Annotated in this window: 58 protein-coding genes and 5 pseudogenes (2 of these 63 running past the window's edge); 37 read left to right on the forward strand and 26 right to left on the reverse strand. The window is 69.9% G+C overall.

Features of this window, described 5'->3' with window-relative positions; all coding sequences use genetic code 11:
- The 12 genes from ACFCZ1_RS14515 to ACFCZ1_RS14570 form a co-directional block, all read right to left on the reverse strand.
- Positions 1-192 carry the 5' portion of an MFS transporter gene (locus tag ACFCZ1_RS14515; RefSeq protein ID WP_327738921.1) on the reverse strand. 1,104 nt of this gene lie to the left of the window's left edge, so only the first 192 of its 1,296 coding nucleotides appear in the window; its start codon is at positions 190-192; its stop codon lies off the left edge, out of view.
- Between the two features lie 97 nt (positions 193-289).
- Positions 290-1,147, reverse strand: a complete 858-nt coding sequence (locus tag ACFCZ1_RS14520; protein ID WP_327738920.1) for a helix-turn-helix domain-containing protein — start codon at positions 1,145-1,147, stop codon at positions 290-292.
- Positions 1,148-1,195: 48 nt separating this feature from the next.
- The gene (locus ACFCZ1_RS14525) at positions 1,196-1,621 is read right to left on the reverse strand and encodes a hypothetical protein (protein WP_327386839.1); all 426 of its coding nucleotides are present in this window, start codon (positions 1,619-1,621) and stop codon (positions 1,196-1,198) included.
- Entirely contained in the window at positions 1,622-2,065 is a 444-nt protein-coding gene (locus ACFCZ1_RS14530; protein ID WP_327738919.1) for a hypothetical protein, read from the reverse strand.
- Positions 2,062-2,505 carry a hypothetical protein gene (locus ACFCZ1_RS14535; RefSeq protein ID WP_327738918.1) on the reverse strand — a complete coding sequence of 148 codons (444 nt, stop codon included), beginning with the start codon at positions 2,503-2,505 and terminating at the stop codon, positions 2,062-2,064. Before ACFCZ1_RS14535 ends, ACFCZ1_RS14530 begins: the two co-directional genes overlap by 4 nt.
- A 38-nt stretch (positions 2,506-2,543) precedes the next feature.
- Positions 2,544-2,849 carry an SH3 domain-containing protein gene (locus ACFCZ1_RS14540; protein WP_327738917.1) on the reverse strand — a complete coding sequence of 102 codons (306 nt, stop codon included), beginning with the start codon at positions 2,847-2,849 and terminating at the stop codon, positions 2,544-2,546.
- A 161-nt stretch (positions 2,850-3,010) separates the two neighbouring features.
- Entirely contained in the window at positions 3,011-3,718 is a 708-nt protein-coding gene (locus ACFCZ1_RS14545) for a hypothetical protein (RefSeq protein WP_327738916.1), read from the reverse strand.
- Between the two features lie 55 nt (positions 3,719-3,773).
- Positions 3,774-4,448: a hypothetical protein gene (locus tag ACFCZ1_RS14550; protein ID WP_327738915.1), complete on the reverse strand. Its 675-nt coding sequence runs from the start codon at positions 4,446-4,448 to the stop codon at positions 3,774-3,776.
- Positions 4,445-5,083 carry a DUF3631 domain-containing protein gene (locus ACFCZ1_RS14555; protein ID WP_376678694.1) on the reverse strand — a complete coding sequence of 213 codons (639 nt, stop codon included), beginning with the start codon at positions 5,081-5,083 and terminating at the stop codon, positions 4,445-4,447. Before ACFCZ1_RS14555 ends, ACFCZ1_RS14550 begins: the two co-directional genes overlap by 4 nt.
- Entirely contained in the window at positions 5,080-5,580 is a 501-nt protein-coding gene (locus ACFCZ1_RS14560; RefSeq protein ID WP_327738913.1) for a hypothetical protein, read from the reverse strand. Before ACFCZ1_RS14560 ends, ACFCZ1_RS14555 begins: the two co-directional genes overlap by 4 nt.
- Positions 5,577-6,242, reverse strand: a complete 666-nt coding sequence (locus ACFCZ1_RS14565; protein WP_327738912.1) for a DUF4913 domain-containing protein — start codon at positions 6,240-6,242, stop codon at positions 5,577-5,579. The genes ACFCZ1_RS14560 and ACFCZ1_RS14565 overlap by 4 nt, the downstream gene beginning before the upstream one ends.
- Before the next feature lie 132 nt (positions 6,243-6,374).
- Positions 6,375-7,130, reverse strand: a complete 756-nt coding sequence (locus ACFCZ1_RS14570; protein WP_376678695.1) for a DNA-methyltransferase — start codon at positions 7,128-7,130, stop codon at positions 6,375-6,377.
- Between the two features lie 838 nt (positions 7,131-7,968).
- On the opposite strand from ACFCZ1_RS14570, the gene ACFCZ1_RS14575 reads away from it, so the two are divergent.
- The 8 genes from ACFCZ1_RS14575 to ACFCZ1_RS14610 all read left to right on the forward strand — a co-directional run bounded on the left by ACFCZ1_RS14575 (position 7,969) and on the right by ACFCZ1_RS14610 (position 15,658).
- A complete protein-coding gene (locus tag ACFCZ1_RS14575) occupies positions 7,969-9,081 on the forward strand; it encodes a C40 family peptidase (protein WP_376678696.1) in 1,113 nt (370 codons plus the stop codon).
- Between the two features lie 168 nt (positions 9,082-9,249).
- The gene (locus ACFCZ1_RS14580; protein ID WP_376053761.1) at positions 9,250-9,552 is read left to right on the forward strand and encodes a DUF6112 family protein; all 303 of its coding nucleotides are present in this window, start codon (positions 9,250-9,252) and stop codon (positions 9,550-9,552) included.
- Positions 9,552-10,232: a hypothetical protein gene (locus ACFCZ1_RS14585; protein ID WP_327738908.1), complete on the forward strand. Its 681-nt coding sequence runs from the start codon at positions 9,552-9,554 to the stop codon at positions 10,230-10,232. The genes ACFCZ1_RS14580 and ACFCZ1_RS14585 overlap by 1 nt, the downstream gene beginning before the upstream one ends.
- Positions 10,233-10,262: 30 nt before the next feature.
- Complete coding sequence (locus ACFCZ1_RS14590) at positions 10,263-11,570, forward strand: ATP-binding protein (protein WP_376678697.1); 1,308 nt, start codon at positions 10,263-10,265, stop codon at positions 11,568-11,570.
- 77 nt (positions 11,571-11,647) lie between these two features.
- Positions 11,648-13,108 (forward strand): SCO6880 family protein, encoded by a 1,461-nt coding sequence (locus ACFCZ1_RS14595; protein ID WP_314245674.1) that lies wholly within the window; start codon positions 11,648-11,650, stop codon positions 13,106-13,108.
- A 44-nt stretch (positions 13,109-13,152) separates the two neighbouring features.
- Positions 13,153-13,614, forward strand: a complete 462-nt coding sequence (locus ACFCZ1_RS14600) for a DUF6238 family protein (protein ID WP_327738905.1) — start codon at positions 13,153-13,155, stop codon at positions 13,612-13,614.
- 30 nt (positions 13,615-13,644) lie between these two features.
- Positions 13,645-15,135, forward strand: a complete 1,491-nt coding sequence (locus ACFCZ1_RS14605) for an ATP-binding protein (protein ID WP_376678698.1) — start codon at positions 13,645-13,647, stop codon at positions 15,133-15,135.
- A gap of 31 nt (positions 15,136-15,166) precedes the next feature.
- Positions 15,167-15,658: a hypothetical protein gene (locus tag ACFCZ1_RS14610; protein WP_314245668.1), complete on the forward strand. Its 492-nt coding sequence runs from the start codon at positions 15,167-15,169 to the stop codon at positions 15,656-15,658.
- A 211-nt stretch (positions 15,659-15,869) separates the two neighbouring features.
- Here ACFCZ1_RS14610 and ACFCZ1_RS14615 read toward each other — a convergent pair whose 3' ends face one another.
- Positions 15,870-16,142 carry a hypothetical protein gene (locus ACFCZ1_RS14615; RefSeq protein WP_327738903.1) on the reverse strand — a complete coding sequence of 91 codons (273 nt, stop codon included), beginning with the start codon at positions 16,140-16,142 and terminating at the stop codon, positions 15,870-15,872.
- A gap of 18 nt (positions 16,143-16,160) precedes the next feature.
- Here ACFCZ1_RS14615 and ACFCZ1_RS14620 point away from each other — a divergent pair, with 18 nt between their 5' ends.
- The 3 genes from ACFCZ1_RS14620 to ACFCZ1_RS14630 all read left to right on the forward strand — a co-directional run bounded on the left by ACFCZ1_RS14620 (position 16,161) and on the right by ACFCZ1_RS14630 (position 18,475).
- Positions 16,161-16,550 carry a hypothetical protein gene (locus tag ACFCZ1_RS14620; RefSeq protein WP_327738902.1) on the forward strand — a complete coding sequence of 130 codons (390 nt, stop codon included), beginning with the start codon at positions 16,161-16,163 and terminating at the stop codon, positions 16,548-16,550.
- Positions 16,551-16,561: 11 nt separating this feature from the next.
- Positions 16,562-17,326 (forward strand): glycosyltransferase, encoded by a 765-nt coding sequence (locus tag ACFCZ1_RS14625; RefSeq protein ID WP_327738901.1) that lies wholly within the window; start codon positions 16,562-16,564, stop codon positions 17,324-17,326.
- Positions 17,327-17,503: 177 nt separating this feature from the next.
- Positions 17,504-18,475 (forward strand): hypothetical protein, encoded by a 972-nt coding sequence (locus tag ACFCZ1_RS14630; RefSeq protein WP_327738900.1) that lies wholly within the window; start codon positions 17,504-17,506, stop codon positions 18,473-18,475.
- A gap of 13 nt (positions 18,476-18,488) precedes the next feature.
- Here the strand turns inward: ACFCZ1_RS14630 and ACFCZ1_RS14635 are convergent, their stop codons facing one another.
- The gene (locus tag ACFCZ1_RS14635) at positions 18,489-18,725 is read right to left on the reverse strand and encodes a hypothetical protein (RefSeq protein WP_327738899.1); all 237 of its coding nucleotides are present in this window, start codon (positions 18,723-18,725) and stop codon (positions 18,489-18,491) included.
- Positions 18,726-18,852: 127 nt separating this feature from the next.
- Between ACFCZ1_RS14635 and ACFCZ1_RS14640 the strand changes: the two genes are divergently transcribed.
- The 16 genes from ACFCZ1_RS14640 to ACFCZ1_RS14715 all read left to right on the forward strand — a co-directional run bounded on the left by ACFCZ1_RS14640 (position 18,853) and on the right by ACFCZ1_RS14715 (position 31,479).
- Positions 18,853-20,013 (forward strand): hypothetical protein, encoded by a 1,161-nt coding sequence (locus ACFCZ1_RS14640; RefSeq protein WP_327738897.1) that lies wholly within the window; start codon positions 18,853-18,855, stop codon positions 20,011-20,013.
- Positions 20,014-20,158: 145 nt separating this feature from the next.
- On the forward strand, positions 20,159-20,656 hold the full coding sequence (locus ACFCZ1_RS14645; RefSeq protein WP_376678699.1) for a hypothetical protein: 498 nt from the start codon (positions 20,159-20,161) through the stop codon (positions 20,654-20,656).
- A gap of 105 nt (positions 20,657-20,761) precedes the next feature.
- Positions 20,762-21,178 (forward strand): hypothetical protein, encoded by a 417-nt coding sequence (locus ACFCZ1_RS14650; protein ID WP_314245659.1) that lies wholly within the window; start codon positions 20,762-20,764, stop codon positions 21,176-21,178.
- A 75-nt stretch (positions 21,179-21,253) separates the two neighbouring features.
- Entirely contained in the window at positions 21,254-22,147 is an 894-nt protein-coding gene (locus ACFCZ1_RS14655) for a relaxase/mobilization nuclease (protein ID WP_376678700.1), read from the forward strand.
- Complete coding sequence (locus ACFCZ1_RS14660; protein ID WP_376678701.1) at positions 22,144-22,794, forward strand: hypothetical protein; 651 nt, start codon at positions 22,144-22,146, stop codon at positions 22,792-22,794. The genes ACFCZ1_RS14655 and ACFCZ1_RS14660 overlap by 4 nt, the downstream gene beginning before the upstream one ends.
- A 10-nt stretch (positions 22,795-22,804) precedes the next feature.
- Positions 22,805-23,593: a hypothetical protein gene (locus tag ACFCZ1_RS14665; RefSeq protein WP_376678702.1), complete on the forward strand. Its 789-nt coding sequence runs from the start codon at positions 22,805-22,807 to the stop codon at positions 23,591-23,593.
- Positions 23,590-23,826 (forward strand): hypothetical protein, encoded by a 237-nt coding sequence (locus ACFCZ1_RS14670; RefSeq protein ID WP_314245652.1) that lies wholly within the window; start codon positions 23,590-23,592, stop codon positions 23,824-23,826. Before ACFCZ1_RS14665 ends, ACFCZ1_RS14670 begins: the two co-directional genes overlap by 4 nt.
- A 38-nt stretch (positions 23,827-23,864) precedes the next feature.
- Positions 23,865-24,248: a hypothetical protein gene (locus tag ACFCZ1_RS14675; protein WP_376678703.1), complete on the forward strand. Its 384-nt coding sequence runs from the start codon at positions 23,865-23,867 to the stop codon at positions 24,246-24,248.
- Positions 24,245-25,024: a DUF317 domain-containing protein gene (locus ACFCZ1_RS14680; RefSeq protein ID WP_376678704.1), complete on the forward strand. Its 780-nt coding sequence runs from the start codon at positions 24,245-24,247 to the stop codon at positions 25,022-25,024. The genes ACFCZ1_RS14675 and ACFCZ1_RS14680 overlap by 4 nt, the downstream gene beginning before the upstream one ends.
- Before the next feature lie 100 nt (positions 25,025-25,124).
- Complete coding sequence (locus tag ACFCZ1_RS14685; RefSeq protein ID WP_314245646.1) at positions 25,125-25,484, forward strand: hypothetical protein; 360 nt, start codon at positions 25,125-25,127, stop codon at positions 25,482-25,484.
- Positions 25,481-26,311, forward strand: a complete 831-nt coding sequence (locus ACFCZ1_RS14690) for a DUF317 domain-containing protein (protein WP_327738891.1) — start codon at positions 25,481-25,483, stop codon at positions 26,309-26,311. The genes ACFCZ1_RS14685 and ACFCZ1_RS14690 overlap by 4 nt, the downstream gene beginning before the upstream one ends.
- Positions 26,312-26,331: 20 nt before the next feature.
- Positions 26,332-26,526, forward strand: coding sequence for a hypothetical protein (locus tag ACFCZ1_RS14695; protein ID WP_327738890.1), 195 nt, complete (start codon positions 26,332-26,334; stop codon positions 26,524-26,526).
- The gene (locus tag ACFCZ1_RS14700; RefSeq protein ID WP_327738889.1) at positions 26,523-27,296 is read left to right on the forward strand and encodes a DUF317 domain-containing protein; all 774 of its coding nucleotides are present in this window, start codon (positions 26,523-26,525) and stop codon (positions 27,294-27,296) included. Before ACFCZ1_RS14695 ends, ACFCZ1_RS14700 begins: the two co-directional genes overlap by 4 nt.
- 39 nt (positions 27,297-27,335) lie before the next feature.
- Entirely contained in the window at positions 27,336-29,126 is a 1,791-nt protein-coding gene (locus ACFCZ1_RS14705; RefSeq protein ID WP_376678705.1) for a type IV secretory system conjugative DNA transfer family protein, read from the forward strand.
- Positions 29,123-30,343: a DNA cytosine methyltransferase gene (locus tag ACFCZ1_RS14710; RefSeq protein WP_327738887.1), complete on the forward strand. Its 1,221-nt coding sequence runs from the start codon at positions 29,123-29,125 to the stop codon at positions 30,341-30,343. The genes ACFCZ1_RS14705 and ACFCZ1_RS14710 overlap by 4 nt, the downstream gene beginning before the upstream one ends.
- The gene (locus tag ACFCZ1_RS14715) at positions 30,340-31,479 is read left to right on the forward strand and encodes a DnaB-like helicase N-terminal domain-containing protein (protein ID WP_314245636.1); all 1,140 of its coding nucleotides are present in this window, start codon (positions 30,340-30,342) and stop codon (positions 31,477-31,479) included. The genes ACFCZ1_RS14710 and ACFCZ1_RS14715 overlap by 4 nt, the downstream gene beginning before the upstream one ends.
- A 138-nt stretch (positions 31,480-31,617) precedes the next feature.
- Here ACFCZ1_RS14715 and ACFCZ1_RS14720 read toward each other — a convergent pair whose 3' ends face one another.
- Together ACFCZ1_RS14720 and ACFCZ1_RS14725 are read right to left on the reverse strand one after the other, a co-directional pair.
- Entirely contained in the window at positions 31,618-33,039 is a 1,422-nt protein-coding gene (locus tag ACFCZ1_RS14720; RefSeq protein WP_376678706.1) for a restriction endonuclease, read from the reverse strand.
- Positions 33,040-33,178: 139 nt separating this feature from the next.
- Positions 33,179-33,739, reverse strand: a pseudogene (locus ACFCZ1_RS14725) (DUF5655 domain-containing protein); the annotation flags it as partial.
- Here ACFCZ1_RS14725 and ACFCZ1_RS14730 point away from each other — a divergent pair.
- The 5 genes from ACFCZ1_RS14730 (at position 33,672) to ACFCZ1_RS14750 (ending at position 43,645) form a co-directional block, all read left to right on the forward strand.
- Positions 33,672-34,580 (forward strand): NAD(P)/FAD-dependent oxidoreductase, encoded by a 909-nt coding sequence (locus ACFCZ1_RS14730; RefSeq protein ID WP_376678763.1) that lies wholly within the window; start codon positions 33,672-33,674, stop codon positions 34,578-34,580. The pseudogene ACFCZ1_RS14725 and the gene ACFCZ1_RS14730 overlap by 68 nt on opposite strands.
- A gap of 452 nt (positions 34,581-35,032) precedes the next feature.
- Positions 35,033-35,419: a CU044_2847 family protein gene (locus tag ACFCZ1_RS14735; RefSeq protein WP_314245632.1), complete on the forward strand. Its 387-nt coding sequence runs from the start codon at positions 35,033-35,035 to the stop codon at positions 35,417-35,419.
- Between the two features lie 16 nt (positions 35,420-35,435).
- Positions 35,436-40,049, forward strand: a complete 4,614-nt coding sequence (locus ACFCZ1_RS14740; RefSeq protein ID WP_376678707.1) for an NACHT domain-containing protein — start codon at positions 35,436-35,438, stop codon at positions 40,047-40,049.
- 579 nt (positions 40,050-40,628) lie between these two features.
- On the forward strand, positions 40,629-41,846 hold the full coding sequence (locus ACFCZ1_RS14745) for a hypothetical protein (RefSeq protein ID WP_376678708.1): 1,218 nt from the start codon (positions 40,629-40,631) through the stop codon (positions 41,844-41,846).
- Between the two features lie 867 nt (positions 41,847-42,713).
- Positions 42,714-43,645 (forward strand): IS5 family transposase gene (locus ACFCZ1_RS14750; RefSeq protein WP_376678709.1). Its coding sequence is split into 2 segments (ribosomal slippage): positions 42,714-43,061 and positions 43,064-43,645, totalling 930 coding nucleotides; the frame shifts between segments, so codons are not numbered across the junction.
- Positions 43,646-43,660: 15 nt separating this feature from the next.
- Here the strand turns inward: ACFCZ1_RS14750 and ACFCZ1_RS14755 are convergent.
- Both ACFCZ1_RS14755 and ACFCZ1_RS14760 read right to left on the reverse strand, forming a co-directional pair.
- Positions 43,661-43,975, reverse strand: a complete 315-nt coding sequence (locus tag ACFCZ1_RS14755; protein ID WP_254722854.1) for a PRC-barrel domain containing protein — start codon at positions 43,973-43,975, stop codon at positions 43,661-43,663.
- Between the two features lie 499 nt (positions 43,976-44,474).
- On the reverse strand, positions 44,475-44,678 hold the full coding sequence (locus tag ACFCZ1_RS14760) for a cold-shock protein (RefSeq protein ID WP_008735947.1): 204 nt from the start codon (positions 44,676-44,678) through the stop codon (positions 44,475-44,477).
- Between the two features lie 756 nt (positions 44,679-45,434).
- On the opposite strand from ACFCZ1_RS14760, the gene ACFCZ1_RS14765 reads away from it, so the two are divergent.
- A complete protein-coding gene (locus ACFCZ1_RS14765) occupies positions 45,435-45,662 on the forward strand; it encodes a hypothetical protein (RefSeq protein ID WP_376678710.1) in 228 nt (75 codons plus the stop codon).
- 309 nt (positions 45,663-45,971) lie between these two features.
- On the opposite strand, the pseudogene ACFCZ1_RS14770 reads toward ACFCZ1_RS14765, so the two are convergent.
- The 3 genes and pseudogenes from ACFCZ1_RS14770 to ACFCZ1_RS14780 form a co-directional block, all read right to left on the reverse strand.
- Positions 45,972-46,180: pseudogene (locus tag ACFCZ1_RS14770) on the reverse strand (MerR family transcriptional regulator); the annotation flags it as partial.
- A 261-nt stretch (positions 46,181-46,441) separates the two neighbouring features.
- Positions 46,442-46,605 (reverse strand): annotated as a pseudogene (locus ACFCZ1_RS14775) (hemolysin III family protein); the annotation flags it as partial.
- A gap of 655 nt (positions 46,606-47,260) precedes the next feature.
- On the reverse strand, positions 47,261-48,217 hold the full coding sequence (locus ACFCZ1_RS14780; protein WP_252308804.1) for a DMT family transporter: 957 nt from the start codon (positions 48,215-48,217) through the stop codon (positions 47,261-47,263).
- A gap of 70 nt (positions 48,218-48,287) precedes the next feature.
- On the opposite strand from ACFCZ1_RS14780, the gene ACFCZ1_RS14785 reads away from it, so the two are divergent.
- Both ACFCZ1_RS14785 and ACFCZ1_RS14790 read left to right on the forward strand, forming a co-directional pair.
- The gene (locus tag ACFCZ1_RS14785; protein WP_252308805.1) at positions 48,288-49,205 is read left to right on the forward strand and encodes a LysR family transcriptional regulator; all 918 of its coding nucleotides are present in this window, start codon (positions 48,288-48,290) and stop codon (positions 49,203-49,205) included.
- A gap of 445 nt (positions 49,206-49,650) precedes the next feature.
- Complete coding sequence (locus tag ACFCZ1_RS14790) at positions 49,651-49,875, forward strand: hypothetical protein (RefSeq protein WP_266602969.1); 225 nt, start codon at positions 49,651-49,653, stop codon at positions 49,873-49,875.
- Between the two features lie 422 nt (positions 49,876-50,297).
- On the opposite strand, the gene ACFCZ1_RS14795 is transcribed toward ACFCZ1_RS14790, so the two are convergent.
- Complete coding sequence (locus ACFCZ1_RS14795) at positions 50,298-51,137, reverse strand: IS5 family transposase (protein WP_376678711.1); 840 nt, start codon at positions 51,135-51,137, stop codon at positions 50,298-50,300.
- Positions 51,138-52,097: 960 nt separating this feature from the next.
- Positions 52,098-52,311, reverse strand: a pseudogene (locus ACFCZ1_RS14800) (ATP-binding protein); the annotation flags it as partial.
- 152 nt (positions 52,312-52,463) lie between these two features.
- On the opposite strand from ACFCZ1_RS14800, the gene ACFCZ1_RS14805 reads away from it, so the two are divergent.
- Complete coding sequence (locus ACFCZ1_RS14805) at positions 52,464-53,300, forward strand: PhzF family phenazine biosynthesis protein (protein ID WP_252308806.1); 837 nt, start codon at positions 52,464-52,466, stop codon at positions 53,298-53,300.
- A 307-nt stretch (positions 53,301-53,607) separates the two neighbouring features.
- On the opposite strand, the gene ACFCZ1_RS14810 is transcribed toward ACFCZ1_RS14805, so the two are convergent.
- The 3 genes and pseudogenes from ACFCZ1_RS14810 to ACFCZ1_RS14820 form a co-directional block, all read right to left on the reverse strand.
- Entirely contained in the window at positions 53,608-53,832 is a 225-nt protein-coding gene (locus ACFCZ1_RS14810) for a hypothetical protein (protein WP_376678712.1), read from the reverse strand.
- A gap of 503 nt (positions 53,833-54,335) precedes the next feature.
- Positions 54,336-54,668, reverse strand: a pseudogene (locus ACFCZ1_RS14815) (DUF4158 domain-containing protein); the annotation flags it as partial.
- 370 nt (positions 54,669-55,038) lie between these two features.
- Complete coding sequence (locus ACFCZ1_RS14820) at positions 55,039-55,941, reverse strand: LysR substrate-binding domain-containing protein (RefSeq protein WP_252308809.1); 903 nt, start codon at positions 55,939-55,941, stop codon at positions 55,039-55,041.
- Between the two features lie 110 nt (positions 55,942-56,051).
- On the opposite strand from ACFCZ1_RS14820, the gene ACFCZ1_RS14825 reads away from it, so the two are divergent.
- On the forward strand, positions 56,052-56,110 hold the beginning of the coding sequence (locus ACFCZ1_RS14825) for a four-carbon acid sugar kinase family protein (protein ID WP_252308810.1). Its footprint extends 1,132 nt past the window's final position; the window shows 59 of its 1,191 coding nt (coding positions 1-59); the start codon lies at positions 56,052-56,054; its stop codon lies beyond the right edge, outside the window.

Below are 56,110 nucleotides of genomic sequence, written 5' to 3' on the forward strand. Positions count from 1 at the left end.
GAGCGCGGCAAGGAGCCCGGCGAAGGCCAGCGACCCACCGCCAGCACTGATCCACAAGACCAACGAGACGGGGACCATGCCGTTGGGCAGGCGCCCGATCAGGGTGCCGCCCAGCAGGCGGGCCACGTACCGGCTGCCCAGTACGGCCCCGTACGTGGCCGATGGAGCGGTTGCGGTCGAGCGAGCGGTCAACGGGCGGGGCTTTCCGTCAGGGCTCAGCGCCAGGGCGCCGGGAGCGAAGGGGATACCGGCGGCGGGCGGCCGGAAGGTGGCAGAGAGCGGCGGGGGTTCATCGGCTCGGGCCGGTGGTGGCTGCGGAGAACAGCTCGCCGGGCCGCCAGGCGGTGACCGGGGCGGGGGCCGGAGGCTGGCTCACGGCAACGGCCTGGCTGGCCTTTCGGGCCTGGTGGGCTGCCCATTGCCCGGAGCGGGCGGCGGCCGGGATGCGCGGCGTGCCCCACACGGGGTGGCTCTCGGCGTCCGGCAGCGGGCGGGCGGTGGCCCACGCAGACAGGGCCCGGTAGATCGGGGCGAGGGCCTGGCCCGGGGCGGTCAGCTGCAGGGAGGCGACGTCATCGCGGGAGACGGAGACGATGCCGTCGTCGATGAGCCGGCGGATCGGCGAGTAGATCGCGCTGGGGCTGTGGTCGGTCATCGCCTCGGCGGAGAGCGCGGCCATGGTCGTGGTCCCGCGGGCCTTGAGTGTCCACAGCAGCACGGTGGCGTGTCGGTGGCCGATCACGGCGAGGGTGTCCTCGGCGTTCTGTGCGGCCGGGATCCGCTCCGGTTCGCTCTTCCCGGTCACGCGGTTGAGGACGAGGTTCTTCTCCAGGTGCGCGTCGCCCCAGCCGGCCAGGGCGGTCAGGGACGGCATCAGGTCCCGGCCGCGGGCGGTCAGGCCGTAGGTGACGTGCAGGCGGGTCTGGGCGGTGCGTTCGACGAGTCCGGCCTTGGACAGCGCCCGCAGACGGGGGTGGAGCTGGCCGTCACCGAGCCATGGCAGGTGCTCCTTGAGCTTGGTGTAGCGCAGCGGGCCGGGCTGGGAGGCCAGTGTCATCAGCACCCACACGCTCCAGCGCGGCGCGATCATCTCCAGCGCCTCGGCAACGCGGGGCAGGTCGGTCGAAGGCAGGCGGGCAGCAGCCATGGCGGGAACTCCAGACGGGCGGGATGGTGGAGAAGAAGGAAGTGGGGGTCAGCGCGAGCGGGCGGGCTCGGTGGTCGCGGCGCGAGGCGGGGCCGGGGAGACGGCCAGGGCCTGGGGCACAGCGGATGCCGCGGGTGCGATGTCGGGGACGCGGGCCAGGCTGTTCAGCACGTCGCCGAGGACCTGGGCGTGGGAGTCGCGGACGGTGACGGCGTGGGCCAGGCGGCGGGTGGCGTCGGCGATGTGGCCGACGTCCACGGATTCGATCGCGCGGTCGGGGTGAGTCAGCCGGTGGAGCTGCTCGGCGTGGAAGGTGACGGCGCGGTCGGCGTACTGCAGGGCGTCGAAGCTGTTGAGCAGGGCGTACCGCATGCTGCCCGGCACGGGGTCCGCGGCGAGTTCGGCAACCGGGCGGCCGTAGAGGGCTTCGATCCGCTCGCCCGCAGCCTGGGAGGCAGCGTACGGACCGGGCACTCAGCCTCTCCGAACTGCCACTCCGCCTCCGGCCCCTGCGGGGGCCGGCGGGAGATTGCTTCTCGCGACCGTCGGCCGGACGGCAGCCGGGGCGGCGAGCGGGCGGACCGCTGGTGGTGGCATCGCGGCGAGCAGCTTGTCCAGGGCGGTCCGGTAGCCGCTGCGTGCTGCCAGCGCCGCCTCCAGCCACTCAGCGTCGAACCGCAGCGCATCGGAGCTCAGGGAGTCCAGCTCTGCGTCGGGGGCCATCGCCACGTGAACGCGGTCACGGACCCGTACGACCTGCGCCTCGGCCAGAGCGAGGAAGACCCGCAGCTCCAGGGCCCGTACCAGGGCGGGCGAGGCTCCGGGACGGACCGCCCGCTCGTGGAGCGCGTCCAGCGGCACGCCGAACACGCCCTCCAGGCGCGCATCCTGGCTGCTGGGCCGGCGCCCGTCGCTCATCGGACACCGCCCCGGATCCGCGCGGGCTGTGCCGGAACGGGGGTGGGCAGCGTGGTCGTGACCCGGGGCCCGAAGCGCTGCTGGATGCGGGCCGTCACGGCAGGGGCCTGCAGGAGGAACCGGAGCGTGATGGCCCGGCCGTCGCGGGCGGCAACAGCGTGGTTCACCTTGTGGGCCAGCTCCATCACCGGGTCGTCCAGCTGATCCCCCACCGCGGTATCCAGCGCCGCGACCAAGGTGTCCTCGGCCGTCTCCAGCACCTGCTGGGCCTGGGAGAGCAGCCCGTACCAGTGGACCGCCTGGGTAGCGCCGGGATGGGCCTGGGGTGCGGCGTGGACGGCCTGGGTCAGCTCGCTCATCGCGAGGCCGAACTGGGCCTCGATCCGGGCGGCGAACAGGCCGAGCACGTCGCCCTCGAAGACGTCGGGGATGTCGGACACGAAAGGGGGCTCCTGGGAGAAGAAGACGTGCGGGCGGGTCAGTGCGGGCGAAGGCCGTCATCCGGGCGGAGGTCACCGTCGTCGACCCAGCCGGTGACGCCCGAGGCGGTGGTGACGTGCCGCCAGGTGCCGTCGGCCACCGACGCTGTGAACGGCTCCCCGCGCCGCAGCACACCCACGGCCGTGGAGTCGCCGTCGGCGCGGGCATGGACGGCGAGAGCGAGCACCTGCCCGGCCGGCCGAGCCGTACGGGGCGCGACGGGGCGGAGTGCCGCGGTGGAGGTGGCCTGGGATGGGGGGCTGAGCAGGACGGTGGCGGTGATGGACGCGGGTGTGTAGCACACAGCGGATGGCTCCAGACCAGGCAGAACAACAGGAAGTGACCGCCCTCAGCGGGGCGGTGGTGTTGCAAAGGGTCCGGAGAATCCCCGGTTTCCGAAACCGGGACTTCGCCGCTATATTGCGCGCCGCCGATCGGCCGGAACGGGGCCGGGCGGGATCGTGTTCAGCGGCCGTGTGGCCGTCGAGATGCCTGCAGCACGGGTGTCGCCGGGGCGGTGCGGACCGGGCTGCGGCGTGCGGTCGGAGCCGGCGGCGGCAGCTCCGGAGCCTCCTCGTCCGACCACGCCTCCCACCAATCGACCGCGGCGCCGTACGTCTCGAACCCGCCTTCCCTCAGGGTGTGGGTGTTGGAGTCCCAGTCGAACCGCTCCCGCAGGATCCGGAACTCCGGCACCGCCTGGGGGTCAAGGGAGCGCAGCATCACCACCGTCTCCACGGGTTCGCGCATGTCGGCGGTGTAGCTGGCCAGCAAGGCGAAATGGTCGCCGTCGCCGCGGACACGTGCCTCCAGGGCCCGGGTGACGTCGTCGGCGGGGTCGTGCACACCTTCCTGCGGGCTGAGCGCGTCGGAGGGGCAGCCGCGGGCGATCAGGTACGACTGGGCCATCGCGTACAGCGGGAGTTCCTTGGAGTCGATCTCGAAGGTGCGGGCGCTCAGGTCGCGGGAGACGTGCACTGCCCTGAGCTGCGGGCTTCCCGGAATACCCCAGGTGGCTCCCTCGTCGAGGAGCACGAAGTAGCTGTCGGTGTCGGTGCGGTGTTCGCCGAGCACCTTCAAGGACGAGATGTCGAGATGGTCGTGGTGCTGCTCGTGCTCCTCGTCAGCAGGCTCGAAGCCGTCGAGTTCGTAGTCAGGTTCGTGGAGGGACACGTGGGGCGGACTGCTTTCTGCAGGCGGGAGAGGACGAACCGCGGACACTGCGCGGTCAGTGGTGTCGGGCTGGTGTCGGCCAGGCTCCGGCCGGGCGGGCGGGCGCGGGGGTGGCCATGGCCGGTGGGCGGCGGGTGCCGAGCAGCGCGGTCCGGCCGGTGTCGGTCAGGGTGACCGGCTGGCCGACGGTCAGGGCCCGGGAGGTGTCCCGGGTGACCAGCCCGTGGGCTTCCAGGCGCTGGAACGCGGGAAGTTCGATGAGACGGCCCTGGACGGTGCGGACCGAGACCCGGTGGGTGAGGAGGTGTTCGCGCATCGTGCCGCCGCCGGCGAGCGAGAGGAGCGCGGCGAAGTCGCGGGGTGTCAGCTCTTCGTCAGCGGGGGCGGCGGGCGGGGCGGCGGCCTTGACCTCCTCCAAGGCGGCGGCCACACCCTCCTGCAGCCGGTCGCGGTCGGCCGTGGCCTGAGCCAGGTCGTGAACGGTCCGGCGCAGGCGGTCCAGGAACGGGGCATCCACGGGGTAGCTGCCGGAAGACAGGCGCATCAACGCGTTGCGGTGGTAGGCGATCGAGCCCTCGGCCGTCGCCAGGTCCCGGTGCGCTGCAGCGAGTGCGGCTCGCTGGGGCGGGAGCAGCCCGCTCAGGTGGTCGTGGTGCAGGACGGCCAGGTCGCCGACGACGCGCTCGATGGCGGCGTCCAGGGCGGTTGCCGGGGATTCGCGGGCGGTCACGACGGCCGGCAGTCGCAGTCGGCCGGGATGGCGGCCAGGAGAGCCGAGCGGCGGTAGGACTTGCGGCGACGGCCGTCGCCGTGGGTGACGTCGCGGCTGGCCACCTCGTAGGGGCGAAGCAGGGCGGCCAGGCGGGTCTGGGTGAGGTCGGCGTAGGTCCAGCAGCCCTCGGCGAAGCCCGGCAGGGTGCGCAGCTCCGCGACGAGGGCGGCGGAGGACAGCGCGTCCGGGCTGCCGTAGCGGGCGAAGGCGTCCAGGCAGGCGGCCAGGATGCACGGGGCGGCGAAGGCGGAGACCGTGTTCTCGGCGGGGTGGCCAAGGGTGGTCGGCAGCTGCTCGGAGTCGGTGCACGGCGGGCAGCAGCTGTCGGCGCTCAGGAGGTGCGAGACCTGCTGGCCCGCCTTGGCGTGCTCGACGAGCAGATTGCTCAGGTCGTCGAGTTCCTGATCCTGGGCGGCGGCGGTGGTGGGCTGCGGCCGGCCGGCCCAGACGCTCAGTTCCGCCTCCACCTCCAGCTGACGCTCGCGTGCATCCAGCAGGGCCTGATGGCGCGGGTGCGGAGCCGGGCGGGGCTCGAGGAGGGTCGCCATCAGGGCCTGGAGCAGGGAGGAAGACTGGGCGGTGAGGTTGGTCATCGCGAAGGACCCTTCGGGGAAGTCGTGGTGATGCGGGCGGGCACGGGAAGTCCGGGGACCGGGAAGGCCGGGGCCGGAGGCGCCGGCATAGCGGCAGGACGCGGGCGGACCTGCGGCGAGAGGGAGCGAGCCGCGTACGCGCGGGGCCCGGCCGCGGGGCAGGGGCGGCCGACGCGGGCCCGGACGGTGTCGTAGATGTCGTGCTTGGCGCGGGGGCGTACGGCGACGACGTGGATGTCGGTGGGGTGGCTGGACCCGGGCGGGGCTGGGCGGTGGGCGTAGACGATGCGCCACTCGACGCGGGAGCCGAGGTAGAGCTTGCGGTACCCGGACAGCTCCCCGGTCAGCTTGCCGCCCCTGACCTCGGCACGGACCACGTCCTGGATGAGGGCGAGTCCCAGGTCCCGCATGTCGCCCGGGGCGGCCAACAGGTCGTTCAGCGCCTCGGGGTGGAAGGACAGCCCGAACGCCGCAGGAGGCTGCGGTGGGTGTGTCACGTGGCGGCCCCGACCGGCGAAGGTCCGGCGTCGGCCTGCTGTGCTTTGGCATCGCGGGCGGCGGACTTCGCGGACGGGCCCGGGCCGCGCAGCAGGCGGTGCTCGGAACGCTCCGGGTCGGTCTGGCAGGCGCTGAGAGGTCCACCGGGGGCGCGGACGTAGGCCAGGCAGTGGGTGAGGTAGTCCCGGTGCCACACGGCCATGCCGCTGAGGCCGGCCTCGGGGTCCTTGTGCTGCTGGTAGGCCAGCCACAGCGCGTGCAGCCACGCAACCACGTCGAGGTGCTCCTGCCACTGGTCGCACCACGGTGCGGCGGTGGTGATCTCGGCGCCGTAAACGTCCATGAGGTGGTCGTCCACCCAGTCGGTGAGCGCGGCCAGTTCGTCCTCGAACTCCTCGCCCTCCAGCTCCAGGATGGGCTTGGGCTCCGGCGGCGGGGCCGGGGCGGCGTACGAGGGCATGCCCGGGATTCCCGCGAAGGGCATGCTCGCGGCCATCGGGTCGGCCGGCGGGGCGGAGGCCAGCGTGTCGATCAGGCGGGCCTGTTCGGCCGACTGGTCCAGGAGCTTGCGTACGGATGCCTCGATCGATTCGAGGTCGACTTCCGGCAGACGGACCGGCTCTATTTCCCCGCCATGGCGGGGGTCAGCAGATTCGGACACGAAAAGGGTTCTCCTTGCAGCCGGGGCCGTGGAATCAGTGGCTCCGATGGTCCGGAGAATCCCCGGTTTCGGAAACCGGGGATCTGCCGCTATATTCCGCCCCGCCGCAATCCGGACGGTGATGCGGTCCGGTCAGGAGGTCAGGTCGAAATCGGCCTGGGAATGCACCTGCTGGAGGGTCTCGGTGAGCCGGTCGGATGCGACGGCCGCGTACTGGCTGGTCTTCTCGATGCCGATGAAGCTCCGTCCCTCCAGGAGAGCTGCGACCCCGGTGCTGCCCGATCCGGCGCAGAAGTCAAGCACGGTGCCGCCGGGCGGGGCGATCTTCACCAGCTGCCGCATCACCTCGACAGGCTTTTGGGTGATATGCCGACGCGCCTTGCCCGAGGGCTGCGAGGCACTGAACATCCCCGGCAGGTAGACCGGGTTCGCGGCAGCGTCGATCTTGCCCTTCGCGCCCCAGACGATGAACTCGCAGTCCTGGCGGAACTTGCCCTTCTGCGGCCTGGCCTGCGGCTTGTGCCAGGCCATCACGCCCAGCCACAGCCACCCGGCGGCCTGAAGCGCGTCCGTGGTCGCCGGCAGCTGGCGCCAGTCGGTGAACAGCAGCGCCGTCCCGCCGGTCTTCGTCGCCCGGTGGGCCTCGGTCATGATCTGCGTCAGCCAGAGCGTGTACGAGCGCTGGTCCATGTTCTCGCCGGTGAAGTCCGGCAGGGCGTGCTGGGCGTCCGCGGAGACGTACTTCTGGCGTGCGGAGCGGCTGGTGCGTTCCTTCGCCGTCCGGCCACCGCTGTTGTACGGCGGGTCGGTGATCACCGAGTCGGCGCAGCCGTCGGGCAGTGTTCCGAGCACGGTCAGCGCGTCGCCCTGGTGGAGGGAAAACGACAAAAGGGGACCCCAATTCGATGAGGGATGCGGGTGGAATGGCTCCGGACCGCGCAGAGGCGCACGGCCGTAGAAGCCGGTGGCGCGCGGGGAGGCCCAAACTGTAGGTCACGATCCCCGGTTGGGAAGCATCGCGGGCCCAGAAGCTAGGAATCTCGCGGATTTCGGCGGCGATTTCGGTGACCGGGGATTCGGGCTTACTGTCGTGTCACTGCCCGGCGGACACCGCCGATGGCGTACCCCTTCCCCCCTTTTCCCTTTCCCGCAGGAGGCCCCTGTGTTCCGTCCGTGACCCCGCACGCGGCCATCGCCGCCGCCCCGTCGCTCCCCGCCCGGCGCAGACCCTGACACGGAGGCCGCTCATGTACCGCCCCTGCTGACCCGCCTCGTATCCCCCGCAACTCCAAAGGACCTGGAGGTCCCCCTGATGTTCCGCCCGTAACCCCCACTGCCCTGGTGCGCGAGGCAACGCCCACCCGGCAATCCCAGATCCCCATGGCCTTCCCGGCCCGGCACCCGCTCCAGGAGTTCGCTGACGTTCCGCCCGTAAGACGCCCCCGCATCCCCCTTCTTCACCGGCCCGCCGCTGCGCGCCGATCCCTGCATTCCCCTGGAGGCACGCCCATGTTCCGCCCGTAACTCCCCTCGTCCCGCCGGGTGAGTGAGGCAACACGCACCCGGGGCCGGGACCCTCTCCCCCGCCTCCACCGCTCCGGCCGCACGGCCCTTCCCCTTTTCACACCGTGCGGCCGGGGCCCACCCCCGAGGACCTCGCCGTGACCCGCTCCTCCCCATCCCCACGTGACATCCCCGCGGCCCGCCGACCGGAGGCCGCCCGGGAGTGAAAGGCATCGCCGCCGCGATCGGCGCGCTCTGCCTCTCCCCCTTCCTGCTGGCCGGCACCGCTGTCTTCGCCGCAGCCGCGAGCGACTCCTCAGGCCAGGGCACCTCCTGCGTCACCAAGTCGGTCGACACCGACGCCGTACGACGCCAAGTCGACGCCGTTCTCGGCGGATCCGGCGCCCAGAAGGTCCACGTCGACGGCCTCGACCTGCCCGACGAGCAGATACCGCACGCCCGCACCATCGTCGCCACCGGCATCACGCTCGAAGTACCCGAACGCGGCCAGGTCGTCGCACTGGCCACCGCCATCCAGGAGAGCCGGCTGCGCAACCTCGGCTACGGCGACCGCGACTCGCTGGGCCTGTTCCAGCAGCGACCCAGCCAAGGGTGGGGCACTGCCGCCCAGGTCCGCGACCCCGTCCACGCCAGCACGAAGTTTTACCAGAGCCTGCTGAAGGTCCCCGGCTGGCAGCAGATGACGATCACCCAGGCCGCGCAGGCCGTCCAGCTGAGCGGCTTCCCCGACGCGTACGCCCAGTGGGAGCCTCTCGCCCGCGCGCTGCAGCAGGCCATCGCCCCGACGCTGAAGGGTGCCCGGCCGCCCGCCGACGGCCAGAGCCCGGGCCTCCCGGCCACAGACCCGTGCGTCCCGGGCGAAGACGGCAGCGGCTCCGGGCCGATCCCCGAAGGGGCCGTCCCCAAGGGGTACTCGATTCCCGCCGACGCCGATCCCCGTGCCAAGACGGCCATCACGTGGGCCATGAACCAGCTCGGCACCCTCTACCAGTGGGGCGGCTCCTGTCTCGCGCCCCACGGCCCGGACCCCATGAGCCGGTGCGACTGCAGCTCGCTGACCCAGCAGGCGTACAAGAAGGCCGGGATCACCCTGACCCGGACCACGTACACCCAGGTCAAGGAAGGCAACGCCGTCCCGCTGAACCAACTTCGCCCCGGCGACCTGGTGTTCAGCCGCGGCACCCCCGCCGTCCCTGAGCACGTCGGTATCTACGCCGGCCACGGCTACGTCATCGAGGCCCCGCGCACCACAAAGCCGGTCCGCTTCAGCACCCTCGCGGATTACGCCGCACACAGCGCGCGCCGTCTCCCGTGACACCGGTCCGCCCGGCCGGCTCTTGAGGCACCGGGCGGACCGGACCACCTTCGCGCCGCAGAGCGCCCCCTTCCCCTCCCTCTTTCTTCCTGTTCCCCGGCAGGGCCCGTCGTGTCCTGCGCATGCAAGGAGCGCACCCCCATCTCCCCCGCGAACCTCACCCCACCCCTGTCCGAACGCCTGACCCTGCTTGCCTACGATCCGGGGGTCTCGCCCAAGGGCGGCGGCCTGCCCGGCCTCGAAGTCCTGCGCACCGTCGTCAACTCGATCAACCTCTTCGGCATCGTCGCGGTGGTCGGCGCGCTCGCCGTCAGCCTCGGCGTGTGGGCCTGGGGCCACCACTCCGGCGGCCACCAGGCCGAAGCCAACGGCAAGAAAGGCGCGGTCGTCAGCGCCGGCGCCGCCCTCGGCCTGGGCGCGGCCAACGGCATCGTCGCGTTCTTCAGCGCCCTCGGCCAGCAGGTCCACTGATGAGGAAACGTTCCCTCGACGCTCTCGGTCTCGGCTGGCAGCCACCCCGGCGCGTCATGATCGCCGCCGGCGCCCTGGCCGCGCTGCTCGTCCTGGCCGGCGCCGCGGCCTGGTGGACCGGCCACGGCCAGAGCGACAGCGCTTCCGCAACGCACACCAGCTCCTCCGCACCACCGAAGAGCACCTCGGCCCCCGCGCCGAAGCCGCCCCCGGGCGGGTCCAAGGTCGCCGGTCCGCCGCCGATCGCCGACCCACTGGCCTTCGCCCGGGCGAGCGCGGTGATGCTGTGGACCTTCAACGCCCGCACCACCAGCCGTGACGACCAACTCGCAGGCATGCACACCTGGATGACCGGCGAAACCGCATACGCGGACTGGGACTCCGTCCAAGCCCAGATCCCGGACCCGCTCCTGTGGTCCCGGCTGAAGGACAACGCCCAGCACGCCAGCGCCACCACCTCCGAGGCGCACTTCCCCTCGGCGTTCAAGCAGGCCCTGGCCGAGAACCCGCAGGCGATCAACGAGGCCTACATCTACGCCGTCACCGTCCGCGGCAAGACGCAACTCGCCTGGAACGGCGGAGGAAGCGGCGCCGATGACCGCCAGATCACCCTCGCCGTCCAGTGCCGCCCCGGCAAGGACTGCCGCCTGGCCGCCGTAGCCCCGCGCGTCTCCCCGTAGCCCTTCCCCCCTCCCCGAAAGGACGCCCGCGTGGGCTTCTGTGACCTGCCCGTCGCCGGCAAAATCTGCACGGTCGGCGACGTGATCGACTTCGCCTCCGACCCCGTCGGCGCCATCGGGGACTGGATGGCCAAGTCGGCCGGCGACCTCGCCGCCGCCGCGGCCGACCTCGCCGCGAAGGCCATCAACCGGACCACCGACATCGACCTCGGCGCCGGCTGGTTCCGCGACAACTACGAGACGATCCTGCCCATCGGCCTGCTCCTGCTGGTCGCCACCTTCTGCGCCCAGCTCGTACGCGCCGCCATCAAACGCGACGGCCAGGCCCTGACCCAGGCCGTCACCGGCACAGCCTCCGGCGTGCTATTCGCGTTCTGCGCCATCGCCTTCACCACAGTGGCCCTCGAAGTCGTCGACGCGCTGTCCGACGGGCTGTTCAAGGCGTCGGGAACAGACATGTCCACGGCTGTGCGGCGCCTGGTGAAGATCTCGCAGATCGGAGCCATCGCGGGCATGGGCTGGCTCGTCGCCGTCGTCGCCGCCTGCGCGAGCGCGATCGGGATGTTCCTCTTCTGGGGCGTGATGATGGTCCGCAAGGTCGGCATCCTGATCTTGGTGACCCTCGCGGTCTTCGCGGGCGCCGGCGGCGGCTGGGAGGTCGCCCGCCGCTGGCGACGCGGCTGGATCGAAGCCACCGCAACCCTCGTGGTGTCGAAGCTGTTGATGACGATCATCTTCGTGCTCGGCATCGCGGCCATGAGCAAGACCGAAGCCAAGGACGGCGTCGGCGCCCTCGCCGACATGGCCGCAGGCATGGTCATCATGCTCCTGGTGCTGCTCTGCCCGTACATGGTGTTCAAGTTCGTCCACTGGGCGAGCGAAGGCACAGACGGTGAGCAGATTCACCGAGCCGGCGGTGCAGGTGCCCAGATGGCCCGCCAGCACGCCGAGAACGCCGGACGCAAGGTCGCTTCCGCAGCAGCCACTGCGGGCACCGGCGGCGCGGCAGCCGGTGCCGGGGTCGCGGGCGGCACCCAGGCCGCAGGCGGCGGAGGCTTCCCCGGCGACATCGCCGCCAATCCCACCGGCGGAATAAGCATGGACAAGGACGACTCCGGCGGCGGCTTCCGTGACCTCATGGAGCAGTCCGGCACCCCGCAGACCCAGAACAGCACAGGGCAGGGCGGCGGTCAGGACAGCGGTCCGCCGAGCTGGGGCGGCGCCGGTGGCCAGCAGGGCGAGTGGAGCAGCAGTGCTCCCTCCGATCCGATGCCTCCGGCCCACGGAGCCCCCTCCGCCGGTGACAGCTCCCAGTCCACCTCGCCGACCGGCCTGTAACCCCATCAGCCCCGCCCGGGGCAGGGCCCGCCCTCCCATCAGCCCTGCCCCGGCCTGACCCGACCCGGACCCGAACCTTGTCTTCCGAAGTTCTCCCTCTCACCGTCAAGTTCCCCCACCGGTCCCGGCGCGGCATCCTGCTGGGCCTCAGCCTCCCGCAGCTCGCTCTCGTCTCCTCGGCCCTCGCGCTCCTCCTGGTCACCGTGGTGACCTCGGGCCTGATGGGCGCCGTCGTCCTGGCCCCCCTGTGGATCACCACCGCCGTCCTGGTCGGAGTACGACGCGAGGGCCGGTCCTTGATCGACTGGGCGCCGCTCGTCGCCCGCTACGCCCAGCGCCGCCGGAGTGGGCAGACGGTGTGGCGGGCCCGGCCGGTCTCCCGGCCGCGGATCGAAGGGCTGCTCCACCTGCCCGGAACGACCGCCTCGCTGCGGGTGGCCACCTCCGCGTCAGGCGCCGCCGCCGTCCACGACCCCCACCGGCAGACCCTGACCGCCGTCGCCAAGGTCAGCTCCCGCGCCTTCGCCCTGCTCGATCCCGCCACCCAGAACGCCAACGTCGCCGCGTGGGGCCGGGCGCTCGCGGGCATCGCCCGGACCGGGCACGTCGCCACCGTCCAGGTGCTGGAGCGCACCGTCCCGGACTCCGGCGACAGCCTCGCCCGGCACTGGGCCGAGCACGGCAACCCCCAGGCACCCGTCGCCGGACAGATCTACTCCGCGCTCGTCGAATCCGCCGGCCCGGCTGCCGCCCCGCACGAGGCCTACCTCGCCATCGCCCTGGACCTCAAAGCCGCCAAACGCCTGGTCAGCCAGGCCGGCGGCGGACTCGACGGTGCCTTCACCGTCATGGCGCAGACCACCGCGTCCGTCGCCCAAGCCGCCCGTGGCGCCGGTCTCACCGTCACCGGCTGGCTGGGGCCGCGGGAGATCGCAGCCGTGCTGCGGACCGCCTACGACCCCGCCTCCACCGCGCGCCTCCAGCAGTGGTCCTCCACCGGCCGCGCCGAAGCCGACCCGGCCGCCGCCGGCCCCGTCGCCCAGGTCGAGGAGACCGACCGGGTGATCACCGACTCCGCCCGGCACACCACCTACTGGATCGAGAACTGGCCGCGGGTCGAGAGTCACGCCGGATTCCTGCACAACATCATGTTCAGCACCGGTGTACGGCGCACCTTCTCCCTCATCTACGCCCCCCAGGGAATCGACTCCGCCCTGCGCGATGTCCAGCGCCGCAAGGCCGCGATCATCGCGGACGCCTCCGAACGCCGCCGCCGCGGCCAGGTGGAATCCGAAGCGGACAACGTCGAGTACGCGGACGTCAAGACCCGCGAGAAGCAGCTGATCTCCGGGCACGCGGACGTCGCCCTGACCGGGCTGCTCACCGTCTCCGCCGACACCGACGCCCACTTGGACGCCGCCTGCGCGCAGATCGAAACGGCTGCCGCCGGCGCCCAGGTCGACCTGCGGCGCCTGATCTACCAGCAGACGGACGCCTTCACCGCCGGCGCTCTCCCGCTGGCCCGCAACACCCTCTAACCCGCCCGCCCGCCATCTTGGCGTCCATCCCCCGCGAGAAGCCCTTGTCACCTGACGACCGCAGCGACGCCCTCCCCACGAGCGACGCCCACCCGTATCTGCGGGCGGCAACCGCCGGCCTGCGCCACCACACGCGCACCCTCACCGCACAGACCACCGTCGGCGAGAGCGCCCGGCCCGCCGACCGGCCTCACCTCGACAGTCTGCACGCCCACCTCACCGCCCTGCACCGGCTGCTGGACCAGATCGCTGAACGCACCCGGCCCGAGCGCCCCGCCTCCGGACGGCACCTGGCCACCGCCCACGCACGCCTCTGGCAGGCAGCCGACGCCGTCCACGCAGCCTTCCACCTGGTGCCCGCCGCGGCCCCCGGCGGCAGCGACTGCCACCCCGAGCGGCTCCCGGAAGGCCCGCCCGTGCTGACCATCTGCCAGCGTCACTTGGCCGCCTCCCACGCCATTCGGCGCAAGACCACGGCCGCCGACCTCGCCATACCGGCGTCCTGAACACCCCGTCCCGGAAACGAGCGAGCACCGTTGTCCCACCGCCGCGCCAGCGCCACTCCCCTGTTCACCCCGCACACCCTCGACCGCGCCCAGCGTCGGGCGCTTCGCAAGCAGACGGCCCGAGCCGAAGCCCGCGCAAGCACCGCCGCCGGCGCAGACGCGGAGCAGCAGCCCACCGAGGCGGCCTACCCCGATGCCGTCTACCCGCTCGCCGGGCGCCCCGGCCGCGCGTCCGCCCGCGGCAGCCGCCTCAAACTCCCCGCCCACCGGATGACCACCGCCGTTGCCTCGGCCGCGTACCCGTTCCTCGCCGAAGGCGGGCTCGGCGCCGACGGCATCTATATCGGCCGCGCCCTGCATGCGGAGGGCAGCTTCACCTTCGACCCGTTCTCCCTGTACGGAAAAGTGGAGGGGTTCACCAACCCCAACCTGCTGCTCGCGGGGGTGATCGGGCAGGGCAAGAGCGCCCTGGCCAAGAGCCTGGCCCTGCGGTCCGTCGCCTTCGGCTACCGGGTGTACGTCCCATGCGATCCCAAGGGCGAATGGAGCGCGGTGGCCGCCGCCTTGGGCGGAACGTCCATCGCGCTGGGGCCCGGGCTACCCGGGAGGTTGAATCCTTTGGACGCGGCTCCTAGGCCGGCGTCCGTGCCGGAGGCGGAGTGGGAGGGCGAGGTCCGCAAGCGCCGTCTGCTGCTGCTCGGCTCCCTGGCCCGCACCGTGCTGGGCCGGGACCTTCTGCCCATGGAGCACACCGTGCTCGACGTGGCGCTCGACGCCGCCTCCGCCCGGGCAGCGGCCAGTGGCCGGCCCCCGCTGCTCGGCGACATCGCCCACGCCCTGGCCGACGGGCCCGGCCTCGACCTTGCCGGCGGGCTGCTGGCCGGACGGCTCGGGGAGGCCGCCCGCGATCTCGCCCACGCCATGCGCCGCTTGGTCTTCGGAGACCTGGCCGGGATGTTCGACGCGCCCTCCACCAGCGCCTTCAACCCGTACAGCCCGATGCTGTCCATCGACCTCTCCCGCCTCGGCGGCAGCGACGACACCGCACTGGTCCTGGCCATGACGTGCGCCTCGGCATGGATGGAAGCCGCGCTCACCGACCCGTACGGCGGCCGGCGGTGGGTGATCTACGACGAGGCGTGGAGACTGATGAGGCATCCGGCCCTCCTGATGCGCATGCAGGCCCAGTGGAAGCTCTCCCGCGGCCTGGGCATCGCCAACGCCATGGTCATCCACCGGCTGTCCGACCTGCTGACCGCGGGCGACGCCGGCAGCCAAAGCCGCGCGCTGGCCGAGGGGTTGCTCGCCGACTGCAGCACCCGCGTGATCTACCGCCAGGAGACCGACCAACTGCACGCCGCCGCTGGACTCCTCGGGCTGACCAGCGTCGAAACCGCGGCGCTATCCCACCTCAGCCGTGGCCGAGGCCTATGGAAGGTCGCCGGTCGGAGCTTCGTGGTCCAGCACCAGCTGCACCCCGCCGAGCTGCAGCTCTTCGACACAGACGCCCGTATGCATTGACCGAAGAAACGTTCAACCAACCCGGGAACCCATGCCCACAGCACGCGCCGACCTGTCCCTGTTCGCCTCCGCGCTCGCCGCCCGTCTCCCCGGACAGTGGACAAGCGAATACCAGCAGCATCCCACCTACCCAGACCAGTTCGCCACCATCGAACGTCTCTGGGACCGCGGCCACGTCGAGTACATCGTCAGCCAGTACGTCCTGGGCCACGAGGCCGTACTCCACGGCCCGGACGGCCAGCACCTCTACGTCACCGACCGGCCGCTGCGGCCTGGCCAGTTCGTCGTCGCCCCGCTCGGCCCCGACATCGAGCCGCACCACTTCGTGGGCGTCGAGGAACCCAACGGGATCGCGGTCCCCAACGATCCCGTCCGGGCCGCCGCCCACATCGCGCGGCGGCTGCTGCCCCGCTACGAAGCCGCCCGCGACGCGGTGCGCCGCAGCCGCGTCGACCAGCCCGAGCCCCCGCACCGCAAGGCCCCGCCACAGGTCGACCGAACCCTCACCCTGACCTGGTACTAGGACGGAGCGCTCGGAGCGCCGTACAAGGACGTCCCGGAGGAAGCCAGGGAAACCCTGTACGTCCACGGATCCCAGTACCTGCCCCACCAGGCCGCGTTCCTCCTCCCCGCCTCCTACGGCGAGGCCGACCGCGCCGTACGCATCCAGGCCGTCGCCCTCCGGCTCGTCGCGCACGGGATCGGCGTGAACCTGCGCCACGCCACGCCCACCGTCACGCTCCCGCCTCGCCCACCGGCCGTGGCCCGGCCGGTACCCGCACTGCCCGCAGCGCCTGCCGCCCACGCCCGCTGACCACCTGCACGAAGGAACCGCCATCAGCACCCGCAGCTTCATCGCCCGCCCCACCGGTACCGGCTACGAAGGCATCTACTGCCATTACGACGGCTACCCCGACCACCAGCTCCCCCTCCTGCTCGGCGCCGCCCGCTACCGCTTCGGCGGCGACCTCGACGCCCTGCGCCGGCACCTCATCGATGGACCCCACGACTGGAAGCAGCTCGGCATGGACCTCCTGGACAGGGCCCCCGACAACGTCCTGGAGCGGCTCGACCCCCACGGCGACCTCGGCCCCAGTGCGCCCTTCGACAACGTGTTCAACGTAGACGGCACCCCCGCGGAGCCGATCCCGGTCACCGACACCAACGCTGATGCCATGGGCCTGGAATGGGGCTACGTCCTGCACGACCACGGCATCGAGGTCATCGCCCTGACCTGGTACGACGCCGGACCCATCGTGCCCTGGGACACCGACCCCCTCTCCCGGATCTCCGGCACCCCCTCGCTGTGGGACTCGAACCGGCCCGCGCCCATCCAGGCCCCCGCCACCCCACTGAAGATCACCAAGCCGCTCGCCCCAGCACCCGCACCCGCCCGACCGCGGATCACCCGCTGAACGCCCCGTCCATGGAACGCACTCCGGAGAAGTCTCTGTCCGCCGCGCAGATCACCGTCGTCATCGCCACCCAGCTCCGCCCCGAGCGCCTGCCCTACCTGCAGGAGATGCACGCCAGCCTCACCCGGCAGACCGTGCCCTGGGAGGCAGTCCTCGTCCTCGACGGCGCCGACCCCGCCCTTGTGCCAGCCCCGGTCACCGCCGACCCCCGGGTCCGGATCCTCGCCCTGCCCCGGCCGGTCGGCGCCGCCTGCGCCCGCAACCTCGGCCTGAACGAGGTCCGCACCGAATTCGTGAACTGGGCCGACGACGATGACGTCTTCCCCGACTGGAGCCTGGGTGTACGCCTGGAGACCTTCACCGACGAGCTCGGGTGGGTCGCCGGATACAGCGAGGACTGGCTGCCCGACGGTTCCCGCCGTCTGTGGGAATGCCCGGCCCCGCCCGGCTACCACGCCGCAGGCGACGTGGTGACGTACTGGCCCCGGCCGCAGGACACCATCCCCGTCGGGCCGACGACCATCCTGGCCCGCACCCGCCTGGTCCGCGCGGCCGGCGGCATGGGCGGCCTCGTCCAGGGCGAGGACTACATGGCGGCCGTCGGCGTCACCGCGCTGGCCCCCGGCGTGCTGCTCCCGCTGCCCGTCTACCGGTACCGCAAGCACGACGGCCAGATGACCCGCGGCGAGCAGTACGAGGAGCTGGAGCTGGCCGCCCGCCGCCATGCCCACGCGTTCGGGCACGGCCTGCGCAACGCCCTCACCAGCCGGACGTGAGCATGGACGCCCGTACGACGCCCCGTTCCAGGGGCCAGGCACAGATCATCCTCGCCGTCAGCCCGGCCGACGGCCTGGTCGCCGTCCCCGTGGGCGAGCAGTACCCCTGGGTCAACACCGCACTCAGCTCACGCCCGGATTCGAGCGGCGCCCCGACGCACGTACGCCCTGCGCGACGTGGACACCGCCGCACCCATCCTGCGCGCCCTCGCCCATACCGCACGCCGGCACCGCGTCCACCTCTTCGGCGGCCCCCGCACCTACCTCGGTGACTATGCCGCCGCGCTCGCCGACTGCCTGCCCGGGCAGTGGACGGTGAAGGTCGAGGTCTACTCGCACCCGGTGTGGCAGGAAGACCTCGTCCCCCTCCTGTGGGACGCGGGCGAACTCATCGACTGCGTGGAGCACATCCGCATCCCGTACGCCGCCCAGCTCACCAACGGCGCAGGCATCGAAGTCCTCCTGGCCGAACGGCCCGGCAGCACCGACGAATACCTGCTCGGCTCCTTCGCCAGCGCCACCTTCGACGACAACTACGCCGACCCGCACGCCCCCACCTCGATCGTGCTGCCCTCCGACACGGCCCATGCCGCCGGCCTGGTCACCAGCACGTTCCTGCCCGCGTACGAACAGGCTGTCCACGAACGGCTGCTGGACGCCGTCGAAGCGGCACACGGAAGGCTCGAGGAACTCCACACGGCATGGACGGCGATCCAGCACTCCGGCCGCTACAGCGACGGCACCCGCCTGGACCCGGCCACGCTCGGACACACCCAGCAGCAGTACCTCGAAGAAGGCTCCGTGGAGTGGCGCCGACTGCGCCCCCACGCCGCTGCGCTCCTCTCCCGCGTGCGCCCTGTGGCGGGCGCCGAGGACTCCGCCTCCCTAGATCGGCTCCACCAGCTCCTTCACCCGGACGTGGCGGAACCCTCGTGGCCAGCGGCGCCCTCCTCGCCCCCAGCCCTGCAGCCCGGCACAGCCGAGATCCTCCGCCGGTGGCGGACCGGCGCGCCGGCCCTACTGCGCCAGGCACACGCCACTCGCCCCGTCGGCCCTGCTTCCACGGTCCGGCCCGCGCTTCCCACTGCCGGCGCAGCCGCGCCCGCCCTCCCCGGTGATCGGGTCGGGCGAACGCCCCGCAGCCGATGACCTTCCCCGACCATCAGGACGCCCCATGCAACCGCACTTCCATTTCGGGCTGGACGCCGAGCACGGTGTGGTCGCCCGTCCCAGCACAGCCATCACTTCCCACCTCGCCGCCTGGTACCTGGAGCGCGAGCAGTTCGAACCCCTGCCGGGCCAATCGGATCTGTTCCGGCTGACCCAGCCCGATCACGACCTGCGGCGCCGCGCCCGGCAGACCGTCCATGACCTCCGCCGACGTGGGTTCACCGTGCAAGCGGACCTCTCCCTCGATCCAGCCGAAACCGCCCCTCCGAACGCCCCGACCCGGGGGAACTCCGCGGCCGAACGACTAGCTCGCATCGCCCGGGCCGCCACCGCACGACCTCCGCAGCACCGCGTGAATGCTCCCCAGGTTGCGTCCGTGCCCGTACCCGCCCTCGGCACCCACTCCTCGGCTGCCAGACGAACACGGTGACCGCGAAGGGCCCCACCCCGGCCTGACCCTCACGCCGCACCGACACGACCCCGACCTCGCCCCAAGGACTCCTGCCCTGTCGCCGACTGCCACCATCACCCTCCACCGCACCACTGCCGGCACCCTGGCCGGTCACGCATCCGGAAGCCGTCACCAGTGGGCCGAGACCTGCCTGACCCTCGCCGGATTCACCACGGACCAGTACGGAACCCACCAACTGCCCCTCACCGATGCGAGTCAGGCCCGCGAAGCACTGCACCAGCTACGTCAGAGCGCGCAGGACCTCGACGTCGCCGTCGTCCTCAGCGAGCAGCCCTTCCTCGGCGATGTCGCTGACCGAATCGCCCGTACCCTGCCCGGGCGGTGGACGGTTACGGTGACCGCCCACCCGGATCCCCATGCACAGAACGGCCTGCTTGAGTGGGTATGGGCTTCCGGCCCTTCGGAGGGAGCGCTCCACGGCGCCCTGACCAGGCGTCCGTCAGCCACCGCCCATCTGCGGCGCGACAGCGCCGACACCTGGCTCACCCTCGTCCATGATGTGTGGCACGGCCATTACGTGGTCGGTGCCATGCTCCCCGGGCCCGACGAAATCGACACGGTCATCTCCGAGGGGCCCGCCTGCGTCACCGCACCCACCATCGACGCGATTGCCGCCGCCGGACGGGGCCGGTTGCTGCCGGATTACGCCGCCAAGCTCCAGCGCGGTCAGCTCGCCGCGGCCGAAGAAGACCTGCGCTGGGCCCAGGAATCCTATGAACCCGGCGAGATCCTCGAACCGTTCGATCCCGCTCTGGCCGGGGCGCTGGCCAGGTTCCGCAGCCAGGCCCCGCGTCTCATCACTCACGTACGCCGACGCCAGGCTCGGCAGCTGTCTGAACACGAGGCGGCGTTCCTCGACGCCTTCGAGGCAACTCTGGAGTCGGACGGGCAGAACGACACGGTCGCGATGTCGCTCTGGCTCACCGAGGGGGACCAGCTACTCGAACTCGCCCGGAACCCCGACCGGCCCACGCTCGCACCGCCAGCGGCCACCCGCCCCGTGCCGGGACCTACGCCCACGCTGAGCGCAGCGCGTTCCCGCTGACCAGACTGCCCCGCCCTCCAGGGCGCGATTTCGCCCCGCTGGGTTGCGGGCGCCGACAACCCAGGGCCCGCCCCGGCTTCCTGGCCGCCTCGCCATACCGACCGGTCCAGCCCTCTCAACCCCCTTCTGTTGCAAGGAGTTCTCCGTGGACATCCCCAGGTCCTTTGAGATCGTCCACAGCTGTGGACACACCAGCACCCGTGATCTGTCCGATCGTTCGGCGGACCAGCGCGCTGGATACGCCCGATGGCTCGCCGCCCGGCAGTGCACCGACTGCTGGCGGGCCGATCACCAGGCTGATGCCGCCAGTACGGCCGAGTGGCTTGCCGCCAAGCGGGCGGACGAACAGGCCGCCGCCGCCAACTGGGCAACCCAGTTCGACATGCCGCCCCTGGAGGGGCCGGAAAAGATCCTGGGATGGGGCGAGCGGACCCGCCACCAGCTGGTGACCCGCGCGTACACCGCGCTGGTCACCGAAGGGACCTGGGACGAAGCCGACTGGGCCCAGCTGGAGGAGCAGGTCCGGCTGCTGACGAGGGCCGGGTGGTGGGTCGACCAGCGCGAGGCCGAAGGGAGCGATCTTCCCGAGCTGCTAGAGGCCGCCGACGACCGCGACCGGTCCACGGAGAACCCGTTCCGGTAGCCGCGCGGCGCGCAATATAGCGGCGAAGTCCCGGTTTCGGAAATCGGGGATTCTCCGGACCCTTTGTCTTCCACCGCCGCCCAGCGTCTTCGTGGAAGGACCGCCGTGCCCGAGACCAGCCCCGTGTATTTGCCGCCCGACCCGCTCACCCCGGAGCGGGACATCACCCACCAGCACTTCCGTCCCGGCGAGCACGTCGTAATCCTCAAGGGTGCCGCCGGCGGGGAGCTGTGGGGCGACGCGATGAGGGTCGTGGCCCCCTCCTGGCACACCCCGACCGACGAGGACGGGTGGCGGCTGCTCGACCCCAACGGCGGCGACCGCTCCTACGTCACGGCCCACCCCCGCTACCTGGTGCACCTGTCCAAGCGGTGCCCGGAGTGCCTGATGCACCAGAAGTCGCTGCGGGAGTACCTGGTCAAGCGCCTCGGGGACGGCGAGGACGTCGTGGACTGCAGCTGGTACTCCCTGACCGCGCTCAACCAGCTCGTCCACGTCGCCGACACCCAGCCCGGGCGCTGACCACGGCCGTAACCGGCGCCCCCGAAGGCGCGGGCGTTCTGCCATCCGTTCAATATGCAATCCCCGAGCGAGACCATGATCATTGCAATCCACTCCCGTGACGTGACCGCCGAGGATGCCCTCGCCGAGGCGCTCGGACGAGAGATCAGTCTGAACGAGGGCCTGACCACCGCGCCCGGCGACACGGTGGTCGCCCACTCGAACCGGCTGGACCACTACAACGACGAGGACGAAACCTGGAGCTCGACAACGTGGGCCGACCATCTCGCCGGCCCGTCGCTGGAGCACCCGCTCGCCTCCGGGCCCGACGGCGACCGGCGCGCAATACTCCACGTCACCGCGCACATGCATCCGCTGGACCGGGAGCTGAACCACGCCGAGTGGTCAGAGATCGGATACCGGATCGCCCGTGTCGCCGGTATAGCGCCACCCGGAGACGACCAGGCTTGCCAGTGGATCGCCGTCCAGGCTCAGCCCGGGCGCCTGGACGTGATCGCCAACCTCATCCGCCTCGACGGCACCTGGAGTGCCCAGCCCCGACGCCTCCTGCAGACCCTGGTCGCCGAGGCGCGGAGCCTCGAGGCCGACCTCCTCCTGCACTCCAGCCAGCAGCAGGACTCCCCGCGCCGGGACCGGGCGCCCGGGCTGGAGCACGTCGCCTCTCCGCGGGTGCCGACCGCGACCGGCCCGCTCGCGGGAATCCTGCGGCAGCTCGCCGCCGAGCAGTCGGGCCCGATCTCCACAGTGCGGCAGCTCGTGGAAGAGGTCGGTCGGCAGGCCGCCACGCTGCCCGGCGACCAAACCGAAGCCGCGGCAAGGGACTTGTTCTGGACAGCGCGCCGCCTGTACGGGCTGCAGGAGCAGCTGGGCGAGATCGCCTCTCGCCTCCAGCCCTCTGAGCCTTCGGCCGCCCTTGCGCCGACCCGGCCGGTCCAGGCACCTGCCGCATCGCGGGCGGCCGTACGGTGAACGAGCCGGCGACCCCTCGCGAGGCAGCACCCGTCACGGTCGCCCGGGACATCGGCACCGGCCGGATCATCGCCCGCGGCGGTGATGGACTGGCTCACGGCATCCTGGAACGCACCTTCTTCCTCCGCGAGGTGCGGGGCACGACTTGGCACCGGATGTCGCCGACCGTTCTGCCGGCGGACCAGGCCGCAGTGGCGCAGCTCGCCGTCGCCCGGCTCCAGGCGGCGGGGTACCGGGTCGAGGCCGACGCCAAATACGCGACGGAGACGACACAGGACCGCTACGTCACGGACGGCCGGTCCATTGCCAACCTCGCCGCGGCCATCCGCGACGCGGCCGGCCCGGCCGAGGTATCCGACCGGCTGGAGGAGGTGACCGCCGCGCACGACGGCATCCTCGCCGCCCTGGACCAGCTCCTTCACTCCATTGCCGCCGTCTACGACGGCCTCGGCGGACCTGCGGACCGGCACGTCGCGGCCCGCATGCGCTACCTGGCCGAGCACCGGCTCGGTCCCATCGCCGCCGACCTGCTGCACACCCGCGCAGAGCTCGCCGACCGCAGCACGGCCCCAGCCCGGCCGGGCACGTCACTGCCCGCCGCCCCGCCGGCCGCACCAGCCCCTACCGCCTCCGGACGGACCCGATGACCCCCGCCCCATGTTCGAGGAGCCCATGCCCGCCCCCCGCACCCTGCCCGACGACGACAGCCGCGACGTGGAGTCGTTCGCCACCAACCTCTCCGAGGAACTCCCCGGGAACTGGACCGTGCACCACCACCAACACCAGCGGCACGAAGACCAGTTCCTGCACGCCGAAGAGGTCTGGGACCTCAACGAAGTGGCCGCCGCCCTCGCCGAGTACGCCTTGGGCGCAGACGCCCACCTCATCCGCGACGACGGCACCCGCCTGTACGTCACCCTTCATCCCCGGCATGACGAGGAGTTCCTCGTGGCCACCATGGCTCCGGGCGGCGTCGCCCCGGAGGCGTTCGCCGGGGTCCGCGAACCGGACGGGATCGCCGTGCCTGCCGATGCCGAGCGCGCCGCCCGCGCCATCACCGCCGACCTGCTGCCCCGATACGACATCGCGCTCGCCCAGGTCCGGCACAACGCGATGAACCCCCCGCAGCCCCTCCCCGCCGCCGGTGCTCAGCCGCAGCAGGTGGTGATGACGTGGCTCGAGGGCGGTTCCCTCGCGGCCGTCACCACCGCCCGGCCCGCAGCCGAAGCCCTGGTGTCCGAAGGGTTCGCGTGGAACACCACGGCAGGCGCCTATGTGCTCTCCGGGGACGACACTCGCGCGCAGGCCCACGCCGTCCAGGCGGCCGGAGCCCGCCTCGCACGCCTCGGCTTCGCCACCGTGCTGCGCGCCGCCGTCCGTCCTGCCGCGGAGGCCACGTTGCCCACTCCCCCGCCCGGTGCCCGGACCGCCACCCGCGCCCGGTGACCTTTACGCCCCGGCACCACCCAGCCCACGCCCAGCCATCCGTCGGCAGTACCGGCCACCGGCCGCGCGTCCCACCGCTCAACGCCGCCACCCGGCCGCGGCTCGCCCGTTTCCTGCTGCGCCGCTACCTGCGCGCCGCCGTCGTCAAGGCCGCAGGTCCCGACCGGCCTCGGCTCGCGCCTCCGCCGCGCACCGCACCTCCGGCCGCCTCCATCCACCGCCAGCCCCGCTGACCACCGTCGGGGGTACGGCACAGCCCCCTGGACCGCCCATGACCCCAACCGCCGCCGCGCTCACCGGCAGCATCACCCGCCAGCTCGACCAGCTCTCCGCGCACCTGTCCCAGGCCGGGCCCCAGCAGGCCGCACAGATCCTCCAGCAGGTCCTGGACTCCGAGAACGGCATCCTCGGCAGGCTGACAGCCCTGGTCGGCACCGGCACCTACGTCACCAAGCACCACGCCCAGAGCGGCGTCTTCCCTGCGGAGATGTGGCTGGCACTCGGGCGCACCGCCAACACACTGCACGACCTCGGCCTCGACCTGGACGAACACCAGGACGTGTTCGAGGAGATCGCCTCGCGCCGAGCCCTGACCACGTCCTCACCGGCCGCCACGCAGGCCACCGCCCTGGTGGCGCGGGGGAGGCACCGTTGAGCAAGAGACAGCAGTGGGCCGGCTGGGGCCAGGCCCAGCAGCACTACCTGGTCGAGCCCCGCTACCTGGCCGGCGGCGGAGACCTGCGCCACGTCGGCGAGTTCCTGCGCGCGTCGGGCTGGAAGGACATCGCCCGCAGTTCCGGCACGATGCTCGCCTTCGACTCGCCCGACCAGATGGTGCGCGTGGCCTATCAGCCGCCGGGCGGATGGCAGGTCCACGGTGCCGCGCACGGACATCAGCCAGCCTGGCAGGTCACCCTGACCCCGCAGACCCCGGTGGAGATCGTGGCGGGCCTGACCGATGCGCTGACCAAGCCGCGCTCGGCGCACGCCCCGAACGTGTGGGCGCCGCTCACCGAGAAGTCCTGGAGCATGCAGCAGGACGACTACTTCGTCGCCCAGAGCCCCGACCGGCACGCCGTCGTGCAGTACGTCCAACCCGGCGGTGACGGCAGCCAGAACCACTGGTGGGTCGGCGCCCGCAACGAGCACGGGCCCGTATGGAACGCGCAGGCCACCGCGAGCACGCCGCTGCACCTGGTGCAGTCCCTGACCACGGCCCTGGCCGACAAAGAGCCGGTGATGCGCCCGCTCGGGCACGTGCCGCTCAGCAACCGCATCCGCGTCACCTCCGTGTCCGTCCTGCCCGACCAGCTCGGCGCCTGGCAGCAGACCCGCCTCTCCGCCGCCCGCGCCGCAGCCTGGAGCCGCAACTGGGTCTCCTCCCACGCCCGCACCGGGGCCAAGGCGTCCGGCTACGCGAAAACCCGATGAATCGCCCGGCCCCAGCCGCCCGCTCCGGCGTACCCCCCCTCCCGGCCACGGCCCTACACCACAGCGGCGCTGAACCGGCCTCAATCCCCTGGAGCTTTTGATGAGTGACGGACACACGACCCGGCTGTCCGCCGAGGACATCCGTGCCTCCGCGCACACCCTGCACCTCCTTACCGCCTACCTGCGGACCGGCCCGCACGCGGCTGAGGCCCTCGCCCTGATCGCGGCACTCGTCGACGCGGACACCGGCACTGCGGTGCGCCTCGGCGAAGCGCTGCGCGGCATCGCCCGCTACCTCGCCCAGGAGACCACGGTCCCCCGCACCGACACAGTCGAGGCGACCCTGGGCGAATACATCGAGGCCGCGTCCGTCCTGCAGGACCTGCGCCTGCTCGACCTCACCCTCGAACCCCTGCGCACCGCGCCCGTCCGTACGAGCCCCGCCGAGACGGCCCCGTGACAGTAAGCCCCGCCCAGCGGGCCTCGTACGCCAACGACCACCACACGAAGATCCCCTTCGAGACAACGCCCCGCCACCTCGCGGGGCCCGGCGACCCCCGTCACGTCACCCACGCCCTGCTCGCCGCCGGGTGGACCCTCACCTCCACCCCCGGTGATCCACGGATCGCCCTCACCGGCCCTGACGAGAGCCGGCACCACATGGTGATCGACCCGTTCACCTCCGGCTCCTGGTGGCGGATCCACTCAGTCGACTGGACGTGGAACGCTTCCTTCGACCGGATGGTGCCGACGGAGATCATCGCCGGATTCACCGACCGGCTCTTCGACGGCCCTCGCCGAGGCGACACCGGGCCGTGGGGGCACATGCAGAAGGCGGGCTGGAGCGTAGAGCTCCGCCCGGAGGGAACCGGCGAGGCCCTCTCGCCCGACCCGAGGCTGCCGATCCGGGCCGAACTGCGTCCCATCTTCAACGACTCGCCCGACCACCTCGCGTGGCGCATCGAGGCCAAGCCCGAGCACAGCGGCCCCCCGATCTGGAAGATCTGGATCAGCGGCCGGGTCCCGGACCACCTCATGGCCGGCCTGGCCGAGCAGCTCGTCTCCACCGCCCCCGTCCTGCGCGGCATGCACGACCTCGACCACTACGCAGCCCGGCAGGAGAACAGTCCGCTCACCCCGGAGCAGGCGGTCGAAGCCCACTTCTCCCGCATCGACGCCGCCCGGGCCCGGGCACGCACCCAGCGCCGCACCCGTCTCACCACCCACCTGCCGGTCCCGGCCGCCGCCCCAGCAAGCCCGGCATCCTCCCGCGCATCCCGCCCCTGAACCCTCGAAAAGGCCCGCCCGTGCCCCAACCCGTCCTCTCTGGCAACGCCACCGTCCCCGGCCACCAGGAGATTGCCGCCCGTCTTGCCGTCTTCCGCTCCGCACGAATCGGCCTGTTCGCCACGCACGCCGACAACCTCGAACTCGCCGTCGCACGCCGTACGGTCACCGCGAACCACATCGCCCTCTCCCTCAGGGAAGGCGCACAGCGGTGAGCGGGGCCAAGAAGCCGCCGGTGCTGGCCCAGCTCGTTCCCCGCTACCTGGCCGGCGGCGGGGATCCGCGATGGGTGACCGCCCCGCTGCAAAAGGCCTTCCGCTGGCAGCCGGCCCACATCCCCCTCAGCCCGGTCGTACGGCTCACCCGCCGCGACCGCCAAGCCGAACTGCTGCTGTCACCGGACCCGGACGAGCACTGGTGGACCCTGCACCACACCGGAAGCAGCACCGAGAAGGCGTGGACCATGCGCTTCGGCGCCGGCACCCCGGCCGAGATAGTCGCCGCGGCCACCGACGCCCTCACCACCAACGCAGCCGACAACCCCGCCGATCCGATGCAGGTCCTGGAGCACGCTGGGTGGAAGCACTCCGTCTTGGACCACCAGATCTCCTCCCCGGACGGATTCGTCACCGTCTCCCGGCACCCGCTCGGCGCGATGAACATCGAGGTCACGGCCCACGACGGCCCCTGGGCGTCCGAACAGACCGCCCGTCCGGCCTGGCGGGCGTGCTTCTCCGACCACACCCCGCCCCACCTGTCCGCCGCCGTCCTCGCCGGCATGGTCTCCACCGAGCCGCTGCTGCGTGACGAGAAGGCAATGGCGCCCTTCCTCCGGTACAGCGTCCGCATCGCCCGCGAACGCGTTCCCGCCCATCAGGCCGAGTACGCCCTGTGGGACCGGACCGACCGCCTCGCCGCCCACCGCACCGGCACACCGCTGCCGCCGCAGCCGCCCGGCGGGTCGCTGCACCGCCGCACCCGCTGACCCCTTTCGTCCCCCGCCCCCTCCACGGAACAGCGCGCCTTGTCCCAGTCCAGCTCCTCCTCCGACGGCTACGACACAGCCTTCAAGGTCCTCCTCGGGGTCTTCGCCGTCGCCATCCCCCTCTCCCATCTCGCCTGGCTCGGCGGGAACCTCACCGCCCTGCTCACCGGGCACCCCTGGGCCGGCTACCGGCCCGCCGACGCCCTCATCCGTCCCGACCAGCTCTGGCCCGGCATGGGGGAAGCGTCCCTGCTCCTCGGTGCCCGAATCCTCCCCGTACTCGCCCTGATCGCCTTGGCCGCCGTCGGCGGCGTGTGGTGGAGCCGCCACAAGGACGCCTTCGGCGGGAAGAACAAGCGCCGGGTCCAGGGCACCGCCAAGGCCAGAGACATCGAGCCGCTCCTGGCCAAGGCGATCACCGCAAAGGCCCGCAGCCTGCGCCCCAGCCTGAAGGACGCCGACCGCATCGAGGCCTCGGACACCGGAGTCCTCCTGGGCAACCTTCTGGGCACCCGGACCGAGATCCGGATGGGGTACGAGGACGTCGCGGTGGCGATCATGGCACCGCGCTCCGGGAAGACCACCTCGCTGGCGATCCCGTCCATCTTGGCCGCGCCCGGCGCCGTACTCCTGACCAGTAACAAGGCCGCCGGCGACGCCTATACGACCTGCTCCGACGCCCGCAGTCGAGTGGGGCGGGTGTGGTCGATGGACCCCCAGCAGATCGCCCACGCACCCCGCACCATGTGGTGGAACCCCCTTGCGGACGCCAAGTCCCTGGAGGGAGCGAACCGGCTCGCCGGCCACTTCCTCGCCGCGTCCGTGGACGCCTCCCAGCAGGGCGACTTCTGGTCAAAGGCCGGATCCAACATCTTGTCGCAGCTGTTCCTGGCCGCGGCCCTCGACAACCGCCCGATCACGGACGTGATGCAGTGGCTGGCCTTCCCCGCCGACCGGCGACCGCTCGACATCCTGCGCGACCACGGATTCTCCTCCGTCGCAGCCCAGTTGAAGGGCACGGTTGAGGGCCCGCCCGAAACCCGAGACGGCATCTATGAGACCGCGAGACAGTACGCGTCCGCCCTGCTGAGCGCCGACATCGCCGCCTGGGTGACCCCGCAGAAAGACGTACCGGAGTTCCGCCCGGCCGAGTTCGTGGCCTCCACCGACACGCTGTTCCTTCTCTCCAAGGACGGCGGCGGAGGAGCCTCTGCGCTCATCGCAGCGTGCGCCGACTCGGTGATGCGGGCCGCGACCGCCCGAGCCGAACGCACCGGCGGACGTCTCGACCCGCCTTTGCTCGCGATCCTCGACGAGGCCGCAAACGTGTGCAAAATCAGCGACCTCCCGGACCTGTACTCGCACCTGGGCTCGCGCGGAATCATCCCGATAACGATCTTGCAGTCCTACAGGCAGGGCCAGAAGGTTTGGGGCGACGCGGGCATGGACGCCATGTGGTCGGCGGCCACCATCAAGGTCATCGGGTCTGGCATTGACGACCCGGACTTCGCGGACAAGCTGTCCCGGCTGATCGGCGATCACGACGTGGAGACCAAGTCCACCTCCGTCTCGGAGTCGGGCAAGTCCACCTCGATCAGCATGCGGCAGGAGCGGATCCTGCCCGCGGACCGAATCCGTGCCCTCCCCAAGGGCACGGCCCTCCTCTTCGCGACCGGCTTGCGCGCCGCAATGCTCGACCTTCGCCCCTGGTACCTCGAACCGGGCGCCGGAGGACTGTCCGCCGCCTCCAAGGCCGCCTCCGACGCCATCACCGCCCGGGCCATCGCCAAGGCCGCGCCCCTACAAGCCGACTTCGGGCTAGCCGTATGAAGGGCCTCGTTCTGGACCTCTTCGCTGGTCCGGGCGGCTGGGGGCACGCCCTGCACGTCCTGGGCGTGCGCGATGTCGGCCTGGAGTGGGACGAATGGGCCTGCAAGACCCGCGCGGCGACCGGGCAGACCACGATCCGCACCGACGTCGCGCTCTACCCGGTCCGCCCCTTCATCGGCCGGACCCGCGGCCTGATAGCGAGCCCGCCCTGTCAGGCGTGGAGCATGGCTGGCAAGCGCCTTGGCCTGGTCGACCAGCCCCTCGTCCGCCAAGCCGTGGCGGACTTGGCCGCCGGACGGGACACCCGCCCCCAACTGCTCGCAGCCTGCCAGGACCAGCGGTCGCTGCTGGCCGCCGGGCCGATGCGCTACCTCCACGCCCTGCACCAGGCCGGCGAGCCGGAATGGGTGCTGATGGAGGAGGTCCCCGACGTCGCGCCCTTGTGGAAGCAGTACGCCACCGTGCTCCGCTCCTGGGGGTTCTCCACCTGGAGCGGCATCCTCAACGCCGCTGACTATGGCGTGCCGCAGACGAGGCGGCGGGCGATCTTGATCGCCTCCCGTACCCGTACGGCGGCGCCGCCTGAGCCGACACACGCCAAGTTCAGCGAGCCGGAGACCTTCTTCGGGCCCGGCCGTCGAACCTGGGTGTCCATGGCCGAAGCCCTGGGCTGGGGACGCACCGACGGGCCCGTACCCACCGTGTGCGCCGGCGGCGGCCCCGGGGGCGGACCGGAGCCTTTCCCCTCCGGCTCCCGCAAGACCCTCTCCGACGCCCGCGACCGCGGCGCGTGGAAGAACCCCCCACTACGCCCCCGGAACCCTGAGGCCGGGCCTCCGTGCAGCTGCACGGAGGAATCTCCGCAAACGCCGCGGTGCGGTGGCGGACAGGACTGGGTCCTGCGCAGCAACAGCCAGGCGAACGCGGCCATCCGGCCCGTGACCGAACCGGCCGCCACCTTGTTCTTCGGCAACCGCGCCAACGAATGCGTCTGGACCACTACAGGCCCTGCGGAGACAGCGCCACCGACGATCCGTATCACCGCCGAGGAGGCCGGGATCCTGCAGTCCTTTCCGTCCGCCTACCCCTGGCAGGGCAACAAGGGCCAGCGCTTCTCCCAGATCGGGAACGCTGTTCCCCCTTTGTTCGCTGCCCACTTGATCGCACCACACGTCGAACGCGTGCTCAGCCGCGACGACTTCGTCCTGGCGGCATGATGTCCGACGCCGCCCGTACCGAAGCCGACGAGGATGTCCTGCAATACCCGGCGTCTCCGCCGGTGGTCCAATACGCCGAACAGGCCCTGCTCGGCGCCCTGCTCCTGGTTCCCGAGCGACTCAAGACCATCGGGCCGCTCGAGGCTGAGCACTTCGCCAACACCGCGCACAGCGCCCTGTTCGCTGCGATGCGCACGGTGTCCCCGCCCGCGCCCGAGGTCCACCGGGCCCGCCCGGTGTGGCCCAACCAGCTCCTCGAAGCGGCCCAGCCCCACGCCCGAGCCCTGACGGCCTCCTACCTGCACACCCTCATCAGCGTCTGCCCCACCGACGCCCACGCCCCTGCCTACTCGCAGATGGTCCGTTCCGGGCACGCCCGCCGCGTTCTGCGCCAGCATGCCGGTCTCCTCGCCCATGCCGCCCGCGCACCGGGGCCCGAACCGGCTCGGACGGTCCTCACCCGGGCCGACCAGCTAGCCGTCTACCTCGACGAGCTGACCACGGCCTTCCCCTCGCACCCCGGATCGATGCCCCGGACCCCGCAGACTCCCGCCCCGACTGCCGAGGCGTCGGTAGAGGCGGAGGACGAGGAACGGATGCTCCTGGCCACGGCCACCGCACACCCCGATGGCCTGCCTCGGATGCGCTGGCTACACGAGGGTGACTTCACCGTCCCCGCGCACGCTGCTCTCTACGCCTGCTTGACGGCACTCGCCCGCCGGGGTGCGCCCGTGGACCCCATCACCCTCCTGTGGGAGGGTCAGCAGCGCGGCCTGCTTCGCGAAGGGCTCCAGCCCGCCGAGGTCCTCGACTTGCTCGCCCATCCCGCAGGGGCACCCGAGCACTGGGGCCAGAAGGTCCTCCAGCGCGCTCTCCTGGCACAGGCTGGGGCCGTTGCCGCACGAATCGAAGCGCTCACTGCGGACGACGCCACATCCGTCCACCAGCTGGCCACTGGCAGCCGCCGGGCACTCTCCGCATTGTCCTCAGTACGGAGCCGCTGGCACCAAGCCACAGGCGACTTCGCCGAGAAGCCCACCGCCCGCCAGCCTGCCGTCCCCCGTGCTCCCGCCGTCCGCACCCCGGCCGCACGAGCTGGCCCTGCCACCCGCACCCCCGCCCGGCCAGGCCGATGACCAAGAGAGGTTGCCCGCACCTCAGCGACTCCCGCCCACCCACAATCGCGCCTCCTCCCCCCCTCCCGTTCGCCGACCAGGCTCCAACACGGTGCTCGGTGCCCCGCATGCTCGTGCCGTGGCCCCCCGATGAGTCGTCTACCAGTCCGCCACTGGGCGGAATACCTTGGCATCCGAAGTCTTCGCCAGTTCCCAAGAGATCAGCGAGTAGCCCTCGGGCCTCTTTTCCAGTGGATGGTGGTTCCGCAAGGCGCAGACGATGAGCTCGCTGGACTCGACTGCCATCGGCCAGCCCTCCGGCGTCGCTCCCCGCTCTGCCTTGTAGTAGGGGTTTCGGGCCACGATGCCAGTGACCCACTTATCCGGAACGCTCGCCTCCTCCGAGGGGCTCTCGGGGCGCTCGACCCAGGAGATCGAGGGGACGTCGTCAGAGGAGACGAGGTACCCGACAGCTTCCAGCGGCTCGTGATCCTTCAGGTAATCCCGGGTCACGGCGCGGCCTGTAAGTGGACGGAGGAAGCCCGAGGCCATCGCGTCGTATCGCTCGAAGAGGTGCCGGAGCGGAGCCATGTCGACCGGAATGCCCACCAGTTGGAAGGAGATATTGCAGCGCAGTACCACGCGGGAAGGGTCGCTGGAGACATCGGCTGTCAGCGTGTAGAAGCCTCCGCCTAGGCAGGTGTCGAAGTACGCGACCTGCTCGGTGTGGTGGATGTCCTTCAGTCCGCCGTAACGCTTCTTCCTGCCGGTCAGCGCGTTGACGAACTCCCGAGCGCCGGTTCCGTGCCACGCCGTGGTTGCCTGTCGGATGCTCCAGGATGGTTCGGATGTCGTCCAGCCCATGGAGTTCAGCGTGTGGACGAGATCAATGAGACCGCCTTCGTCCAAACGGCGGACCGGGAGGTCCAGGGCGACCCCGTTGCCGTTGGCGATCACCCAGTCGACATCGGGCAGTTCATGGACGAAGACGAGTTCACCGAAGCTGTCGTCGGCGGTGACGTACGGCAGCGGCTCCAGGGTGTCCCCAAGCAGGGAGACGCTGGCTGCCGGCAGATCGTTGATCGGTCGGCGCTTGGTCTTCCTCGTGGTGTCCAGGCCAAGGTGGACACGACCATGGGCGACAAGCTCCGCCTGCTTTGCCTTCAACAGGTTGGCGAGCGATTCAGGTGAACGGAGGAGCTGCAGCAGTTCCTTCTCACCGATGAGCAGTATGGGCTGTCGCCCTCGGAATTCGACGACCTGCTGGATGACGGATTCCGTGAAGCCCGCGATGCTGATGATCACACCGATAGTGGCGGGGCCAGCTCGCTCCACGCGGGCCCGCACGCTGTCGAAGGTGTTGACGTCAACGGGCGTCTGTTCCCATTTGGCCTCGATCACGTACCAGGCGTCGCCGTAGCCCGCGACAAGATCGGTTTGCCTTGGTCGTGCAGCGCCGGCATTTCGCTGGACGCGGAAGTGCGCGTTCTGGAACAGCCGCTCCAACAACTCCTCGAGCTTCCGGCCACGTCGATGCGCGTCCGAAGTGGACTGGAGTCGCTTGAACTCCGATACCAGCAAGGACTCCCACCCCATTGGGGTACCTCCCCATCGCCTTGGCCAGCCCACCCCAAGGCACCGCGTGCCGGCCACAACGACGCGGCATCGCTCCGGATGCTACGTCCCGGCACTGACACACGTTCAGGTCAGTGACGCCGGCCTATGCCGCCGCGTCGTAGGACAGCCGGAACAGCTCCATCGCCCGCTCGAGGTCCTTGTGCGAGCGCAGCTGGACCTCCAGGTCGCCGGTGCCGTGATGCCCAAGCCCCGTTACATCCCTGGTGAACCCCGGCACAAGATCGACAGTTGTAGGCGCCGCCTTGAGGTATGCGAGGAGCTTGTCCTGCCGGGAGGTGACACAGGCGAAGTTGCGCAGCCGCTGGTACGCGTCGTACTGCTTGCGCTCGACCTTCGCCACGTCCCCGCCCAGCCCCAGCAGCGCCTCGTCCACGGCTGCCGCCAGTTCCGCCATCGCCTCGCACGCGCGCCGAACGGGCACGGATGCGTCGGCGCCTCGGCGCCGCAGGCGCGACGGCACTTTGCCCTGCGCGGCCACTGAGGCGACGGTGGCGCCGGAGCCGATGACCGCGGTGCGCTTGCCCGCGTACCGGGCCCGGACGGCGGGGTCCTTCAGGTCCGGGACGCGGTAGCCGATCCAGTCGGCGGCCGCCTTCTCCCCCAGGGCCTTGAGGCCGCTGCCGCCGGCGGGGCTGGGGGTGGACCCCACCGAGGTGGAGAACTTCCCCGGCTTCCCCGACGGGATCGACGGCCCGGACCTCATGGTCAACATGCGGGCCCAGGCCGAGAAGTTCGGCGCCGAGATGATCGACGACGACATCGTCTCCGCGAACCTCACCGGCGCCATCAAGGAAGTCACCGACTCCGAGGGCACCGTCCACCGCGCGAAGTCCGTGATCATTGCGACCGGCTCCGGCTACCGCAAGCTGGGCCTGCCCAAGGAGGACGAGCTCTCCGGCCGCGGGGTGTCCTGGTGCGCCACCTGCGACGGGTTCTTCTTCCGCGACCGCGACATCGTCGTGGTCGGCGGCGGCGACACCGCCATGGAAGAGGCCACCTTCCTCACCCGCTTCGCCCGCTCGGTCACCATCGTCCACCGCCGCTCCACCCTGCGCGCCTCCAAGGTCATGCAGAACCGGGCCTTCACCGACGACAAGATCTCCTTCGCCTTCGACAGCGAGATCGCCGAGATCAAGGACACCAACGGCATGCTCTCCAGCGTCGTCCTGCGCGACACCTTCACCGGCAAGCTCCGCGACCTCGACGTCACCGACCTGTTCATCGCCATCGGACACGACCCCCGCACCGAGCTGTTCACCGGACAGGTCGACCTCGACGACGAGGGCTACATCAAGGTCGCCTCACCCTCGACCCGCACGAACATCCCCGGCGTCTTCGCCGCCGGCGACGTCGTCGACCACACCTACCGCCAAGCCATCACCGCAGCCGGCTCCGGCTGCTCCGCGGCCCTCGACGCCGAGCGCTACCTCGCCGCCCTGAGCGACAGCAGCGCCGACGTCGACATGGCTCAGGTCAACGCATGACATCCTGACCCCCATCCCAGGTGGGGGCCAGGATGGAGCATCCCCACCTCCCCCGAAAAGCCTGATCAGGACTCGTCTTCGGCTGGGTGGGTGCGCTCGGGCCCTGGGTGGGCTACGCCTGGGACGAGAGGATTGTCGTAGTCAAGTTCGATCTTTGTATGTCCCCGCCGGAGCCACGTCTCATCGGTCAGCGCACGAGCCCGGCGAAAGCCGGGACCGACCACCCTCGACCCCTTTCGACGACGCCCCTCTTCCAACGCCATACTTGGAACCGGCGTCGCGTTGCTCCCCCTCTGGCCAGCGCTTCCCGAACTGCTCACGGTGGTGCAGCAGTTGCGGCAGCCATCCACAGGGCGGGCCTTGCTAGGCGGTAGGCTACGGCGTTACGGCTGGGAGCGGCAATCACGTCGACAAGAGCCTATTGACGGCTGCTGAGTCACCTGGGGGAAACAATGTCCGACTTCGTCGAGTTCAACTTTCCCGACGGCCAAGCCGTGCTGATCGAGGTCTGGCCGACCGGCGAAACCAAGGTCGACGTCGATGCCGAGTATCAGCTCCCCGGCAGCACCGGCGTTGAGCCAGTTGGCCTCGGTGCCCGCGTTGTCGAGCAGGCTGGCAGGACGCTGAGCGAAGCGTTCGCACCTCTTGTCCCAGTCCTCGCAGGCTTGCATGATCAGGTCACGAACCTGCCCAGGAAGCCGGAGGAGCTGACCGTCGAGTTCGGCGTCAAGCTGACTGCCGGTCTGAAACTGGCCGTGGTGAGTGGCGGTGAGGCCAGCTTCAACGTCTCTGCCACGTGGCGACTCAACGACGACCGCACCACGTCCGTCGCTGAATAAAGCGGAAGCGGGCACCATGTATCCGGTCTCCGCGGATGATTCACTGCGCGACGCATTCGTCTCCTTCCTGAAACCGGACGGCACCGTAGTCGGCGGCGGCGCCTTGGTCACCGACGAAAGCGGCCACGTGTTCGTCCTCACTTGCGCCCACGTCGTGAACATGGCTTTGTCTAGAGATCAGTTCGCGAGCGATAAGCCCACTTCCGATTCGGTGACCGTTGCCTTTCCCGCCGTTCCCGGCCAACGCCGTTTCGCCAGTGTGATCGGATGGTGGCCAGCGCGCTCTCTGCGGGATGAGGAAGGGATGCTCTCCGGCACAGAGAGACGATGGCGTGGAGATATTGCCACGCTCAGGGTGACTGCCCCCTTGCCCGGGCAAGTACAGCCTCTGCGCCTTACAGCTCCGGCCCTGGGACAGTCGGCATGGACTTGGTTCGGCAGTGGTGAACCCACCTCCGTTGTTCAGGTTCATGTGTCCGCGGTCGCTGGCGACTGGCTGGTCCTCAGCGGCGCCCCCACGGGACACGCAGTCCAGCCTGGCTACAGCGGCAGTCCTCTTTGGGACAGGAACCTGCAGGCAGTTGTCGGAATCCTTGTCAGTGCGCACCACTCGCTGCCATACAACCGACTGAGCACAGCCGACATCACCCGCCAGAGCTACGCGATTCGGGCCGACATCATCGCCGAGCGCTGCCTGATGCAGGCGCCCCAGCCACGGTCACTCCCCACCGATGTGCAGGCCCTGCTCAACGCACAGCGCAGTGCGGCGCGGGCCTTCCCTTACCGTGCTGTCGGGCTCCACGGCCGTGATCCGTCGGCGGTTTACGTACGCCAACAGGTGTCCACATCCGATAGTGCCGCTGCGGCACTGGCCACCGAACCCGAGAAGGCCAGTGCCGCACCCGACCTCGCGGTCATGCGACCCAAGTCAATCGAAGAGGCCCTTACCACGCACCGGCACGTGTTCTTGACCGGCGTGGCGGGTTCCGGAAAATCCACTCTGACCCTTCAATTGGCGACCCAAGCCGTCGTGCTGCCAGGCGAAGGTTCCGCCACCCTCCTGCCCGTCCGGCTGCTGGCGAGGGATCTGGCAGCCCGTCCGGGGATGCGCCTCCTCTCCGCGGTGTCAGATGCCCTCGGGGCGAGCCTTGCAAGGTTCCTGGCACGCGAAATCGATCCGCGGCTGTTGGAACGTCGCATGACTGGATCGCGCTGGCTGTTGGTCATTGACGGCTTGGACGAAGTTACTTCCCGAGCAGATCGTGCTGATCTGATCGAACGCGTACGGGTCTTCATGGAAGAAGAGCGCGAGTACCACGTTCTGATCACCAGCCGTCCCTTACCTGACGACGAACGCCGAACCTGGGACAGCGAGAAGGAACTCACGCATTACGCCATCGAGCCCTTCCAGCATCATCAGCGTGCCCAGTTCGCACATTCCTGGTTCGCAGAAGACGTGCACCTTGCCGAGTCATTCCTTCGCGAGCTGGCCGCATCGCGGCTCGAGGAGGAGGCATCCATCCCCCTCCTCGCCACGGTCGCAGCGGTTGTGTTCGCTGAGGCACCCAACCAGCCCCTCCCCGCAAGCCGCTTCGACTTGTACGAACGATACTTCTCCCATCTGTACGACTCCCGTGCCCGTCAGCTACTCAGTGACACACGCTCCCGGCTCGCTGGTCGACCGATGGCAGAGCAGCTGGCTCAGGCGCTGGTCGAGGCACGAGTCGAACTGATCGAGCATCTTGCGCCGCTGGCCCTGAGAGCCCGATCTCTGCTGTCCGAAGCCCTCAGGTGGCTGGTTAGTCGCGGCATTACTCCCACCCCGGCACCAGCGGACTGGACCGAGATCGTCAGCTCAGTTCTCACGTCCACCGGGTTGCTGCTGCCGGACGGAGAAGGGCTCACCTTTGCTCACCACACCTTCGCCGAGCACATCTGCGACCTACTCGACGCCCGCCGTCTTCCTTCCCGATTCGATCCGGACGATCCGATCTGGTGGCGAACCCTCAGCCTTGCTTGCGCAGAAGGGGATCTCACGGCGCAGCGGACGATCCTCCACAGAGCGCTGATCAATAGGGATGCCCCGGAACTTCTCGACTGGCTGCTCGCGGGTAACGACACCGCCCGGGAACTCGGCGCCGCTCTGGTTTCGCGTGGCGTGCGGCCGACAGTGGGTCAGCAGGAAGTCTTGGCGCGTACCTTCGACTTCTGGCTGTGGCGGGCTCTACGCGCTGGCAATGGCCGGCACGTAAATCAAGTAGTCGGCGCACTGGGCCTGCTGCGTAGCCTCGATCGATCCCTCCAGCGAGTGGTCCACGGCGCTGCGGAGAACGCGGCCTTGCCCGACATCGTGCGCGAGGCCGCCGCTCACGCTCTGCTGCGTTCGGGCGAGCCACATAGGTCTCGCGGCCTCACTCTTCTCCACCTCTTCGCCTGCGATCCACAGCTCGCGGGTGCCGTACGTATCCGGGCGGCCCAAGCATTGGAACTTGCGGGCGCTCTGCTGGAAGCAAGGGAGAGCCTCAACTTCCTGGCACAGGACCTGGAGTTCCTCCACGAGCATCACCGCAGCATGGCCGGGCAGTTGCTGAGCGACGCCCGAAGCTGGATCTCGCTACCCAACAGGCCGGCCGCTGGGCCCTCCCCCATCGACCTACGTCCGATTCCAGCAGACCTGTCCGTCGAGGAGGAACTCGCGGAGGACTTGATCACTCCGCCGGCCTTCATGGCGTCCCCCCGCGACATAGATCTGGTGGTGCCGTGGTCCGCCGGGGCAGGCCTCCCGGACCTGCCCCTCGACATCTGTGCACTTTTGTCCATCGCTCCCACTACAAATGAAGAAGTAGTGGCCGCGGCAGCAGTGCGGACGGTGGCCGCAGATTTGTCTTGCACTCTGTTAGGGCAGACCGCACGTCAGGCTGCACGGGCATGGTCGCGGCTCGCGAAGTGGCTCGGCACCCGGCCTGCGCCGCCGCATTCAGCCCATGCGGAATCGGTGATGCGGCTGCTGGAAGCCATCACCGGCCATCAACATCGAAAGGATGATCCGCCCGGCCCTCTCATCAGCCATTCACAGCGGGCTGTCCTTGCCGCACTGCTGCTGCGAGGTCATCCTGAGCACCAGCTGGCCGGGCTGCGTCTACTGACTGGACCCATGGCCATCTGGGACGTGGGCATCGTCAGATTCTTGCTGCAGGTCGCGGCCAAGGGCCAACCAGGGTTACGCGAGCACGTGGTCGCCCAGCATTGCCGCATCCTGCTGGACTCACGCTTACCACACTTATGCAGAAGAGACATTCTGACGTCCGTCCAGAGCATCGATGCCGATGCTGCGGCCGCCTTCCTCACCCAAAGCTACGCAGCCGACCCCTACATGGTGACGATCAATGTCCTCTGGCTGGGCCGCCAGTACGGCGCGGAAGCGGTCGGCTTTGTTAAGCGCCGGGCACTCACATCGCTGGGTGGTGCACTCGAAAGCTGGTGCAACGCAGCCAGCGTGCTACTCGAGACTGGCTCGCGCGGTGACCGTGAGGAAATGGCCCGCATTCTGAAGGAGATTGCCCTTCGTATGGACAACGCAGGGCAAGCGCTCGCCGTGACCGCAGTCCTCGCCAGTCACAATCGCACGGAGGCAGCACCCTGTGCGGCACAGATAGCTTGCTCCGCTACGGCGTCCGACGCGCACCGAATGACAGCAGCCAGCCTGCTCGCCCGCCTTGGTGCCGGCCAGGACTACGAATCGGTGGTCCTGGACGCTCTCGACAGCCTCGACGCCGAACAGCTACCTCAGGGAGCGGTCGCTTTCGCCGCCGAGGTCGCATGTATCAGCCCGACGGTACGGGATCGGGCCGAAGTGTTCCTTCGCACCTGTCTACAGTCTGGTTCGACTGGGCTCCCCCCGAAGCCGGCGGTAGCCGAGCTGGCCAGTCTCGGCCCCGCAGCCAGAGCCCGTCTTTGCCTCGACCTTGAAGGGCTGCTGCGAGGAAGCATCGCCTGGCGGCATCGGTCTGAGCATCTGGAGGGCATCGCCCTGCTCGGGCCCGACCTGCACGAGGCCACCCATGCGCTACTGGCTCGCCGAGCTCGGACACCGGAAACCGCGGCCGATCGCTTCGGCGCGATAGATCTCATCAGTGACCTGGACTGGCGAGGCTCCGGAGCTCAAGCAGCGGCTCTCCTAACCGTCTTGGCCGACTCTGAATCCGAGCTCCCGATGACGCGCGCCCTCGCAGCGCGCCGCCTGTACAGGTACGGCCCGCAGCACCTTCCTACCGTGCGGCGCACCCTGCGAGATCTCGCTGCCGACGACGTCTTGCCGCCTCTCTTGAGGATCCAGATCGCAAGAGAACTCGCCACCGTAGGTGCCGTCGAGCAGGCTAAGCGCGTGCTCGACGCACTCGCCCGGAACACGGCCCTCCTAGAACCGGATCGAGTCGAGGCCGCGCTACTCCTGATCGTCCTGGACCCCTCCTGCCCGGAAAGCACAACGCAGATGCTCGCTGCCTTGGCCCGTGACCAGCGGCTCTCCGCCGATACCCGAAGTTGGGCTGCCGAGGCACCGTCAACCATCGCCTGCCAAATTCGGCATGGCCTGCCGAATCAGCCCGGTCGTCCCGCTCCGCACGGCTGAAGGCTCGGCGGCTCACTCGACTCGGGGGTCGGCTGCCATCAAGCTTCCCAACGCCCGTCGCAACCGGGGCGCCGCGAAGCCCGCAGGTACTCGTCCGGCTTGCCCAGGCACTGCTGCGGCCAGCTCTTCTCGGTCGACGTTCGGAGAGCCGAACGACAGGCAGACGAGTTCACGCGCGCCCCTGATGCCTGGGGGCGGCATCCGGGCCAAGTGCCCCCAGTACCGCGCTGCGCGCACGGCGTTCAGCCTTGGGACATCGCGGCGGAGCTGGTAGTGACACCGCCGAAGGGGACCCCAGCACCAACGCCGACGTACAGCCACATCTCTTCCACATGGCCTCCCACCACCCTGAACCGTAAAGCCGATGGCTGTCAGGCGAGCCACCCAGCAAGGCTGGACCTCGGCACCGTCCCTCGATCGGCGAAAGCTGGGCCGTGGCGCTCGGGCGTAGGACAGGCTGGTGCGGTACGCATTCGGCATCCGAGGCAGGAGCTCACGAGCGTGTCCGCGAGTGTTGCAGCACATAATCAGGTACCCCTGCCCACGGCACACGACGTGCCATTGGGCCCTCTGGCGGGAATGGACGTACCGCTGTGGCAGACGACGAGCGGCTCGGTGCTCCATCTGTCGGCAGAGTGCGGGGCGTTTCGCGTTCCTCCGCAGCGGGCCGACATCAGCCTGCGGGTACCGGATCATGGAAGCATGGCCGACGTTCCGGAGCCCGGGGGGTGCCGACGTTGCCCCAACCCGTTCCCCGACTACTACACGCAAGCCCGTCGTCTGATCTCGGGCATGGAAGAACTGGCCACGCTGGCCAGCCGGCTCGACTCCGGGCATAACCTGGAGGCGTATTGCAACGTCCTCACCTTCGCGATGTTCGGACCCGGAGGGAGCAATCCGGGGGACACCCATCGCCTCCTTCGAAAGCCGCACTCGGCACTGGGCACCGCTCGTGATCGGCTGGCGGAACGCCATGCCGACGCCTACCGCAGCGGGAAGGCCCAAGAGGAGCTGCTCCTGATCGCGACGGCCGCGCTCCTCGACTCCGACTTCCGACGCCGTCGGCCCGGGAAGTTCCGGCTCCCCTGGCAGGAGACCTGGGAAGAGATCTGCGAGGAAGCCCTGGACGCACAGGAAGGGAAGGACACCTTCTCGGGCACGGCACGCTACGACTACCAGTCCGGCTTCGACCGGTGGTGCGAGAAGTGGCTCCATGCCCTGATGCGTCTCACTCCTGCCGAGCAGAACAACCACGCCTCTCCGGCAGCGGCACGTTGGGCGAGTGCATACGACGCCCTGGAGCGGGCGATCAAGCGCGACCTACAGGATGAACCGTGGGTGGTCAGGCTGGCCGATCAACTGCACCACACGGGGCGCGGGCTGGTGACCGGCATCGCTGTTTCCATGGCCGAGCCGGTGGTCGTGGCCTACGACGGACGCGAGGGGATCGATCTGCCGTGGCCGGCACAGTACCTCCTCTGGGCCCAATATCCAGGCGGTGCCCGCCAAGCCGGCCCCAGCCGACACCGCCTGACGGCAGTCCCCCGGCTCTTCACCCTCCTCGACGGTCTCTCGCGCCGCTCCCTGCGAGTGATCGGCGACACCGAATGGCACGACTCGCCCGCCGTGTACCAGGAAGCCATCGACAACGTCCCCAAGGCCGCGTTCTCGCCCGACGCCCACTGCTGGTGGAACACCCAAGCAGCCGGGCGGCTCCCCCACCTCCTGTCCATGGCACGCGCAGACGCCGCCTCCGCACAACAACAGGCACAGCGCGCCCAGGCACCTTGGCGGTAGGACGACCAGAGTTTCGGGCCGAGCCGGCGAGCGCAGCAGACGTGCAGCACATGGATCACTCCCAGAACTTCCCATCCCACGCCCGCTTCTCCGCCAGGGACCAGCAGGACCAAGATCCGGACCAATTCCGGACCACCCTCGCCGAGGCGTCTCACCTGGTCAGCGTGGGTGCAGCTGCTGTACCACCAGGAGACGAAGAACTTATTAGTAAGCTATTCCCCCAAAAAGATCGGCTTCTTCTAAAGTTTGAGCACGGTGTCTGACCTGCGTAAAAGACCGGTCGGGCACCGATCTCTGGTCTAACGACAGCTCCCGAAGCCAGGTGATTTCAGGGTTCACTTGCCTCCAATACCCCACTTCATAGAGAAGATCCGGGCCGTGCACGGGCCAGCCCGATCGCCGGCTCACCGCGCGTACCAGCAGACACTGGCCACCTTCGCAACCAGCTGGCCCACCACCGACGCACGGTTGACCGCTTCATCCCTGCTCTCAACTGTGGCGGACATCTGTCGGCTTCTCCTCGTCGCTCTGGCATGCGTCGGGCGCCCGGTGCTCACCTCCGGGAATTCCGTGCGCAAAGACCACTCGGATTCGGGACTCCGCAGGCCTGACGAGTGAGCGCGCGGGTGACCCTGACCGCGTCCGCCGTTGCTCGTACGTCGTGAACTCGGGCCGTCCGGCGCCTTGGTGTGCAGCGATGGCTGACAGGGCGGCCACGTTCCATGAGAGCCAGGATTCGCTCCCCTGCCGCCAGACGCGGGGAGACCTGCTGCAGGGCAGCCGACTCCGCTCGGCGTCACAAGGAGAGTTAGGCGCTGTTTCTCGGATCTCCTGACCTGAGTGGGGTGTTGGGGTCAGGCTGTCCGTATGGGGCGTGGGGATCTGACGAACGCAGAGTGGGACCGGCTGGAGTCGTTCTTGCCTCCTGGCGGTGCCCGTGGAGGCCGGTGGAGTGATCACCGCCGGGTCATCAACGGGGTGCTCTACCGGGTCCGGACCGGTGTGCAGTGGCGGGATCTGCCGGAGCGGTTCGGGCCGTGGGAGACCGTCTACAAACGTCATCGCCGCTGGTCAGCGGACGGAACGTGGACGATGCTGCTGTCTCGGATCCAGGCAGCTGAGGACGCCGCGGGCCGGATCGACTGGGAGGTGTCGGTGGACTCGACAGCAGTGCGGGCCCACCAGCACGCCGCCGGCGCGAGGAAGACACCGGCGGCCGCCGATCCTCAAAAGGGGAACGTTCGGGGGACGAACCCGGTCGATCCGGTGTTGCGGAAACTGGCGATCCGACTCGAGGAAGTGGTCAGATCGGCGAGTGTCTGGGACGCTCCCGCGGCGGATTCACCACCAAGATCCACATCGCCGCGGACGGGCGATGCCGGCCTCTCGCCCTCGTTCTGACACCGGGGCACTACGGCGACGGGCCTCAGTTCGAGCGGGTGCTGGAGCAGGTCTCCGTGCCCCGTCCCGGAGTCGGCCGGCCCCGCACCCGCCCCGACCATGTCCTCGCGGACAAGGCCTACACGTCGCGGAAGAACCGCCGCTACCTGCGACGACGCGGAATCCGGCACACCATCCCCGAACGCCTCGACCAGCAAAGACACCGCAAGAACCGCGGCTCCCGAGGCGGCCGGCCCACCGGCTTCGACCGTGAGCGATACAAGAAACGCAACACCGTCGAACGTGCCATCAACCGGCTGAAGGGCTTCCGCGCCGTCGCCACCCGCTATGAGAAACGCGCCTACATCTACCTCGGCACCGTCACCCTCGCAGCCCTCATCATCTGGCTCCGCACATGATCCAGGAAACAGTGCCTAGTAGTTGCCGACCGCCGACAGGTATCGGTGGTCGGCTGTCTCGCTGTCGGTGGTGAAGCGGGGAGCTACTCTGATCTGCTCCCGACTCGGCGCGACCTTCACCGTCTGCGCTTCGGTGTCGATGACGGTTATCGCACCCGCCGGGATCAGCACGCTCTGGCCGAACACCCACGCGCCGGTGTCGACCACCAGGTGCTGCATGCCGGGCTGGTCCTGCTGGCGGTCCACGTGCCCGATGACGCCGTCAGCGGCCTCCACGGTGAAGCCCACCAGCGAGTGCCGGGACGTATAACCGCTGTCCTGCGCGTACATCCACACACTGCTCACAGATTCGTCTCCTCACCCTCGACAACCAGGCCCAGGGCCTCTCGGGTCGTATCGCCCCTCCTCATTCCCCGGCATGCGCCGGACAATCGAGGGCTGCCAGTGAGGGCCTCAATGGGGCATGGGGCCGAGCGACATCCCGGCTGGCGCTCGCAAGCGATGCGCCCCGGCCGGAACACGACCACAGGAACCCGTACGCGCGTCGCTCGTGCGGTTAGCGGCCGCAGCCAGGCCGCCCCCGTCTGGCCTTTGCGGCGGCCAACCGGCCGCCGGCCTCGCAGTCGTCCACGGCAGATGGCCGGCACGCACGGTCCCTCCGGCTGAAGCCTTGCGGCGCGGCAGACCGGCCTGGACACAGACCAGGGCCGCGCAGCAGACGCTGCGCGGCCCTGGTCCGGTATGCATCGGATCCCGCCGACACCGAAGGCGTCCGCTGTCCGGACGGAAGGGTGGGCGCCCGCAGAGTCCGGAGACGGGGTGGCGAAGCTCAGGCCGGGTTGATGTTCTCGGCCTGGGGGCCCTTCTGACCCTGGGTGACGTCGAACGTGACGACCTGGCCTTCCTGGAGCTCGCGGAAGCCCGAGGAGTTGATGGCGGAGTAGTGGGCGAAGACGTCCGGGCCGCCGCCGTCCTGGGCGATGAAGCCGAAGCCCTTCTCCGCGTTGAACCACTTCACAGTTCCCGTAGCCATGTCTCTTGCCTTCCAGTCGATGAACGCCTCCCACACCATGCGGAAGACGGAGGTGATCGCCCTGGTTCCTGCGGCACAGCACAGCAAAGCGCCCACGCCGAAAAGCGTGGGCAAAGGGAACTTCCGAACCACGACAGCTGACTCAAACGCTACACGCCCACAACACCCCGTCACCAGAGGGAGCGGGCACGCGTCGTGCGCGTGCCGCACCCCGCGGCCATCGAGGGATCGGGCGGCCATCAGTCCTTCTCATGTGCCGCTGCCCGGGCAGGACGGTTAACGGGTTTGCGTGTGGCGTTGGCATCACCTCGGAGAAGCCCACAGTGGGGCAGGTGGCCCGACCGCATCGCAGCTGCGCCCGTGCGAAGGGGGTGTCCTGCAGGCCGGCAGGATCGTTTTGACGATCGTGACGGATCATCATTGGGAGCCTTCCAGCCCCCGGGCCGAGGTGGGCAGCGGTAAGCGCAGAGCCGAGGCTCGTATTCCGGAGCAGACGCCCCGTCGGCCTTTCGGCCACCCCGCACACGCCCGTGCCCAGGTCACCGCAGAGGCTCAGGACCAGGCCACACCCTTGTACACACAACTCGCCGCGAAATGGGCAGCCCGCGGCGCCACCGTCCCCTGCCTCCCCGACCCCCTGTGGCAGCGCCTGACGTCCATCGAACACCTCGAACGGGAGACTGAAACCACCCTGCGTCAGCTCCACCTGGCAGGAATCGCCCAGCCCACTGAAGGCCCGCTGGGCACCGATCAGCCGTGGACACTCCCGTGATCCACTCATCGCTCGTGTGCCAGGGCTGCTCTGGCACCCTCCACGCCGTCTCCACCGCCCATACCCACTTCGCGCACCTGCTCAGCTGGGAGGTCGACCACGACCACACACCCGCCTGCTGTCCCCTGCGTCCCTTCCTGCCGCTGACAGGTGAAGCCGCTCACATCCACGAACTCGCCCACGCCGACCGCGTCCTGACCACACCGACCTGACACTGCCCGGGACAGTCGACAGACACGGGAAACATGCGAGGGCGCCACCCACGAGCGGCATCTCCAGCTGATGTCGATGCGTAAGCGGGCGGGGCGGTTGTCGAGGCACCTGCGGACCGCGTCCCGGGACGGCAGGCGCAGTCTCTCCCGGTCGCGTTCACCAGCCGAGGCGGATGAAGCCCTAGCGGCCGCGAGGACCACCGTGCAGGGGTGGGGGCGGGCGGCCTGCCGAGGGCCAGGGAGCACGTCCGCCTCCTGCGCTCCTGCTGTCCAAGGCGGCTCATCAGCTCCGGCCACCTCATGCCGCAGCGGTGGGTGCGCCGATCCGGCGGCACGATGGTCTTCGGCGTTGACGCGCTGCGCTTCCTCGAGTCGGTCCTCGAGGTGACGATCCGGCAGGCCGCCTCGATGGGGGTGCCCCGGTCGACAAGTTCCCGGGCGCCGGCGGCGATGCGCAGCTGATAGCCGGAGTAGCGCCGGTGTCCACCGGCGGAGCGGACCGGGGTGATCAGGCGGTCTTGCCGTGGAAGTCGAACGTGGTGTTCACGTGTTCTCCCATCCAGAGGCTGGCCGTGGTCGAAGGCGGGCCGGAAGTGGATCAGTGCCGGGAAGGCACAGGCGCGGTGGTGCCGTCTGTACAGGAACCGGGGCGAGGCACCGGTCCACGAGCCGGGTCTGCCGTCGGGTACCGCTGAGGGCGATGAGCGGCGGGAGGGCGAGGGCGGCCGAGAGGGAGCCGACCAGGGTCGGTCCTGTCCTGGAAGAAAACCTCCTCCTGGTCAGTAGGCGGCGAGGGAGATGGCGGTGTAATGGGCGGTGAACGCTGCCACGGCAAGGCGTGGAAGACCTCGTGGTAACCGAACCAGCGGGGTGAGGGGTCGGAGCGCTGGAGGGCGTAGACGACCGCGCCCGCGCTGTAGAGGAGCCCGCCGGTCACGATCAAGCGAGTACGGCGGGATCTCGCGGCAGAGAATCTAACTACTCGTCAGTAGAGTCAGCAAACCCCGTCGGTTATGCCGGTGGCGATCAGGCCCGGCGAGGGCGGTGCGGGCGCGCTGTTCGGTGTCGAGGTCGGCGGATTGGGCACCGAGGGTACGGGCGGCGGCCTTGACTCATCCTTCCCAGCGGCGGCTTCGGCGCCTGCTACGCCGAGCGGGCCATGCCCACCTGGATCTGACCTGCCCCACAGGTCAGGACGCCAATCCCACAGGCCGGGACCGCCCTCGTGCGGTCCCGGCCGTGCGGCCGTCAGACCTCGTCCAGATCGTCGGCGTCGGGGGCGCGGAAGGGGCGCAGGCCCTGGCTGGGGCTGTTGGCCTTGATGTTGAACAGGGCCCAGGAGGTTGATGCCGGTCCTTGGGCACGAGAACCTCAACGTGCTCGGTCGCTACTGCTACCCCGCCTCCAGCCGACTCCAGCGCCCTGCGGCCCCTGCGCGACCCGGACACACTCGAACTGGACGATGACGACGACGGCGGGTAGGGCTGATCTTCCACAGGGGCCGGGGGGCGGGGCTGGGGCCAGGAGAGTCCCGGGACAAGCCAGGTGCGTCCGTCGCTGCCCCGGTCCGCCCGTCACAAGGCGGCCCTGGGAGTGCATCAGCTATGGGGGCGGGCGCCCGTCACGTGCTCGGCCGCGGCCGCCCAGGGGGGTGGGGTGTCTCGTTTCCTGACCCGGAGTCCGAAGGCGACGCCGATGAGGACGAGCGCGGCTCCCGCGATCTGGTTGAGGGAGGCGGTTGCCGTGCCGGTCACGGACAGGGCCAGAAGTGAGGCCAGGGGGATGAGGCCGTTGAAGAGGCCGGTCCGGCCGGTGCCGAGCCGCTCGACGGCTCCGTACCACATCAGGAAGACGACCATGGTCACGCCGAGGGCGAGGAAGGCCAGTGCCGAGAGCTCGGCGCCGCTCGGTCGCCGCAGCACAGGGGTCCCGGTGACCGAGCCCGTGATCACGGCGGTCAGGAGGAGCATGCCCGAGGCGAGTGCGCACGCGTAGGTGATGGCGGTCAGCGATCCGAGCGCCTTGGTGGCGGGCGCACCGAGCAGTGTGACCGCGCACACTCCGGTGAGGGCCAGGCACGACCACGCGAAGCCCTGGGCGCTCCACTGCACTGTGCCGCCGGTGGACAGCTGTGCCACGGCGGACCCACAGGCCACACACAGGGCCCCGGCCATCAGACTCCGGGAGGGACGCACCTGAGCGAGCAGGGACTGGACCAGGACGATGATCAAAGGTGCGGCGCCCAGCGCGACACCGACATTGCCCGGCGAGGTCATCGAGGTGGCGTAGACGAGCACGACGCCGTACCCGGCCATCCCGGTCGCGGCCAGCAGAAAGACCCATGCCATCTGGGCCGGGGAGGGCCGTATGAAGGTGTGCCTGCGTATGCGGGCCCAGATCAGCAGGAACACGGTCGCGAGCCCGTAGCGGACGGCCTGCCCGCCGATGAGCGGATAGCCGTGAAGGTGGGTGGCAGCGGCGACGGACCCGCCGATGAGGCATACCGCCCCGAGAGCCAGGGCGGCCCCGGAGCGTTCTCGTGCATCGAACATCATGCGGCCACGCTGACATCGATGCGTCGTAAGCAGAAGTACGATATTGCTCACTAGGCAGTAAGGGGAACTGATGATTGAGGTGCAGCGGCTCGTCCTGTTCCGCGAGGTGGCCCACCGCGGGAGCTTCGCCCGCGCGGCCCAGGCACTGCAGATGACCCCGTCGGCGGTCTCCCAGCAGATGGCGGCCCTCGAACGCGCCGCCGGGTTGAGGCTCTTCGAACGCAGCACCCGAGGCGTCACCCTCACCCCGGCGGGCCAGATCCTCGCGCGCACCGCCGACACCGTCCACGGCGAACTGCACCGGGCCCACCGGACACTGGCCCAGCTGCGTGACCAGGGCCCGCCCACGGTGACCGTCGCCACTTTCCCCAGCGCCGGCGCCTTCCTACTCGCGCCCGCACTGGCAGCACTCGCGGCGCGACGCGACACCCACGTCGACACAACGGTGATCGAATCCGAACCCACTCAGGCTCTGGCCGCCCTCGGTGACGGCCGCGCCGATATTGCCCTCGTCTACCACTTCAACACCAGGCATCCCCCACCGAGCTGGAAGGACGCCGCAGCCCGCTGCACCTACCACCCGCTCCTGCACGATGACCTGCGCTTGGTTGTATCCGCCGACCACCGACTCGCCTCGCGCCGAGCGGCCCGTCTCGAAGACGTCGCCGACGAACCATGGATTCACGGATGGGACCTGCTAGGAGACGCGGTCGACGCGCTCACCTCCGCGCACGGCCTCACGCCCAAGGTGGTCTGTCGCTCCAGCGATTTCCGCTTCATGCAGGCGCTCGTCGCGGCGGGAGTCGGAATCGCCCTCATCCCTTTCCTGGCCGTCGAGGACCGGAACGACACCCGCGCCCTGCCCGTCACGCCCACCGCCAAGCGCCGCATCGGCGTCTACACCGCACCAGGCACGCCACCCACGCCACCTGTGCGCGCACTGCTCGAAGCCCTCCAGGAGCGAGCCGAAGCCCTGCACCCGGACTGACCGCTGCCGGGCCGCCGACCGGACCCGACGCCGTTCACCGCACCCAGCCCCGCCGCAGGAGACCACCGCCGGAACCCTCGTCCACCGGCGTCGCCCGCGAAGTAGCGGCCCGGAACCGGATTCGCACAAACGATGGCACCCTCGAGTGATCAACGCACCACCCACGGATGACATGTGATCGTGGAGGCACAGGTGCGTGACTACGGGTTTTCGCCGGCTCAGCAGGATGAGATTTTGGAGACGCTGGCGCGAGGGGCAGACGTTCAGTTTGATCGGGCGGGTGCTCGGGGCGCCGATGCATCACGTCCGTCAGTTCCTTTACCAGGGCGGCGGTATCCGTCTCACTCCGCGGTAGCGATCAGCGCGGCATCTGACCGGTGGCGAACGCGACGAGATATCCTGAGGCATCACCGCCGGAGAGTCCGCCCGGCAGCTGGCCGGAAGGCTGGGTAGATCGCCTTCGACCGTCTCCCGCGAAATGGCCCGCAACAGTGGCCGGGACCGCTACCGATCCGCTTCCGCCGACGAGGCCGCCTGCACGTGTGGGCGTCGGCCCAAGCTCACCCAAAAGCCCGCTCTGCGTTCGTCGAGCGCCCCAGCCGCTACAGGGCCATCGTCGCGCTCCCTGACGGCATCAAGGCCGAGCAGGTCACTCCGCACCTCACCATGAGCCTCCTCGGCATCCCGCCGCAACTGCGGCGGACGCTCACCTGGGATCGAGGGCGAGAGATAGCCGAGCACCAGGCCATCACCGCCGAGACGGGAGATGCCGATCTACCTCTGCAAGCCTCGGAGCCCGTGGCAGCGCGACACCAACGAGAACACCAACCGGCTGCTTCGGCAGTACCTGGCCAAGGGCGCGGACCTCCGTACGTTCAGCCAGGCCGACCTGGATGCCATCGCCCATCGCCCATCGCCCATGAACTCAACCATCGGCCGCGCAAGACCCATGGCTACCGCACTCCGGCAGAGGACTACGCTGGCCTCTTGAACAGCGGTGATGCGCTAACCGCTTGAGCTCGCCATCCTTTGCCAGTGAACTACGATCGGCTCTCAGAGGGCGTTTGATCTAGGCGGATTGCCCTTTATCTCCTAGTAGGTTCCTCGCCAGGTTGGTGTGGTCTCGTCCGTTATGCGCTTGCTGAGGTTGTCGATGGAGGCGATGTGGATCATGGCTTCGGAGCTGGTGGTGAGGGTCTCGTAGTCGCGGGCGAGCCGCCGGTGCATCATGATCCAGCCGATACTCCGCTCCACTACCCAGCGCCGTTTCACGACGTGAAATCCGCGAACTCCGGGTTTTCTGTTGACTACTTCGACGTCGATTCCGAGCTGGGCGCCGTGCTCGACGACGGCGTTCTTGAAGCCGGTGTCGACCCAGCTCTTGGAGATGGTCGGGTAGGTTTCCTTGGCCTGGTCGAGAAGGCGCATTCCCATGGCGTTCTCGGAGAGGCCGGCGCCGGCGACGGTCACGGCGAGGATGAGGCCGATCGTGTCGGTGAGGATGCCTCGCTTCCGTCCGACGATCTTCTTGGCGGCATCTGTTCCCTGGCTGGTCAGGGGCGCGTTGGTGGAGGTCTTGACGCTCTGGGTGTCGATCACTGAGGCGGTCGGCTCGGGTGTGCGGCCCTCCTTGACGCGAGCCAGGCCGGTGAGGTCGTAGTTGAGCTGAACGAAGATTCCCTCGTCGCGCCAGGCCGCGTAGTAGAAGTAGACCGTGCCGTGGCCCGGGAAATCGTGCGGAAGGTATTTCCAGGGGATTCCTGTGCGGTTGACGTAGAGAATTGCGTTGAACACGTCACGTAAGTCGACCTTGGGTGGCTGGCCGGTGGGCCTGCGGTCGAGCCGGGCTTTGCGCCAGGCTGCCAGTGTCGGCTCGATGAGGGCCCATCGGGCGTCGGACAGGTCGCTGGGGTAGGGCTTGAGCTGGCTCACGCCGTAGCGTGAGCACGGCTGTGCCGGAAGGTTCCGTTCCGCTGCTGCCCGGCGTTTCCACCTCATCTTCGAACCAGACGGACTTCATGCACGAGGAACGGAGCAAACGGGCGGCCGTGTCGAGAGGTCTACGGATGCGAGGGGGTGCATACGGCGCAAGCACCTCAAATCTGACCCACACGAGTCCGACTTACTGACACAAACTCTCTTTTAATGCCCACTCAGAACCCGTTCTCACGCAAAAGAGGGACGGACCTCCTTCTGAGACTTGCATTCTGCGAAAATCCGGACCCATGACGGGCCCTCAGCAGCCTTCCCCGACCAACCGGTCGGACGCCGACGATGTCGAACAGCACGCCTGCGAAGTGTGAGGCACAGCCCGGCTCGCCGTGCCGCTCGCGCGGCTGTGCAGTCGCCTCCGCCTACCACACCCGCCGCTTCAGCAAGGTGCCCCGCCTGTCGAAGGTGCCCACCGCAGTCGGGCCTGCGCGCCCCCGAAGTCCGTCCTGCTCACGGGAGTGACAGCGCGTACTCGGGCGGGTCCGGCGCACAATGAGTTCAGGGTGTACCGCTGGACGAGCACCGAGCTGGGTGTCACGCAGCGTCGAACGTGGCCGGGGTGACGGCAGCGGTGAGCCCGCCCAGGACCGCCGCCGCGATCGCCGACAGGCGAGGAAAGGGCCTCCTGCGGGGGAGGATGTTGCGCGCATGTCAGAACGTACCGACAAGTGCGGTCGCGCGCGGCGTCCTGGAGCCTGTGAATCCGGATTGCGCGACGCCCTGCGCTCGCAACCCGGCATCCCGTTCTGCCCGGTGCGTTCCGCACCGCCGACAGTGGTGCCCCCGCCGTCCTTGCCGTCCGCGCCCCTTTCCGAGGGGGCTGCCCACCCGGGGCACAAAGCCCTCGGGGGTAGCTCACCGCCCTCGCGACGGACCGGTGGACGGGCCCACGGCGGGAACTCATCGTCGCGCGAATGGCTCCTTCTCCGCACCGCCCACGGCGCCCGGGCCGGACGGCTCCTCGGTTCCAGGACACTTCGGCTCGTCTTCCGTGGTCCGGGCGGGCAGGGTCTGCTCGGCCCAGATCGTCCCGCCCGTGCGTGTGGCGGCTGCCCCAGCGCTGGGTGAGCTGGGCGACGAGCAGCAGACCGCGGCCGCCCTCGTCGAGGCACCGCTTCTACTTCCGCGAGCGGATGGCCGTGACCGCCTTCAACTTCGGCAAGCCCCTCGACTGACGAGAGCCCCGCCGGACGGGCAGGACAGGCAGGCCACCTTCGCGGAATTGGCTTTCCTTTGGTGACGGTTGGCCTCGCTAAGTTTCGTGGCATGCGAATCCAGATCGTAGACGCCTTCACCACCCAACCCTTCGCCGGAAACCCCGCCGGTGTCTGTCTGCTCCCGGCCGGGGAGTGGCCGGACGACACGCGGCTGCAGCAGATCGCCGCGGAACTGAACCACGCGGAGACGGCCTTCGCCCTGCCGCTGCCGGCCGGGGGCGAGGCCGATTGGGAGATCCGCTGGTTCACCCCAACCGTCGAGGTCGGCCTGTGCGGCCATGCCACTTTGGCCACGGCGCACTCGCTGGAACGGGACGGGCTGCTGCCGGCCAGCGGGTCGGTGCGGTTCCGCAGCCGCTTCCACGGCCTGCTCATCGCGCATGCCGGGGAGGAGGGGGAGATCACCCTGGACTTCCCGGCCGCGCCGGCCATCGAGGTCCCCGTCCCCGGCGGCCTCGCCAAGGCGCTGGGGCTGCGGCCCGAGGCGACCTTCCGTACCGGCGCCCTAGGCCATCTCCTGACCGTGCTGCCCGACGAGGCGGCCGTACGGGGGCTGCGCCCCGACCTCGGGGCGATCGCGGCCCTGACCAGGCGCGAGGAACTGTGGGGGGTCATCGTCACCGCCGCTGCGGCCGCGCCGGGGTCCGGCTACGACTTCGTCTCCCGCTTCTTCGTGCCCGCCAACGGCATCCCCGAGGACCCGGTGACCGGCAGCGCCCACACGGCGCTCGCCCCCTACTGGTCGGCACGGCTGGGCAGGTCCGGCGTCCTCACCGGATTCCAGGCGTCCGCCCGCACCGGCCTGGTCAGTACGGAGCTGCGGGCGGACCGTGTCCTGCTCACCGGGCACGCGGTCACCGTCCTGGAGGCAACCCTGCGCGCCTGACGGTCCGCCCGCGGCGACTGTGACCGCGGGACCCCTGCGGCGGCGTCTTCCCTGGCGCCCGCGTCCCCGTCGCCGTCCGCTTCGGCATCCGCGTCCGCGACCGTTCCCGCCTCCCCTTCTGGTACTCCGACGGCTGTCGGCTCCTCGGTGCCCTCGGCCCGACCCGGCTGAGGGGCGCGGTCGACACCAGGATCCAAGTAGGAACGGCACAGCCAGATCATCCAGGCCAGCGCAGAACCGCGCCACGGCCGCCTTCAGGAAACCGATCGTCGGGTCATCGCTCGCCCGCACACCCTGATGACCCTGATCACGGCCTGTGAAAACCTCCGACAGCACCATCGGCGGCCGTGCCGCACACCGCGATCCACACCTGACGCAGCAGGATCGCGGCGGCGTCCAGGTCTTTGAGGGTGCGCAGCCGCTGCTTGGTCATCTTGGTGCTGGAGGAACGGATCAGGTCGCCCATCACCAGATCGAGCACCTCGATCGCCTCGTCTGCGGCGATCTGCGGCATCACCGCGGCGAACGCCACCAGGGTGGCCAGGCGCCGGTCCCCGCCGAGGTCGGAGACAGCCTGAGCGCGGGCCGCCCGCGCAAAACGCACCAGCGCCTGGAGCCGTCCCCGGGGGTATCGCGGACAGGTCCCAGGCGGTGCCGCCCAAGGTGTTCAGCGCCTCGTACCGCTCCAGGGCCTTGCTCACCCCGCGCGCGGTGATGTCCCGGGGTGAGCGCCGCAGTCGGTCCAGCTCGGACAGGCGCTTGCTCGCGGGGACGACGACCAGGCGCTGCAAGCAGGCGGCCTGTTCCTCGGTCGGGGCGGCTGCGAGCGTTGCCCACAGGCGTTTCTCGGCGCGCTCGCGTGAGCCGGAGACCAGCCGTTCCAGCACGGTCACCCCGGGCAGCACCACTTCTTGACGACCAGCCGCTTGGTGGCCAGGTCGAACAGCAGAGTCGGGCGCTCGGAGCCGATCCACGCCGCTGGTACATCCAGCGGGCCAGCGAGAACCACTGGTCGAACTCGAACTTCGTGTATCCGTATCCCTTGCGGATCTGCTCCTGGTGGTCCCAGCGGTGCTCTCTTCCGCCGTAGCCTGCGAACTCCGCCGGGTCCAGGCCCAGCTGCTCGGCGACGTAGTCGACCACGACGCCGGGCACCTGTTCGGGGTTGTCCAGGAACGTTCCCAGGTACCGGACGGTCCCGAGCTGGACCGCCCAGCCGATCCGGTTCCGCGCGCCCTTGGCGGCCATCGCCCGGCGCCGCGCGGTCTGGTCGAGTAGGAAGGAACCGGCGAGCTGTCCCTCGTCCGGGTCCTCCGCGAACCGGCCGAAGCGCCGTCGCTGGTCCTCGCTGAGAAAGTTGGTGGGCACCGCGCGCTCCTTGATCGTTACCGTTGACTCGCGCGCGACGTTCCCAGCCCGTCCAGCCGTCTGCTCGCTGATCTTCCATTCCGGTCCGGATCACGGACCACATCTGATAGGGGTCGCCGTAGCGGGCACTGGCACGGCCCCGCACGTGGCGGTGGAGTCGCCTGCGCAGCCTGATCAGCGCGGAGAAGCGGGCCACGGACAAGGAACGGCTGGCGACGATGGCGCGGCTGGAGAGGAATCGCGGTGAGTCGTCCCCGTGTGAGGAGGTGAACGCCGTGGCCACGGTGGTGGAGCAGTGACGACGAGGCGGAGGCGGCGATGCGTGCTGTTGGCCACCCGCGTCGGCCCTGGTCTCGGAGCAGCCCGACGGTCACGCCTGGTCAGAATCGGTTTCGAGCTGGCTCGCCTGGGCCCGCAGCCACGCCGTCAGCTGGCGGACGCGTGCGTCTTGCTCGGGTGGTTGACGGCTGAGGAGGTGGTAGCTGGTGCCGTCGGGGACGAAACCGAAGGGTGCGACGAGTTGTCCTCGCTCCAAGTCGTCGCGGACGACGGCATACGGGGCGATCGCGACCCCGACGTCGGCCGCGGCAGCCTGGAGAGTCAGGTAGAAGTGCTCCAGGGTCTGCTGGGAGGCGGGCTCTGCTTTCATGCCGGTGATGCGTCGCCAGTCGTCCCACGCCTGCGGCCGCGTACCGGTATGCAGAAGGGCTGCCCCCGTCAGGTCGGCGGCGCCGGTCAGGCGGGCCGCGAGATCGGGCCGGCAGACGGGTCCGATCCTCTCTGCGAACAAGCGGGTCCGGCTCACCTTTTCGGGAAACGGAAAGTCGTCTCGGCGGATCGCGAGGTCGATGTTGTCCCGCTCGAAGAAGACGGGGCCGCCGCCTGCGGACAGGTGGACGGTGACGTCCGGCACGTTCACGGCCAGATCGGGCAGCCGCGGAATGAGCCACCGCATCAGGAGTGTGGGCTCGCACGAGAGGGTGAGCGGTCCCGCGGGTGTGCGGTGCGAGATCTGCCGGGCGGCCGCATCGATCTGATCGAGTGCGTCCCGGACGACGGCCGCCAGCTGGCGCGCCTCCGGGGTCGGTCGCAAGGCGCGTGTCTGCCGCTCGAACAGTGATATCCCAAGGGACCGCTCCAGGTTCTGGACCTGTCGGCTCACCGCGCCGTGCGTCACATGCAGCTCCTGCGCCGCCACGGTCATGCTCGCATGCCGGACGGTCGCTTCGAAGGGCAGCAGAGCATTCAGAGGGGGCAGACCCGACCATCGCATACATGAATTTTACTCACAGGTCTCGTGAGAATGAATCGTTTGTCCAGCCCTTTTGCCGGAATGACTATTGATCCAGTCACAGAAAACGCTGACCTATGGAGAGGTGGGACATGACATTCCGCAACGACGTGCGGTCGGGCATCGCCATTCTGGCGGATGACCTCACCAG

The sequence above is a fragment of the Streptomyces sp. NPDC056224 genome, assembly GCF_042267665.1.
Classification (GTDB): domain Bacteria; phylum Actinomycetota; class Actinomycetes; order Streptomycetales; family Streptomycetaceae; genus Streptomyces.

Bases quoted from the DNA above. Each gene is read 5' to 3' on its own strand.
- ACFCZ1_RS14780 (WP_252308804.1), bottom strand. From the start codon at position 48,217: ATGATGTTCGATGCACGAGAACGCTCCGGGGCCGCCCTGGCTCTCGGG.
- ACFCZ1_RS14740 (WP_376678707.1), top strand. From the start codon at position 35,436: ATGTATCCGGTCTCCGCGGATGATTCACTGCGCGACGCATTCGTCTCC.
- ACFCZ1_RS14530 (WP_327738919.1), bottom strand. From the start codon at position 2,065: ATGAGCGACGGGCGCCGGCCCAGCAGCCAGGATGCGCGCCTGGAGGGC.
- ACFCZ1_RS14820 (WP_252308809.1), bottom strand. From the start codon at position 55,941: ATGCGATGGTCGGGTCTGCCCCCTCTGAATGCTCTGCTGCCCTTCGAA.
- ACFCZ1_RS14760 (WP_008735947.1), bottom strand. From the start codon at position 44,678: ATGGCTACGGGAACTGTGAAGTGGTTCAACGCGGAGAAGGGCTTCGGC.
- ACFCZ1_RS14755 (WP_254722854.1), bottom strand. From the start codon at position 43,975: ATGTACGCGCAGGACAGCGGTTATACGTCCCGGCACTCGCTGGTGGGC.
- ACFCZ1_RS14625 (WP_327738901.1), top strand. From the start codon at position 16,562: ATGGAACGCACTCCGGAGAAGTCTCTGTCCGCCGCGCAGATCACCGTC.
- ACFCZ1_RS14620 (WP_327738902.1), top strand. From the start codon at position 16,161: ATGGACCTCCTGGACAGGGCCCCCGACAACGTCCTGGAGCGGCTCGAC.
- ACFCZ1_RS14805 (WP_252308806.1), top strand. From the start codon at position 52,464: ATGCGAATCCAGATCGTAGACGCCTTCACCACCCAACCCTTCGCCGGA.
- ACFCZ1_RS14585 (WP_327738908.1), top strand. From the start codon at position 9,552: ATGAGGAAACGTTCCCTCGACGCTCTCGGTCTCGGCTGGCAGCCACCC.
- ACFCZ1_RS14520 (WP_327738920.1), bottom strand. From the start codon at position 1,147: ATGGCTGCTGCCCGCCTGCCTTCGACCGACCTGCCCCGCGTTGCCGAG.
- ACFCZ1_RS14710 (WP_327738887.1), top strand. From the start codon at position 29,123: ATGAAGGGCCTCGTTCTGGACCTCTTCGCTGGTCCGGGCGGCTGGGGG.
- ACFCZ1_RS14785 (WP_252308805.1), top strand. From the start codon at position 48,288: ATGATTGAGGTGCAGCGGCTCGTCCTGTTCCGCGAGGTGGCCCACCGC.
- ACFCZ1_RS14715 (WP_314245636.1), top strand. From the start codon at position 30,340: ATGATGTCCGACGCCGCCCGTACCGAAGCCGACGAGGATGTCCTGCAA.
- ACFCZ1_RS14655 (WP_376678700.1), top strand. From the start codon at position 21,254: ATGATCATTGCAATCCACTCCCGTGACGTGACCGCCGAGGATGCCCTC.
- ACFCZ1_RS14665 (WP_376678702.1), top strand. From the start codon at position 22,805: ATGTTCGAGGAGCCCATGCCCGCCCCCCGCACCCTGCCCGACGACGAC.
- ACFCZ1_RS14675 (WP_376678703.1), top strand. From the start codon at position 23,865: ATGACCCCAACCGCCGCCGCGCTCACCGGCAGCATCACCCGCCAGCTC.
- ACFCZ1_RS14685 (WP_314245646.1), top strand. From the start codon at position 25,125: ATGAGTGACGGACACACGACCCGGCTGTCCGCCGAGGACATCCGTGCC.
- ACFCZ1_RS14610 (WP_314245668.1), top strand. From the start codon at position 15,167: ATGCCCACAGCACGCGCCGACCTGTCCCTGTTCGCCTCCGCGCTCGCC.
- ACFCZ1_RS14735 (WP_314245632.1), top strand. From the start codon at position 35,033: ATGTCCGACTTCGTCGAGTTCAACTTTCCCGACGGCCAAGCCGTGCTG.
- ACFCZ1_RS14555 (WP_376678694.1), bottom strand. From the start codon at position 5,083: ATGACCAACCTCACCGCCCAGTCTTCCTCCCTGCTCCAGGCCCTGATG.
- ACFCZ1_RS14640 (WP_327738897.1), top strand. From the start codon at position 18,853: ATGCTCCCCAGGTTGCGTCCGTGCCCGTACCCGCCCTCGGCACCCACT.
- ACFCZ1_RS14745 (WP_376678708.1), top strand. From the start codon at position 40,629: ATGGACGTACCGCTGTGGCAGACGACGAGCGGCTCGGTGCTCCATCTG.